The 56,966-nt window shown below is 63.6% G+C and carries 52 protein-coding genes, 1 tRNA gene and 2 pseudogenes (1 of these 55 running past the window's edge); 27 read left to right on the forward strand and 28 right to left on the reverse strand.

The window, feature by feature from the left end:
• Nucleotides 1-228: pseudogene (locus DL1_RS21805) on the forward strand (nitroreductase family protein); the annotation flags it as partial.
• Nucleotides 225-920, forward strand: a complete 696-nt coding sequence (locus tag DL1_RS07665; RefSeq protein WP_038064535.1) for an EI24 domain-containing protein — start codon at nt 225-227, stop codon at nt 918-920. The pseudogene DL1_RS21805 and the gene DL1_RS07665, both read left to right, overlap by 4 nt.
• Nucleotides 921-977: 57 nt before the next feature.
• Here DL1_RS07665 and DL1_RS07670 read toward each other — a convergent pair whose 3' ends face one another.
• The 3 genes from DL1_RS07670 to mce are packed head-to-tail and all read right to left on the reverse strand — an operon-like array spanning nt 978 to nt 2,379.
• Complete coding sequence (locus DL1_RS07670; protein WP_038064537.1) at nt 978-1,652, reverse strand: DUF4396 domain-containing protein; 675 nt, start codon at nt 1,650-1,652, stop codon at nt 978-980.
• Between the two features lie 53 nt (nt 1,653-1,705).
• A complete protein-coding gene (locus DL1_RS07675) occupies nt 1,706-1,975 on the reverse strand; it encodes a DUF1467 family protein (protein ID WP_038064539.1) in 270 nt (89 codons plus the stop codon).
• A complete protein-coding gene (mce, locus tag DL1_RS07680) occupies nt 1,975-2,379 on the reverse strand; it encodes a methylmalonyl-CoA epimerase (RefSeq protein ID WP_038064540.1) in 405 nt (134 codons plus the stop codon). The genes DL1_RS07675 and mce overlap by 1 nt, the downstream gene beginning before the upstream one ends.
• A 144-nt stretch (nt 2,380-2,523) precedes the next feature.
• Between mce and DL1_RS07685 the strand changes: the two genes are divergently transcribed.
• Nucleotides 2,524-3,234, forward strand: coding sequence for a response regulator (locus DL1_RS07685; RefSeq protein WP_038064542.1), 711 nt, complete (start codon nt 2,524-2,526; stop codon nt 3,232-3,234).
• Here DL1_RS07685 and DL1_RS07690 read toward each other — a convergent pair.
• A complete protein-coding gene (locus DL1_RS07690; protein WP_051693416.1) occupies nt 3,217-3,975 on the reverse strand; it encodes a GNAT family N-acetyltransferase in 759 nt (252 codons plus the stop codon). The two genes, DL1_RS07685 and DL1_RS07690, sit on opposite strands and share 18 nt — an antisense overlap.
• Nucleotides 3,976-4,097: 122 nt before the next feature.
• Here DL1_RS07690 and DL1_RS22230 point away from each other — a divergent pair, with 122 nt between their 5' ends.
• Both DL1_RS22230 and DL1_RS07695 read left to right on the forward strand, forming a co-directional pair.
• Nucleotides 4,098-4,232 (forward strand): hypothetical protein, encoded by a 135-nt coding sequence (locus DL1_RS22230; protein ID WP_281244615.1) that lies wholly within the window; start codon nt 4,098-4,100, stop codon nt 4,230-4,232.
• A gap of 95 nt (nt 4,233-4,327) precedes the next feature.
• Nucleotides 4,328-4,804, forward strand: coding sequence for a hemerythrin domain-containing protein (locus tag DL1_RS07695; protein ID WP_038064545.1), 477 nt, complete (start codon nt 4,328-4,330; stop codon nt 4,802-4,804).
• Between the two features lie 51 nt (nt 4,805-4,855).
• Here the strand turns inward: DL1_RS07695 and DL1_RS07700 are convergent, their stop codons facing one another.
• Nucleotides 4,856-5,620, reverse strand: coding sequence for an alpha/beta hydrolase (locus DL1_RS07700; protein ID WP_038064546.1), 765 nt, complete (start codon nt 5,618-5,620; stop codon nt 4,856-4,858).
• A gap of 204 nt (nt 5,621-5,824) precedes the next feature.
• A complete protein-coding gene (gene aspS / locus DL1_RS07705) occupies nt 5,825-7,603 on the reverse strand; it encodes an aspartate--tRNA ligase (RefSeq protein ID WP_038064548.1) in 1,779 nt (592 codons plus the stop codon).
• 241 nt (nt 7,604-7,844) lie between these two features.
• On the opposite strand from aspS, the gene DL1_RS07710 reads away from it, so the two are divergent.
• Nucleotides 7,845-9,098: an SAM-dependent methyltransferase gene (locus DL1_RS07710; RefSeq protein ID WP_038064551.1), complete on the forward strand. Its 1,254-nt coding sequence runs from the start codon at nt 7,845-7,847 to the stop codon at nt 9,096-9,098.
• A 214-nt stretch (nt 9,099-9,312) separates the two neighbouring features.
• Nucleotides 9,313-12,642 (forward strand): carbamoyl-phosphate synthase large subunit, encoded by a 3,330-nt coding sequence (gene carB, locus DL1_RS07715; RefSeq protein ID WP_038064553.1) that lies wholly within the window; start codon nt 9,313-9,315, stop codon nt 12,640-12,642.
• 391 nt (nt 12,643-13,033) lie between these two features.
• Here the strand turns inward: carB and DL1_RS07720 are convergent, their stop codons facing one another.
• Together DL1_RS07720 and DL1_RS07725 are read right to left on the reverse strand one after the other, a co-directional pair.
• Complete coding sequence (locus DL1_RS07720) at nt 13,034-13,852, reverse strand: glycoside hydrolase family 25 protein (RefSeq protein ID WP_038064555.1); 819 nt, start codon at nt 13,850-13,852, stop codon at nt 13,034-13,036.
• 145 nt (nt 13,853-13,997) lie between these two features.
• A complete protein-coding gene (locus DL1_RS07725) occupies nt 13,998-16,499 on the reverse strand; it encodes a GcvT family protein (RefSeq protein WP_038064558.1) in 2,502 nt (833 codons plus the stop codon).
• Nucleotides 16,500-16,808: 309 nt separating this feature from the next.
• Here DL1_RS07725 and DL1_RS07730 point away from each other — a divergent pair, with 309 nt between their 5' ends.
• A complete protein-coding gene (locus tag DL1_RS07730) occupies nt 16,809-17,981 on the forward strand; it encodes a PRC-barrel domain-containing protein (RefSeq protein WP_038064560.1) in 1,173 nt (390 codons plus the stop codon).
• A 90-nt stretch (nt 17,982-18,071) separates the two neighbouring features.
• On the opposite strand, the gene DL1_RS07735 is transcribed toward DL1_RS07730, so the two are convergent.
• Nucleotides 18,072-19,058, reverse strand: a complete 987-nt coding sequence (locus DL1_RS07735; RefSeq protein WP_038064563.1) for a 2-hydroxyacid dehydrogenase — start codon at nt 19,056-19,058, stop codon at nt 18,072-18,074.
• 182 nt (nt 19,059-19,240) lie between these two features.
• Here DL1_RS07735 and DL1_RS22295 point away from each other — a divergent pair, with 182 nt between their 5' ends.
• Nucleotides 19,241-19,945, forward strand: a complete 705-nt coding sequence (locus DL1_RS22295; protein ID WP_342725937.1) for an SH3 domain-containing protein — start codon at nt 19,241-19,243, stop codon at nt 19,943-19,945.
• 47 nt (nt 19,946-19,992) lie between these two features.
• A complete protein-coding gene (locus DL1_RS07745) occupies nt 19,993-20,877 on the forward strand; it encodes a cation diffusion facilitator family transporter (RefSeq protein WP_038064566.1) in 885 nt (294 codons plus the stop codon).
• Between the two features lie 54 nt (nt 20,878-20,931).
• Here DL1_RS07745 and DL1_RS07750 read toward each other — a convergent pair whose 3' ends face one another.
• The 8 genes from DL1_RS07750 to DL1_RS07785 all read right to left on the reverse strand — a co-directional run bounded on the left by DL1_RS07750 (nt 20,932) and on the right by DL1_RS07785 (nt 29,213).
• Nucleotides 20,932-22,956, reverse strand: a complete 2,025-nt coding sequence (locus tag DL1_RS07750) for a M3 family metallopeptidase (protein ID WP_038064569.1) — start codon at nt 22,954-22,956, stop codon at nt 20,932-20,934.
• Nucleotides 22,957-23,009: 53 nt separating this feature from the next.
• On the reverse strand, nt 23,010-23,801 hold the full coding sequence (locus DL1_RS07755; RefSeq protein WP_038064570.1) for an amino acid ABC transporter permease: 792 nt from the start codon (nt 23,799-23,801) through the stop codon (nt 23,010-23,012).
• A gap of 4 nt (nt 23,802-23,805) precedes the next feature.
• Nucleotides 23,806-24,588 carry a transporter substrate-binding domain-containing protein gene (locus tag DL1_RS07760; protein ID WP_038064572.1) on the reverse strand — a complete coding sequence of 261 codons (783 nt, stop codon included), beginning with the start codon at nt 24,586-24,588 and terminating at the stop codon, nt 23,806-23,808.
• Nucleotides 24,589-24,621: 33 nt separating this feature from the next.
• On the reverse strand, nt 24,622-25,683 hold the full coding sequence (locus tag DL1_RS07765) for a HesA/MoeB/ThiF family protein (protein ID WP_038064575.1): 1,062 nt from the start codon (nt 25,681-25,683) through the stop codon (nt 24,622-24,624).
• 3 nt (nt 25,684-25,686) lie between these two features.
• The gene (gene dut, locus DL1_RS07770; RefSeq protein ID WP_081856283.1) at nt 25,687-26,133 is read right to left on the reverse strand and encodes a dUTP diphosphatase; all 447 of its coding nucleotides are present in this window, start codon (nt 26,131-26,133) and stop codon (nt 25,687-25,689) included.
• Nucleotides 26,134-26,221: 88 nt separating this feature from the next.
• Nucleotides 26,222-27,430: a bifunctional phosphopantothenoylcysteine decarboxylase/phosphopantothenate--cysteine ligase CoaBC gene (gene coaBC, locus DL1_RS07775; protein ID WP_038064578.1), complete on the reverse strand. Its 1,209-nt coding sequence runs from the start codon at nt 27,428-27,430 to the stop codon at nt 26,222-26,224.
• Nucleotides 27,431-27,498: 68 nt separating this feature from the next.
• Nucleotides 27,499-28,338: a ChaN family lipoprotein gene (locus DL1_RS07780; RefSeq protein WP_038064581.1), complete on the reverse strand. Its 840-nt coding sequence runs from the start codon at nt 28,336-28,338 to the stop codon at nt 27,499-27,501.
• Nucleotides 28,335-29,213 carry an RNA polymerase factor sigma-32 gene (locus tag DL1_RS07785; protein WP_074854724.1) on the reverse strand — a complete coding sequence of 293 codons (879 nt, stop codon included), beginning with the start codon at nt 29,211-29,213 and terminating at the stop codon, nt 28,335-28,337. Before DL1_RS07785 ends, DL1_RS07780 begins: the two co-directional genes overlap by 4 nt.
• A gap of 472 nt (nt 29,214-29,685) precedes the next feature.
• Between DL1_RS07785 and DL1_RS07790 the strand changes: the two genes are divergently transcribed.
• Complete coding sequence (locus DL1_RS07790; RefSeq protein ID WP_038064584.1) at nt 29,686-31,197, forward strand: YifB family Mg chelatase-like AAA ATPase; 1,512 nt, start codon at nt 29,686-29,688, stop codon at nt 31,195-31,197.
• On the opposite strand, the gene DL1_RS07795 is transcribed toward DL1_RS07790, so the two are convergent.
• The 4 genes from DL1_RS07795 to rsmI form a co-directional block, all read right to left on the reverse strand.
• Nucleotides 31,187-32,086: an alpha/beta hydrolase gene (locus DL1_RS07795; protein ID WP_038064586.1), complete on the reverse strand. Its 900-nt coding sequence runs from the start codon at nt 32,084-32,086 to the stop codon at nt 31,187-31,189. The genes DL1_RS07790 and DL1_RS07795 overlap by 11 nt on opposite strands.
• A 1-nt stretch (nt 32,087) precedes the next feature.
• Nucleotides 32,088-33,029 carry a glutathione synthase gene (gene gshB / locus DL1_RS07800; protein ID WP_074854727.1) on the reverse strand — a complete coding sequence of 314 codons (942 nt, stop codon included), beginning with the start codon at nt 33,027-33,029 and terminating at the stop codon, nt 32,088-32,090.
• 61 nt (nt 33,030-33,090) lie between these two features.
• A complete protein-coding gene (locus DL1_RS07805; protein ID WP_038064588.1) occupies nt 33,091-33,456 on the reverse strand; it encodes a YraN family protein in 366 nt (121 codons plus the stop codon).
• Nucleotides 33,453-34,367 (reverse strand): 16S rRNA (cytidine(1402)-2'-O)-methyltransferase, encoded by a 915-nt coding sequence (gene rsmI / locus DL1_RS07810; protein WP_081856284.1) that lies wholly within the window; start codon nt 34,365-34,367, stop codon nt 33,453-33,455. Before rsmI ends, DL1_RS07805 begins: the two co-directional genes overlap by 4 nt.
• Before the next feature lie 98 nt (nt 34,368-34,465).
• Here rsmI and DL1_RS07815 point away from each other — a divergent pair, with 98 nt between their 5' ends.
• The 3 genes from DL1_RS07815 (at nt 34,466) to murJ (ending at nt 40,034) form a co-directional block, all read left to right on the forward strand.
• On the forward strand, nt 34,466-35,647 hold the full coding sequence (locus DL1_RS07815; protein WP_038064590.1) for a penicillin-binding protein activator: 1,182 nt from the start codon (nt 34,466-34,468) through the stop codon (nt 35,645-35,647).
• A gap of 135 nt (nt 35,648-35,782) precedes the next feature.
• Complete coding sequence (locus DL1_RS07820) at nt 35,783-38,479, forward strand: [protein-PII] uridylyltransferase (RefSeq protein ID WP_038064850.1); 2,697 nt, start codon at nt 35,783-35,785, stop codon at nt 38,477-38,479.
• 1 nt (nt 38,480) lies between these two features.
• A complete protein-coding gene (gene murJ / locus DL1_RS07825; RefSeq protein ID WP_038064592.1) occupies nt 38,481-40,034 on the forward strand; it encodes a murein biosynthesis integral membrane protein MurJ in 1,554 nt (517 codons plus the stop codon).
• A 262-nt stretch (nt 40,035-40,296) separates the two neighbouring features.
• Here murJ and DL1_RS22235 read toward each other — a convergent pair.
• Nucleotides 40,297-40,479, reverse strand: a pseudogene (locus DL1_RS22235) (response regulator); the annotation flags it as partial.
• 92 nt (nt 40,480-40,571) lie between these two features.
• On the opposite strand from DL1_RS22235, the gene DL1_RS07835 reads away from it, so the two are divergent.
• Entirely contained in the window at nt 40,572-41,006 is a 435-nt protein-coding gene (locus DL1_RS07835) for a DsbA family protein (protein WP_051693420.1), read from the forward strand.
• A gap of 306 nt (nt 41,007-41,312) precedes the next feature.
• Entirely contained in the window at nt 41,313-41,750 is a 438-nt protein-coding gene (locus tag DL1_RS07840; RefSeq protein WP_051693421.1) for an IclR family transcriptional regulator, read from the forward strand.
• Between the two features lie 65 nt (nt 41,751-41,815).
• Here the strand turns inward: DL1_RS07840 and DL1_RS07845 are convergent, their stop codons facing one another.
• A complete protein-coding gene (locus DL1_RS07845; RefSeq protein ID WP_038064594.1) occupies nt 41,816-42,502 on the reverse strand; it encodes a rhomboid family intramembrane serine protease in 687 nt (228 codons plus the stop codon).
• Nucleotides 42,503-42,624: 122 nt separating this feature from the next.
• On the opposite strand from DL1_RS07845, the gene trpS reads away from it, so the two are divergent.
• A complete protein-coding gene (gene trpS / locus DL1_RS07850) occupies nt 42,625-43,665 on the forward strand; it encodes a tryptophan--tRNA ligase (RefSeq protein WP_038064595.1) in 1,041 nt (346 codons plus the stop codon).
• A 115-nt stretch (nt 43,666-43,780) separates the two neighbouring features.
• Entirely contained in the window at nt 43,781-44,677 is an 897-nt protein-coding gene (locus tag DL1_RS07855) for a lytic transglycosylase domain-containing protein (RefSeq protein WP_038064597.1), read from the forward strand.
• Between the two features lie 5 nt (nt 44,678-44,682).
• Here DL1_RS07855 and DL1_RS07860 read toward each other — a convergent pair whose 3' ends face one another.
• From DL1_RS07860 to DL1_RS07880, 5 genes are all read right to left on the reverse strand, one after another.
• A complete protein-coding gene (locus DL1_RS07860) occupies nt 44,683-46,023 on the reverse strand; it encodes an MATE family efflux transporter (protein WP_038064600.1) in 1,341 nt (446 codons plus the stop codon).
• Complete coding sequence (locus tag DL1_RS07865; protein ID WP_038064602.1) at nt 46,016-46,531, reverse strand: PaaI family thioesterase; 516 nt, start codon at nt 46,529-46,531, stop codon at nt 46,016-46,018. The genes DL1_RS07860 and DL1_RS07865 overlap by 8 nt, the downstream gene beginning before the upstream one ends.
• On the reverse strand, nt 46,528-46,971 hold the full coding sequence (locus DL1_RS07870; RefSeq protein WP_038064605.1) for a PaaI family thioesterase: 444 nt from the start codon (nt 46,969-46,971) through the stop codon (nt 46,528-46,530). The genes DL1_RS07865 and DL1_RS07870 overlap by 4 nt, the downstream gene beginning before the upstream one ends.
• 65 nt (nt 46,972-47,036) lie before the next feature.
• A complete protein-coding gene (locus DL1_RS07875) occupies nt 47,037-47,312 on the reverse strand; it encodes a hypothetical protein (RefSeq protein WP_038064608.1) in 276 nt (91 codons plus the stop codon).
• A 130-nt stretch (nt 47,313-47,442) separates the two neighbouring features.
• Complete coding sequence (locus DL1_RS07880; protein WP_038064611.1) at nt 47,443-47,892, reverse strand: nucleoside deaminase; 450 nt, start codon at nt 47,890-47,892, stop codon at nt 47,443-47,445.
• 124 nt (nt 47,893-48,016) lie between these two features.
• Here DL1_RS07880 and DL1_RS20825 point away from each other — a divergent pair, with 124 nt between their 5' ends.
• The 9 genes from DL1_RS20825 to proC all read left to right on the forward strand — a co-directional run.
• Nucleotides 48,017-49,705 (forward strand): pseudouridine synthase, encoded by a 1,689-nt coding sequence (locus DL1_RS20825; RefSeq protein WP_156022722.1) that lies wholly within the window; start codon nt 48,017-48,019, stop codon nt 49,703-49,705.
• 202 nt (nt 49,706-49,907) lie between these two features.
• Nucleotides 49,908-50,801: a 5-bromo-4-chloroindolyl phosphate hydrolysis family protein gene (locus tag DL1_RS07890; protein WP_038064613.1), complete on the forward strand. Its 894-nt coding sequence runs from the start codon at nt 49,908-49,910 to the stop codon at nt 50,799-50,801.
• Nucleotides 50,802-50,854: 53 nt separating this feature from the next.
• Nucleotides 50,855-52,030, forward strand: coding sequence for a toxic anion resistance protein (locus tag DL1_RS07895; RefSeq protein ID WP_038064615.1), 1,176 nt, complete (start codon nt 50,855-50,857; stop codon nt 52,028-52,030).
• Nucleotides 52,030-52,995 (forward strand): DUF2927 domain-containing protein, encoded by a 966-nt coding sequence (locus DL1_RS07900; protein ID WP_038064616.1) that lies wholly within the window; start codon nt 52,030-52,032, stop codon nt 52,993-52,995. Before DL1_RS07895 ends, DL1_RS07900 begins: the two co-directional genes overlap by 1 nt.
• Before the next feature lie 14 nt (nt 52,996-53,009).
• Entirely contained in the window at nt 53,010-54,152 is a 1,143-nt protein-coding gene (locus tag DL1_RS07905) for an SPFH domain-containing protein (protein WP_038064619.1), read from the forward strand.
• Nucleotides 54,153-54,307: 155 nt separating this feature from the next.
• Nucleotides 54,308-55,435, forward strand: coding sequence for a TFIIB-type zinc ribbon-containing protein (locus DL1_RS07910; protein ID WP_245739555.1), 1,128 nt, complete (start codon nt 54,308-54,310; stop codon nt 55,433-55,435).
• Nucleotides 55,436-55,521: 86 nt separating this feature from the next.
• Nucleotides 55,522-55,597 (forward strand) — tRNA-Ala (locus tag DL1_RS07915).
• Between the two features lie 709 nt (nt 55,598-56,306).
• Nucleotides 56,307-56,810 (forward strand): type III secretion system chaperone family protein, encoded by a 504-nt coding sequence (locus DL1_RS07920; protein WP_038064621.1) that lies wholly within the window; start codon nt 56,307-56,309, stop codon nt 56,808-56,810.
• A gap of 29 nt (nt 56,811-56,839) precedes the next feature.
• Nucleotides 56,840-56,966, forward strand: the 5' end (the start) of a protein-coding gene (gene proC, locus DL1_RS07925; RefSeq protein WP_038064623.1) for a pyrroline-5-carboxylate reductase. 686 nt of this gene lie beyond the right edge of the window; 127 of the gene's 813 nt are visible here — the first part of the coding sequence; the start codon lies at nt 56,840-56,842; its stop codon lies beyond the right edge, outside the window.

Genomic DNA, 56,966 nt, shown 5'->3' on the forward strand with positions numbered 1-56,966 from the left:
GCAGGCGCGGCCTGCCTGTCCCTGCTCAACGCGGCGCTGGCCGCAGGCTGGGGCGCGAACTGGCTCAGCGGATGGGCCTCGCAGGATGACAGTTTCGGTCGGGACCTGCTTGGGATGACCCCCGGCGAGATCGTCGCGGGCTTCATCCATCTGGGCACCGAGGGCGTGACCCCGTCCGACCGACCGCGCCCCGATCTGGCCGCGATCACGCATTGGATCTCCGAATGATCATTTCGAGCTATATCAAGGCTTGGGGCGATTTGCTGCGCCCGGGCGCGCTCAAGGTCGTGGGCATCGGGGTTGCGCTCTCGCTGGGGCTGCTGATCGCGATCTATGTCGCGATGGTCTGGCTGATCGGATGGCTCGTGCCCGCAAGCGTAACCCTGCCCCTGATCGGTCAGGTCGGCCATATCGACACGGCGCTGTCGATCTTTTCCGCAGGGATCATGCTGGTCGCGAGCGCCTTTTTGATGGTGCCCGTGGCCTCGGCCTTCACCGGGTTCTTCCTCGAGGATGTCGCGGAAATGGTCGAGGATGTGCATTATCCGACCCTACCGCCGGTGCGCAAACTCACCTTGGCCGAGAGCTTCATGGACACCGTGCGCTTCTTTGGGGTCATCATCGTGGCCAACGTGATCGCGCTGATGATCTATCCTTTCGTGATCCCACTGGCGCCGCTGCTGTTCTTCGGGCTCAACGGCTATCTTTTGGGCCGCGAATATTTCCAGATGGCGGCGATGCGCCGAATGGAGCGTGAGGCGGCGATGGAGCTCTACCGCCGCAACAAGCTCACTGCTTGGATGGCAGGGGCGCTGATGGCGGTGCCGCTCTCGATCCCGCTTGTGAACCTGTTTGTGCCGGTGCTTGGCGCGGCGGGGTTCACCCATCTGTTCCATGCCGTCACCGGCAGACGTGGCTAGCGGTTTGCGGCACTTAGGCCCGTGGCTCTGAATCAGTCCCGGGGCCGGGCCAAAGCGCTACATCGCTTCCTTCACGCCCGCGCGGATCAGCGCCCAATTGACCGGGTAGGCGGTCACAAAGCCCGCCAGCATCGCGATTTGCATGGCAAACCAGAATTCCGGTTGGGCCGCGGTCACATCAGCCCCCCATATCGCTTTGAAAATCGCGAAATGGAAAATCGCCATCACCCCGTACATCCCCACCTGCCAGGCGGTGAGCGAGGCGACATCGGCTTTCGCGGCTGCCCGCAGCCCCTCGCCCAGCTTCAAGCCGCGCATCGGGGCGATCGAGAAATACTGAAAGACGATCCCGATCGCGAGGGCGAAGATATAGCTCACCGCCCAGAGCGCGAAGATCCGGTCCCAAAACCCCGGAAATCCGAACGGGATCAAAATGGCAGGAATCGCCAGCGCAAGGCTTTCCGCCGCGATATCCGCCAAGGTACAGCCAGCCCCGCAATGCAACGTACCCTTGGCCACCGAGACCGGGAACGGAGCGTCGCCATGGCCCGGCCAGCGCGCGCGGAACCAGATCACCAAGGGGCCTGCAAACAATCCGCAGATCGGCCAGACCCACGCCATGATCGCCATATGCGGCGGGTTGCGGCGCATCTCAACCACCAGATAGAGGCATGAGGCCACGCCGACCAAAAGCGCGATCCAACTCAAGGTGCTAAACCAAACCGGGATCATGGGACGTCCTTTCGTTTATGTCCCAACCCCAGCCCGATGCGTGCGGTTCCGATCTAGCGGCGCAGGCGTCCGAAGAAGTCGATATCTTCAAGCGTGAAGATCCCCGACAACAGCACGCCCGCGATGATCGCCCAAAGAGCGACGGTGACGCCTGTGGTGATCTTCACTTTCGCGCCCAGATGCGCCTCATGGGGCGCACCGGCCTGCGTGCCCGGCACGATCTGACCGACATCACCCTGCGTCTTGAGCCGGATCGGCAGCACGACGAAAAACACGAGAAACCAGATCACGGCAAACAGGATGACTCCCCCGGTGAGATTCATCAGACCTGCTCCAGCTCGATGAGGCATCCGTTAAAATCTTTGGGATGCAGAAAGAGAACCGGCTTGCCATGCGCGCCAATCTTGGGCTCGCCCGTACCAAGAACGCGCGCACCCTGCGCCTTGAGCGTGTCGCGCGCCGCGAGGATATCATCGACCTCATAGCACATATGGTGGATGCCACCCGACGGGTTCTTGTCCAGAAACCCCTGAATCGGAGAGCCTTCGCCCAGCGGATAGAGCAGCTCGATCTTGGTGTTGGGCAGTTCAATGAAAATCACCGTGACGCCGTGATCTGGCTCGTCTTGCGGTGCGCCAACCTGTGCGCCCAGCGTATCGCGATACTGCGCGGCTGCGGCCTCCAGATCCGGCACAGCGATTGCCACATGGTTCAAACGTCCGATCATCGGGGCCTCCTCGCCTTGGCTGATCCACGTCATGGGTAAGCGGTCACGCCCGATCACGCAAGCCTGAGCGCTGCGACATTAACAGGCTGTTAGCTAGTTTGCGGCCTTATGGAGGAGTTCCGCGAATCCCAAACGGAGGTAGACATGACCGACGACCTTCCTAAGCTGCAAGTCGTGCGCAAACCAACGGCTGAGCGACCTCTGCTGGGGTTGACGGTCCTGCTGGTGGAAGACAGCCGCCACGCATCCGAGGCGGTGCGTCTGCTCTGTCTGCGCTCTGGCGCGCGCATCCGGCGCGCTGACCGGCTCGCCTCCGCCTATCGGCATTTGCAGACCTATCGGCCCTCTGTCGTGATCGTCGATATCGGGCTGCCAGATGGCTCGGGCGACGGGCTGATCGCAGAGCTTGCAAAGATGAAGCCGCGCGTGCCCGTGATCTTGGGCACCTCCGGCGACACCGCCCTGCGCGAAAATGCGCTTGAGGCCGGCGCGGATGGGTTTTTGGAAAAGCCAGTAGAAAGCCTTGCCCATTTCCAACAGGCGATTCTGTCCAGCCTGCCCGCCTCGGAACGTCCACAGGGGCCGCGCACGCTCACAGATCCGGTGATCGAACCCGACCCGATTGCCCTGCGCGACGACCTGTTTCATATGGCCGAAGTGCTGCGCGAAGGCCCTAACAGCAAAGCCATGCCCTATGCGGCGCATTTTCTCGCCGGAATCGCGCTCACTGCGCATGATCAGGCGCTCCGCGATGCGGCCAAGCGGCTGGCGCGCGCCGGTGGCCCCTCGCGGGAGGATTACACGATGGTGCGCGGGCTCGTCGCGGCCCGGCTTGCCTCAAGTGCCGCGATCTGACCCCGCCTGCGCGTCAAACACCGGATCGCGTGCCACCAGAACCGGAGCGGTCAAAACGCTCAAACGCGCGATCTGCTGGCCGGTCAGGTCGAAATTGGAATGGGCCAGCCAGCGATCATAGGCGCTCGACAGGGCGGGCCACTCCGCATCAATCGCGGCAAACCATGCCGTGTCGCGATTGCGCCCCTTGTAAATCGTGGCCTGCCGAAAGACACCTTCATAGCTCAGCCCAAGGCGCAGCGCGGCCCGACGTGAGGCAAGGTTGAGCGCATCGCATTTCCACTCGAAACGGCGATAGCCCGCCTCGAAAGCCCAGCGGATTGTAGCAATAAATGCCTCTGTGGCCGCGGGCGTCCCTTGAAGCGCTGGTGCCAGTGAAATCCACCCAAGCTCGATCGAGCCTATCTCGGGGACGATCCGCAGATAGCTCAGAACGCCCTTGGCCGTATCGGTCTGCAGATCGATCACCGCAAAGAACAGCGGATCGCGCGAATCAGCGATTGAGGCGATCCAAGTGCGCAGCGCATCTGCCGTCTCAAACGGGCCGTTGGGCATGTAATCCCAGACCTCCGGCGCATCCTGATACTGCGCAAAAAGCGCCTCGGCATGGTCCGGGCGCAGCCGCTCAAGACGCATGAACCGCCCATCAATACGCGCGACCCTTTCGTCATCCGCCGGATGCACAGGGGCGCGCCAGTTGCGTAGAGGCGCGCCGAATTGTCGTTCCCATTCCAAGCCCATAGCGCCCTCCCTTGACGACGGATTTGTGTAATCTGCCCTGCAATTGCGCCACGAGGTTCCAATTTCCGCCTCATTTGGTCGCGACTTTGTGGATCACCGAAAGATTGCAAGGGAAAGCGCAGATGAGCAAGCAGATGATCCGTCTGATCGAAAACCGGCGTCTGGTCGACGCCGCCCATTGGGCAACCTTCTGTCTTGGGGCGATCGCACTGACGGCTTCTGTCACGGCAACGGCGCTCAAAGTCCTGTCATCGTGATCTGATGCCCGCCTGAGGCACCGATGCCTCAGGAACCATGCGCGCCCAGCCACGTTGCCCTCCCGAACCACAACCCGAGTGACGGAGGATACCCGATGACGTCGATCTATGACGCGATCAAGGCAGACCACGACCACCACCGCGCGCTTCTCAGCAAGATCGCTGATACGACCGGCGCAAGCGAGGCACGCAAAACCGCGTGGAAGGACTTTTATTACGATATCAAGTCCCATGCCGCCGCCGAGGAAGAGAGCTTCTATTCCAAGCTGATGGAGCAGACATGGGGGCAGGATGCCGCACGCCACTCGGTTGAGGAACATGCCGAATTGGACGATCTGCTGGAGGAGCTCAACGAGATGGACATGTCCAGCTCGGGCTGGCTGAATAAGTTTCACAAGCTCCAACACGACTACACGCATCACATGGACGAGGAAGAGGAAGACATCTTCGCCCGCGCCCGCAAGGTGATCGATGACAGCCGCGCCGCCGAGATCGGCGAGACCTTCCGCAGCCGGAAAGCCAAGGAAATCAAGCTGGTCGACAAGAAGCAGAAAGACAAGCTCGAGGATTGAGTGTGAGCGCCCGGGCCGGGGAGCTTCCCCGAGCCCAGGGCTCCGGACCGCTTAGGCGGCGTCGCCTGCGGCCAGTTCCTCGAAGAAGCCACCCACGCGCGCGACGATCAGATCCTTGTCATTGTCGAGCGTGGCCACGTGATAACTTTCGTCCAGCCGCTGCAAACGGATATCGTTCGAGCTGATCTTGGAGACGATCACCATTTCATTGGCTTGCGGCACGACATGATCGTCGCGGGCCTGAATGACCAGCGTCGGGCATGTAATGCGATGGAGCATGTTCGACGTCATCAAGACCAGCGCGGCCAGCTCGACGACGCAGTTCACCGGCGTCTCGTCATAGGCCAGCTCGACCACCCCCTCCTGCTTGATATCCGAGCCGATCCCCGGCACGCGCTCTGGCCGCGGGTTGAGCGCAAGCAGATCGACAAACCCATCGGGCAGCGGGCCTGCCGCCGCCGAGATCGGGGCGATCCCCTGGACGAGTTTGGGAAAGCGTGCGGCCAGATTGAGCGTCAGCGTGCCGCCCATCGACAGGCCCGTCACAAAGACGCGTTTCTTGCGCGCGGCCAGCGCCTCCAGCGCGCGCTCCACCGCGCCCAGCCAATCCAGATAGCCGGTCTTCGACATCTCATCCGGCGAGGTGCCATGGCCCGGCAGGCAGGGCCCCACGACGGTGAAGCCAAAGCGCTCATGCAGCGACTGGCCCAAGTAGCGCATACTCTGCGTTGATCCGGTGAAGCCGTGGATCACGAGAACACCGGTCTCGTTTCCCTCGAAGGCAAAGGGCTCTGCGCCCTTGAGATAATCCGACATGTGGTATCTGTCTCCTCTCTCTGAACGGCCCGCGCTCCCCGCACGGGGCCTGCCTTTGCGGCGTGGCAAGCCGGTCTGATCTTAGCGCGGGTCGTTACGCCGTCGAGTGCGGGCGCCACGATCTCGGGCGCGCAGCAAAAAGGGCCACCCCGAAGGGCAGCCCTGAATTTTCACGCAACAGGACGTTGAGACCGCGAACGGCGATCAGTCCTCCCGGGGCAGAACCCGCAGACGCAATTCGCGCAGCTGCTCATTCATCGGCTCCGAGGGCGCGCCCATCATCAGATCTTCCGCGCGCTGGTTCATCGGGAACATGATGACTTCGCGGATATTCGCGGTATCGGCGAGGATCATCACGATCCGGTCGATCCCTGCGGCACAGCCACCGTGGGGCGGAGCGCCGTATTTGAACGCTTTGACCATACCCCCAAAGCGCTTCTCGACCTCGTCGCGACCATAGCCTGCGATCTCGAAGGCCTTGTACATCGTGTCGAGCTTGTGGTTCCGGATCGCGCCCGACAGGATCTCATAGCCGTTGCAGGCAAGGTCATACTGGTAGCCCAGCACGTCGAGCGGGTCGCCCTCAAGCGCCTCGATCCCGCCTTGCGGCATCGAGAACGGGTTGTGGCTGAAGTCGATCTTGCCTTCGTCATCGGCCTCATACATCGGGAAATCGACGATCCATGCGAATTTATGCACGGTTTTGTCGGTCAGCCCCAGCTCTTCGCCAATCACATTGCGCGCACGCCCCGCGACTGCCTCAAAGCTCGACGGGGTGCCGCCCAGGAAGAAGGCCGCATCGCCCTCGCCCAAGCCAAGCTGCGCGCGCACGGCCTCGGTCCGTTCGGGGCCGATATTCTTGGCCAGCGGGCCTGCACCTTCGAGCGCGCCATCTTCGGCCTTGCGCCAGAAGATATAGCCCATGCCCGGCAGGCCCTGCTCTTGCGCGAATTTGTTCATCCTGTCGCAGAACTTGCGCGAGCCGCCCGTGGGCGCGGGGATCGCACGGATCTGGGTGCCGTCCTGTTCGAGCAGTTTGGCAAAGATCGCAAAACCCGAGTCGCGGAAATGATCCGAGACCACCTGCATCTCGATCGGGTTGCGCAGATCGGGCTTGTCCGAGCCGTATTTCAGCAAAGCCTCGGCATAGGGGATCTTCGGCCAGACGGGATCCACCTTGCGCTCGGTGTCGAACTCTTCGAACACGCCTTGGATCACGGGTTGGACCACGTTGAAGACGTCTTCCTGCTCTACAAAGCTCATTTCCACGTCGAGCTGGTAGAAATCGGTGGGCGAGCGGTCGGCGCGCGGGTCTTCGTCGCGGAAACAGGGCGCGATCTGGAAATACTTGTCGAAGCCGCCGACCATGATCAGCTGCTTGAACTGCTGGGGCGCCTGCGGCAGCGCGTAGAACTTGCCCGGATGCAGCCGCGAGGGCACGAGGAAGTCGCGAGCGCCTTCGGGGCTGGAGGCGGTGATGATCGGCGTCTGGAATTCGTTGAACTTCTGGTCCCACATCCGCTGGCGCAGCGAGCGCACCACGTTCGAGCGCAGGATCATGTTGTCATGCAGGCTCTCGCGGCGCAGATCGAGGAAGCGATAGGCCAGACGGGTTTCTTCCGGGTAGTCCAGCTCGCCAAAGACCGGCAGCGGCAGCTCGTCCGCCTCGCCCAGCACTTCGATATCCCGCACATAGACTTCGATCTCGCCGGTCGGGATCTTGGAGTTGATCAGGCTGGCATCGCGCATCTTGACGGTGCCGTCGATGCGGATCACCCATTCCGAGCGCACTTTCTCCATCGCCTTGAAGGCTGCGGAATCGCCGTCGCACAGGACCTGCGTCATCCCGTAATGGTCGCGCAAATCAACGAACAGCACCCCCCCGTGATCGCGCACGCGGTGAACCCAGCCGGCAAGGCGAACGGTGTCGCCGGCATTGGCGGCGGTCAGATCGGCGCAGGTATGGCTGCGAAAGGCATGCATTGGGGGCGCTCCCGGCTCGTGTGTCATTGTCGCGCCGATACACAGTGTGAGGGCGCAAAAGTCAAGCTGTGCAAGAAAACAGAGCGCCATGGCACGCGCAAAACTTGGCATGGCTCGAAAATGAATTAACTTTTTGGTAACCTGAGCAAGACTTGGGAGCGGAGTACTGTGTTCGTGCCCCGGGTTGTATGCGGTGAACAGCGGTTAGGCAAAAAGGACAACGAATTCGACGGAGAGCGTTATGAGAGCTTGGGATTCCCTTCTCGACAGAATGCTGCGCCACCTCATGCGCAGCGGCACATTAGAATTAACTTACGCCGACGGCACCACGCGCCGCTATGGCGATGGCACGGGCGAGGTGGTCCGCGTCACGGTGCGAGACCCCGAAGTGGTTCGCAAAATTGTCCTCAAGCCTGATCTTGGAGTCGGCGAAGGCTATGTCGATGGCGATTACGAGATTGCCGATGACAATCTGCGTGGATTTCTTGGCCTCGCGATCCGCAATCAGACCGGCTCGGGAATGCCGTGGTTTGAAAAGCCGCGGGAGGTCTCGCGCTTTTTCGGTCGCCGCTTTGCCCAGTTCAACCCTGTCGCCAAGGCGCGCAGCAATGTGGCGCATCACTACGATCTGTCGGGCGAGCTGTATGATCTCTTCCTCGATACCGACCGCCAGTATAGCTGCGCCTATTTCGAGCGCCCCGACATGACGCTCGAAGAGGCGCAGGAGGCCAAGAAGCGCCATATCGCGAAAAAACTGCTGATCGAGCCGGGCATGACCGTGCTTGATATCGGCTGTGGCTGGGGCGGGATGGCGATCACTCTGGCGCGCGATTTCGGCGCCAAGGTCGTGGGCGTCACGCTCTCGACCGAACAATACGCGCTGGCCACCAAGAGGGTGAAGGAAGCAGGGCTTGAGGGGCAGGTCGATATTCGTTTGACCGATTACCGCGATGTCCGCGAATCCTTTGACCGGATCGTCTCGGTCGGCATGTTCGAACATGTCGGCGTGCCGCATTACCGCGAATATTTCCGCCATGTGCGCGAAATGCTCAAGCCCAAAGGCGTGTCGCTGATCCATTTCATCGGCCGCGCGCAACCGGCGGGCACCACCTCGGACTGGATCACCAAATACATCTTCCCCGGCGGCTATTGCCCCGCCATGTCCGAGGCGTCGAACGCGGTCGAGCATGAGGGGCTTGTCGTCACCGATCTCGAGGTCTGGCGGCTGCATTATGCTGAGACGCTCAAACATTGGTGCGCGCGCTTCGAGGCGAATATCGACAAGGCGATTGCACTTTATGATGAGCGGTTTACCCGGATGTGGCGGTTCTACCTGATCGCTTCGGAAATGGCCTTCCGCCATGGCGGTCAGGTCGTGTTCCAATACCAGCTGGCCCATGAGGTGGGCGACGTGCCGCTGACCCGGGATTACCTCTATCGCGACGAAAGCAAGGCCGCGCTCACCAGCGACGAGCATCGCATGGCGGCGGAGTAGCCGCGCTCAGGCTCCAGTTCTCGTGCCATTGCGCCCCTTTGATTGAGGGGCGCAATGCGTTCCACACGGCCCGTGCCAAAACAGTTGGCCACGCTTGTCCCTCAGAGCGGCCTTTCCCCCTTGCACCGCGCGCCTGTCGGATTATAACCCGCAACAATTTGCGTGGGGGCAGCCACTCCCGCCTGTTTGCATCCGAAAACTCAAGGGGTCCGTCATGCCGAAGAGAACCGACATCAAGTCCATCCTCATCATCGGCGCGGGGCCTATTGTGATCGGCCAAGCCTGCGAGTTCGACTACTCGGGCGCTCAGGCCTGTAAAGCGCTGCGCGAAGAGGGCTACCGGGTCATTCTGGTGAACTCGAACCCGGCCACAATCATGACCGATCCGGGGCTCGCCGATGCGACCTATATCGAACCGATCACCCCCGAGATCGTTGCGCGCATCATCGAAGATGAACGTCCCGACGCGCTGCTGCCGACAATGGGCGGTCAGACCGGCCTCAACACCTCGCTCGCGCTTGCGGATATGGGCGTGCTGGAGAAATTCGGCGTCGAGCTGATCGGCGCGAACCGCGACGCCATCGAGATGGCCGAGGACCGTAAGCTGTTCCGCGAGGCAATGGACCGGATCGGGATCGAGAACCCAAAAGCGACGATCATCGCCGCCCCCAAGCTCGAAAGCGGCAAATACGACGTCAATGCCGGTGTGGCCGAGGCGATCCGCGCGCTTGAGCATATCGGCCTGCCCGCGATCATCCGCCCCGCCTTCACGCTTGGCGGCACCGGCGGCGGCGTGGCCTATAACCGCGAGGATTACGAGCGGATCTGCCGCTCGGGGCTCGACGCCTCGCCGATGGCGCAGATCCTTGTCGATGAATCGCTGCTGGGCTGGAAAGAATACGAGATGGAGGTCGTGCGCGACCGCGCCGACAACGCGATCATCGTCTGCGCCATCGAAAACGTCGACCCGATGGGCGTGCATACGGGCGACTCGATCACCGTGGCGCCCGCGCTGACGCTGACCGACAAGGAATATCAGATCATGCGCAACGGCTCGATTGCCGTTTTGCGCGAGATCGGCGTCGAGACCGGCGGATCGAACGTGCAATGGGCGATCAATCCCGAAGATGGCCGGATGGTCGTGATCGAGATGAACCCGCGCGTGTCGCGCTCCTCGGCACTGGCCTCCAAGGCGACCGGCTTCCCGATTGCCAAGATCGCCGCGAAACTGGCTGTGGGCTACACGCTTGACGAGCTGGACAATGACATCACCGGCGTCACCCCGGCGAGCTTTGAGCCGTCGATCGATTATGTCGTCACCAAGATCCCGCGCTTTGCCTTCGAGAAATTCGCAGGTTCCAAGCCCGAGCTGACCACGGCGATGAAATCGGTGGGCGAGGTGATGGCAATCGGTCGGACCTTCCACGAATCGATGCAAAAGGCGCTGGCCTCGATGGAGACGGGCCTGAGCGGCTTTGACGAGATCGAGATCCCCGGCGCGCCGGACACCGCCGCCATCATCAAGGCCATATCGGCGCAGACGCCCGACCGCATCCGCCTGATCGCGCAGGCCATGCGCCACGGGCTGAGCCTTGACGAGATCCAGCACGCGACCTCGTATGACCCGTGGTTCCTTGAGCGGATCCACGAGATCGTCGAGGCTGAGGCCGAGATCCGCAAGGGCGGCCTGCCGCTCGATGAAAAAGGGCTGCGCAAGCTCAAGATGATGGGCTTCACCGATGCCCGCCTTGCCACGCTCACAGGCCGCGAAGAGGCGCAGGTGCGTCGCGCGCGCCGCAATCTTGGTGTCTTTGCCGCCTTCAAGCGCATCGACACCTGTGCCGCCGAATTCGAGGCCCAGACGCCCTATATGTATTCTACCTATGAAGCCCCCGCGATGGGCGATGTGGAATGCGAGGCGCGCCCGTCTGATCGCAAGAAAGTCGTCATCCTGGGCGGCGGTCCGAACCGGATCGGCCAAGGGATCGAGTTCGACTATTGCTGCTGTCACGCCTGTTTCGCGCTGACCGATGCGGGCTATGAGACGATCATGATCAACTGCAACCCCGAGACCGTGTCGACCGATTACGACACCTCGGATCGTCTGTATTTCGAGCCGCTGACCCTTGAGCATGTGCTGGAAATCCTGCGCGTCGAGCAGGAAAACGGCACGCTGCATGGTGTGATCGTGCAGTTTGGTGGCCAGACGCCGCTGAAACTCGCCAATGCGCTTGAAGCCGAGGGCATCCCGATCCTTGGCACCACGCCTGACGCGATTGACCTCGCCGAAGACCGCGAGCGGTTCCAGGACTTGCTCAACCGTCTGGGCCTCAAACAGCCGGTCAACGGCATCGCGCATTCCGATGAGGAAGCCTTCGAGATCGCAGGCCGCGTGGGTTATCCACTGGTGATCCGTCCCTCCTACGTGCTGGGCGGGCGCGCGATGGAGATCGTGCGCGATCTCGATCACCTCAAGCGCTATATCCGCGATGCCGTCGTGGTCTCGGGCGACAGCCCTGTGCTGCTGGATAGCTATCTCTCGGGGGCGATCGAGGTCGATGTGGACGCGCTCTCTGACGGCACCACGGTGCATGTCGCAGGCATCATGCAGCACATTGAGGAGGCGGGCGTCCATTCGGGCGACAGTGCCTGCTCGCTGCCGCCCTATTCGCTCTCGCCCGAGATCGTGGCCGAGCTGAAGGTGCAGACCGAGAAAATGGCGCTTGGCCTGAATGTGGTCGGCCTGATGAACGTGCAATTCGCGATCAAGGATGGCGATATCTATGTGCTCGAAGTGAACCCGCGCGCCTCGCGCACGGTGCCCTTCGTGGCCAAAGCCACCGACAGCGCAATTGCCTCGATTGCCGCGCGGCTGATGGCGGGCGAAAAGATGGAGGCCTTCCCGGCCCGCGCCCCCTACCCTGCAGGCGTCGGCCCGGACACGCCGCTGCCCTTCGCCGATCCGCTGACGCTGGCCGATCCGATCACGCCGTGGTTCTCGGTCAAGGAAGCGGTGATGCCGTTTGCGCGCTTCCCCGGCGTCGACACGCTCTTGGGGCCGGAGATGCGCTCCACCGGCGAGGTGATGGGCTGGGATCGCGATTTCCCGCGCGCCTTCTGGAAGGCGCAGCTTGGCGCAGGCACCGTCCTGCCCGAGAGCGGTCGGGTGTTCTTCTCGATCAAGGACAGCGACAAATCCGACGAGCTGGCCTCGGCGGCGCGGGATCTGATCACGATGGGCTTCGAGCTGATCGCGACGCGCGGCACCGCGAAATGGCTGGCCGAGCATGGCGTGACCTCCGAGACCGTGCTCAAGGTCTATGAGGGACGTCCGAATATCGTGGATCGGCTGAAAAACGACGATATCGCGCTGGTCTTCAACACGACCGATGGCAGCCAAGCGATCTCGGACAGCCGCGACATCCGCGCGGTCGCGCTCTACGACAAGATCCCCTATTTCACGACCGCTGCGGCCTCTATCGCCTCGGTCGCGGCGATCAAGAGCCGCAAGGACGGGGATGTGGGTGTGCGCTCGCTGCAGTAGGAGACACGCGATTCCGCGGCGGTCGTGAGGAGCCAGCCATCAACGATCGTCCTGAGTTCTTTGAGACAGACGAACAGCGCGATGTTCTACACTCCCTAGAGCACGTGCTGTTCTGCCAAAAGCATCTCAAAGAAAACCCGGCATCCGTTAAATGGTTGCTGATTGCTCTGCAATCAGCGCTGCAGGGCACCTTGGTTTGCTTTCGATCAGGAACGATGAACACCGGCGCACTGCGCGCTGATGCCGGCAAGTCATGGAACCGTATCTCAACAGGCAGTCTGCCCGCCTGCAAAAGAGAACAAGCTAGCACCGCTCGGATCGAGCCCGCCTTGTCGCGTGCCTAAGAAAATTGCGCGATAGTATCGCCTAAACGTGCGATTTGCGCTTCCCTTCACTGCGAGCGCACCGCCAGCCAGTTGCGCCATGCGGTGGGCGAGCCGTGAAACGCGTTCATATCCACCGTTCCGGGCACGCCGGGCACCACGCCCGTGCCGCTATATTGCCAAAACGTCCAGCGTGCGCCCGGATAGCGACCGCTTGGATGCCCCGCGACCGAGCGCAGCCACATATCATAGCCCGTGAACTGATCGAGCGCGTTCTCGTGCCAGAAATCCACCGTCGTGTAGACCACAGGACGCGTGCCGTAATGATCGGTCAGCATGCGCAGGAAGACACGCATCTCGTCGCGCACGGTCTGCGCGGGTGGCCGCAATTGGCAACTGGGCGAGGTATGATTCCATTCGATATCGAGAACCGGGGGCAGGTCTCCACGGCGGCGCGGCACGTTTTTGATGAACCAGCGCGCCTGCTCCGAGGCGGGGCGGCAGAAATAGTAGAAATGATAGCCGCCCACCGGCACGCCTGCTGCGCGGGCTGCACGCGAATTCTGCTCGAACCCGGAATCGATGAAATCCCCGCCTTCGGTCGCCTTGAGCCAAGCGAAGTTCACCCCCGCCGAGCGGGCCGTGCGGAAATCGATCAGCCCCTGATAGCGCGCCGCGTCGATGCCATGCACCGACAGGTTTGCAGGCGCCAGCCCCGACCAGCCATGCGGGCTGGTATCGCCAAAGGGTGCGGGGATGCCCGGCGCGCGATAAGAGGCCGGGTCGAGCATGTTGGGATCCATCAGCCGTGCCGATTTCGGCGCGGCCCCGCAGCCTGCAAGTGTCGCCCCTAAACCGCTCAGAAATACCCGCCGTGATACCGACATTGCCCTGCCCCCTGCTGACTCGCCCAGACCTCACGCTTTCATGATGCAGCGTGAGTGTCACGTGGGCATGGCGCTGTTTTTTGCGCGCCTCGGCAAAGAGACGCGCAAGCCAGTTCCTCGGGACTGGGAATGGTATCGGGCGGGTCTAGCCGTCGACGCGGATACGGGCGTTGCTTGGATCGTGCGGGCTGTCCTCCGCCACCACGGCATCCCATTCCTCAAGCTGGATCTTCACCTTGAGTTTGGTGCCCGGCTCGGACAGCTCAGGCGGCACATAACCCATCCCGATCTGCTTGCCGAAGGCCACCGACCAGCCGCCCGAGGTCAGCCGCCCGACCTTGCGCCCCTGATCGAAGATCGCCTCCTTGCCCCAGGGATCGCTGTCCTCAGGCCCGTCGATCAACAATGTCACGCATTTCGCGCGGATGCCGGTGTCGAGCATCGCCTGCTTGCCGGTGAACTCCTTGCTCAGATCAATAAAGCGATCCAGCCCGGCCTCTTGCGGGGTCGCATCGCGGCCCAGCTCGGTCCCGAAAGCGCGATAGGATTTCTCCTGCCGCAACCAGTTCTGCGCCCGTGCGCCTACCAGCTTCATGCCGTGCTTTTCGCCCGCCGCGATCAGCAGATCCCACAGGTAGCGTGACATCTCGATCGGGTGGTGCAGCTCCCAGCCCAGCTCGCCCGTATAGGCCACGCGGATCGCGCGCACCGGGCACATGCCCAGCTCGATATTGCGCATCGAGAGCCACGGGAAGCGCTTGTTGGACAGCACGGTTGCGGGGTCCGCATCCTTGACGATCTCGGCCAGGATGGCGCGGGCATTCGGGCCTGCCAGCGCAAACACACCCCATTGCGTCGTGATATCGTGGCAATCGACGTAATCGCCGCCATCGGCGCGGAAATCCTCGATGGATTGCTTGAGGAAGTCGCTGTCGTAATCGGTCCAAGCGCCTGCGGAGATCAGGTAATACTCATCCTCGGACAGCCGCACGATGGTGTATTCGGTCCGCGTCGTGCCCGCCTTGGTCAGCGCGTAGGTCAGGTTGATCCGGCCCACTTTCGGCAGCTTGTTGCAGGTGAAGAGGTCGAGGAAGGCGGTCGCTCCGGGGCCACGCACCAGATGTTTGGTGAAGGCGGTGGCGTCGATCAGCCCTGCGGTCTCACGCACGGCCTCTGCCTCGGCCTTGGCGTAGTCCCACCATGCCCCGCGACGGAAGCTGCGGCTGTCATGGTCAAAGCTCGCAGGCGCGTCCTTGGGGCCGTAATAGTTCGGCCGCTCCCAGCCATTCACCTGCCCCATCTGCGCGCCTTCGGCGATCTGGCGGTCGTAGTTGGGGGCGGTGCGCAGCGGACGGCAGGCTTCGCGCTCTTCGTCGGGATGGTGCAGGATGAAGACGTGCTCATAGGCCTCTTCATTCTTGCGCGCGGCATATTCGGTGGTCATCCACGCGCCGTAGCGACGCGGATCGAGGCTTGCCATGTCGATCTCTGCCTCGCCTTGTGTCATCAGCTGCGCGAGGTAATGGCCGGTGCCGCCCGCTGCCGTGATCCCGAAGGAAAAGCCCTCGGCCAGCCACATATTGCGCAGCCCCGGCGCAGGGCCGACCAGCGGGTTGCCATCGGGCGTGTAGCAGATCGGACCGTTGAAATCGTCTTTCAGACCGACTTCCTCAGAGGTGGGAAGGCGGTGGATCATCGACATGTATTCTTCCTCGATCCGGTCCAGATCAAGCTGGAACAGATCGGCACGGAAGCTGTCGGGCACTTCATATTCGAACCGCGCAGGCGCGTTGCGCTCATAGGGGCCAAGGATCCAGCCGCCGCGCTCCTCGCGCACATACCATTTCGCATCGGCATCGCGCAGAACCGGGTGCTCGGGATTGCCCTCGGCGCGCCATTTCATCAAGGCGGGGTCCGGCTCGGTCACGATGAACTGGTGCTCCACCGGGATCGCGGGGATCTTGATACCCAAAAGCCGCGCAGTGCGCTGTGCGTGGTTGCCGGTGCAGGTCACGACATGCTCGGCGCGGATCTCGATCTCTTCGCCCGAGGGCACCAGACGGTTGCCGCGCTCGACCATCTTCTCAAGCGTCACGACCCATTCCGAGCCGGTCCAGCGATAGGCGTTGACCTGCAGTTTGCGCGCGATCTCGGCGCCGTGCTGACGCGCGCCCTTGGCCATCGCCTGCGTCACATCGGCGGGATTGATATAGCCATCCTGCGGATGGAACAGCGCGCCCTTGAGGTCATCGGTGCGCAGAAGCGGCCAGCGCTCTTTCATCTGGGCGGGCGTCAGGAACTCATGATGAACCTCTGCGGTTTCGGCCACCGAAGAATAAAGACGATATTCGTCCATCCGCGCCTCGGTCTGAGCCATGCGCAGGTTACCCACGACCGCAAAACCTGCATTCAGCCCGGTTTCCGCCTCAAGCGATTTATAGAAATCGACCGAGTATTTATGAATATGCGTGGTCGCGTAGGACATGTTGAACAGTGGCAGCAGGCCTGCCGCGTGCCAGGTCGAGCCGGAGGTCAGTTCGTCGCGCTCCACCAGAAGCGTGTCCCACCCGGCCTTCGCTAAGTGATAGGCCACCCCGCAGCCAACCGCGCCACCGCCGACGACCAGAACTTTGACATGGGTTTTCATGGGGCGCACTCCTTGGGCTGCATATCGCGAACCATGCCCTGTCTTGGCAGGTTTACAATCCCATCCAGCCGACATTCGCGCGACAAAAGCGACATGGCGCATAGCGCCTGTCTTTTTCACCCACGCGATTGTTCGCGCGCGCGAGGACGCCGTCGGCAAGAAACCGCAAACGCCCCTCGGTTCCATCGAAAAACGGGATTTATTCAAAAAATGCTCAGGAACTGTGCATCAGCTAACGGGTTGTCTAAACATCCAGCGGCGGCGACCAATCACCCCCATGCCTCCGCGTAGACGATTAGGGAGACAACGATGAAAAAGCTCGTGACCACCACCGCAATCGGCCTGATGCTCGCACTGCCGGTCTCGGCCGAAACCCAAACCAATGCCGACGCAACCGCGTCGACCGGTTCGATGTCCACCAGCGCCTCGGCGGGCATGTCTTCGGACATGTTCATGCAGTCGGGCCCCGCAGGCACGAATTCGATGACCGCCTCCGATCTGATCGGTAAGCGCGTCTACGCCTCGAAAGACGCCGTGAGCGCCGACACCCCGGTCAAAGCCGCTGCTGACAGCTGGGACGACATCGGTGAAGTGAGCGATCTTGTGCTCTCCGCCGACGGTCAGGTCGAAGCTGTTCTGATCGACGTCGGCGGCTTCCTCGGCATCGGGGAGAAAACCGTCGCGATCAAGAAATCGGCGCTCGTGATGGTGCCCGATAGCGATCAGCCCGACGATTACTTCGTCGTTGTCAAAGGCGACAAGTCGATGCTCGACAATGCCCCCAGCTATAATGGCAAGGCAGATGCCAAAGGCATGGACTCGTCGGATGCCTCGCAGAGCGGCATGAACGCGACCGACACCGCTTCGCAAAACGCCTCGGCTGCGATGGACAATGCTGGCGACAGCGCTGCGGCGACCGCAACGGCTGCGGGCAATGCGATGGACAATGCCGGTGACAAAACCAAGGAAATGGCGTCCGATGCAGGCGACAAGACCAAGGAAATGGCAACCGACGCGGCTCAGCAGACCAAACAGGCCGCCAGCGACACCGGCAATGCGGTGAAGAAAGCCGCCGATGATGCGGGTGAGGCCACCAAGAATGCCGCCCAAGCCACCGGTAGCGCGATCGACAATGCGGTCGACTCGACGGCTGCCGCTGTTGGCCAAGCCGGTCAGGCTGACCAAGAGAACGGCATGAAGGTCGAACTGTCCTCGGTTGATCCTGACGTTCTGAACGGCGAAGGCGTCTATGGCCCCAATAACGACAAAGTGGGCGATATCTCCAAGCTGGTTCAGTCCGCAGACGGCAAGGTCGAAGGCGTGGTGATCGATGTGGGTGGCTTCCTCGGCATCGGCGCAAAGCCGGTTGAGATCAAAGCCGACGCGCTCACCGTCTTCAAGAACGACACTTCGATCACGGTGCATACCAACCAGACCGAAGAGCAGCTCAAGAGCATGCCGGCCTATAAAGACGCTCAATAACAGCTCTGCCTCTTTAGGCTCTGTCCCGCGAAATATGATAAAGGCCCCGGAGTTCTCTCCGGGGCCTTTTCAATGCGTCCAACATGCCGCTCAGATCATCGCGGGCACGACAAGATCCGGCGGGCGATGGCCGTCGGCGAAGGTCTTGATGTTGATCAAAACCTTCTCGCCCATCTCGATGCGCCCCTCAACGGTGGCCGAGCCCATATGCGGCAGCAGCACGACATTGGGCTGGGCGCGCAGGCGCGGATTGATCTCCGTGCCATGCTCGAACACGTCGAGCCCTGCCCCCGCCAGCTCACCCGCGCGCAAGGCCCGCGTCAGCGCGTTCTCGTCGATCACCTCGCCGCGGGACGTGTTCACGATCACCGCCTCCGGCTTGAGGATCTTGAGCCGTCGCGCATTGAGCAGATGGAACGTCGAGGGCGTGTGCGGGCAGTTGACCGAGATCACGTCCATCCGCGCGACCATCTGATCGAGACTGTCCCAATAGCGCGCGCCCAGTTCCGCTTCGATATCGGGATGGACCCGCTTGCGGTTGTGGTAGTGGATCTCCATCCCGAAGGCGGCGGCGCGGCGGGCAACAGCCTGCCCGATCCGGCCCATCCCAAGGATACCAAGCCGTTTGCCGCCGATCCGGTGCCCCATGAACGCGGTGGGCGCCCAGCCGCCCCAGCTGCCCGATTGCATCGTCGAGAGGCCTTCGGGGATTCGCCGGGTGACCGCCAAGATCAGCGCCATCGTCATATCGGCCGTGTCCTCGGTCACGACGCCGGGCGTGTTCGACACCAGCACCCCGCGCTCGCGGGCGGAGGACACGTCGATGTGATCCACTCCCGCACCATAATTCGCGATCAGCTTGAGCTGCTTTCCGGCTTGCGCCAGCATGCTCGCCTCGATCCGGTCGGTCACGCACGGGACGAGAATATCGGCGCGTTTCATAGCCTCAACCAAGGCCTCGCGGCTCATCTTGGCGTCATCCTTGCTCAACTCGACATCGAACAGCTCCCTCAACCGGGTCTCGACGGGTTGGGGCAAGCGTCGCGTCACGACAACACTCAGGCGTGGTGCAGACATCGTGAGCCTCTCCTCTCTTCCATAGCGGGTCTCTTGGGTGCAAGGTGGCCTTCAACGAGGGCAGGCACAAGGCCCCGTGCGAGCGAAAATGGCCCGAATTTGTCGCATTGCGCAACTTTATTGCGCACAGCCGGAAATCTTTCCGGTGCGCCATCCCCGGGCCTCGGGACATGAGGCGAAGAATGACCAAAGGTTCACTTTTGGCAGCGATCGGCAGTGTGGCGATTCTGGGATTGATGGGCTGGAGCGTCAGCGGAACGAAGGCCAAGTCCGGCGATCCCGCACCGCATACCCAGACAAGCGACGCCTCCAACGAGACCGCTCAAAGCGCACCGAGTGCCGCCGACAAGCCGCAGGCCAAACCCGCCACGGCGCAAGCCCCCGACCAGCCTGAAGCGACCGACCAGCCCTCTGCGACCGCCGCTCCCGACCCGCATATCGCGTTGGATCAACCCGAGCGCCGTGGCCCGGTGACGCATCTGCCGCTGCCGCGCTATGTCTCGCTCAAGGGGCGCACCGGCAATGCGCGCCGCGGCCCCTCTCTGTCGCATCGAATCGATTGGGTCTTTACCCATCCCGGCATGCCGCTGAAGGTGACGGCGGAATATGGCCATTGGCGCCGCGTCGAGGACCGCGACGGACAGGGCGGCTGGATCCATTACACGCTTATCTCCGGCGTGCGCCATGTCGTGATCACGCAGAAAATGGTGGATCTGCACGCCCGCGCGGATGCCAAATCCGAAGTGGTGGCGCGTGCGCAGATGGGCGCAATCGCCCGGCTGGATCGCTGCACGCGCGACTGGTGCGAGGTCGATGGCGAGGGCGCAGAGGGCTGGCTGCCCAAAACCGAAATGTGGGGGGTGGACCCCACAGAGCTGCGTGACTAAACCCGCCTGATCCGCTAGAGCGAGCCCGAGAAACGGAGCGACGTCGCATGGCCTATAGCGCACCCGACAGCAAGATGAATCTCTCGGCGGGGCTGGCCTCTGTGGGCACGGCGGCGCTGCTTGTCGCGCTCAAGGCGTGGGCGCTGTGGCAGACAGAGGCGCTCTCGGTCGCAGCCTCACTGGCCGATAGCGCAGTCGATCTGATCATTTCGGCAGGCGGGTTGGCGGCGATCCTTTATGCGGCAAAACCCGCCGATGACGATCACGCCTTCGGGCATAGCTCTGCCGAAGACTTGGCCGCACTCGGACAATCGGTGGTCATCCTCGCCTCGGCGCTGATCATCGCGATCAGCGCGATCATGCGCCTGATCGAGCCCGGCGCCCATGTCCTGCGCGCACAAAGCGCGGGGATCGTGGTGATGGTGATCTCGGCCTGTGTGACCGGCGCTCTGATCTGGTGGCAGGGACGGGTCGCGCGGGCCACCGGCAATAAGGTCGTGGCCGCCGACCGGCTGCATTACGTGGGCGATCTGCTGCCCACGCTTGGGGCGATCGCGGCACTCTGGCTCTCGAGAACCTTCGGCTGGGGGCAGATTGACAGCATCGTGGCGCTGATCGCGGCAGCGCTCATGCTGATGGGTGCGGCGCGGATCGGCCTTGGGGCGTGGAACGCGCTGATGGACCGGGCAGCCCCAGACCCGGTGATTGAACAGATCGCGGAGATCACGCGCCATTGGCCGGGCGTGCGCGGCTTTCACGACCTCAAGACGCGCACCGCAGGCGCGCAGATCTTCGTCAATCTGCATATCGAGTTGGACGGCGATCAGACGCTTGAGGAGGCCCATGAGATCGGCGCGGCGCTCAAGCGTGCGATCCTTGAGGCCGTCCCGCAAGCCGATGTCATCATCCACAAGGATGTCTGGCGCGGTTAAATTGGCGAACGCGGGCGGGACATAGCGCCCCGCCCTGCGTCTCAGACCCGCCCGTCAGGCCGCCGGATCCAGCAAGCCGCGCCCCTTGAGAAGCGGCTCGACCCCCGGCATCCGACCGCGAAACTCGGTGTAAAGCTCCTCAGGCGGGCGCGAATTGCCCCGAGATAGGATCGCGCTTTCCAGTTTGGCCGCCATCACCGGATCGAACGCGTCCCCGGTCTCTTCAAAGGCCTCGAACGCATCGGCATCCATCACCTCGGACCACATGTAGCTGTAATAGCCCGACGAATATCCGTCGCCCGAGAAGACATGGCCGAAATGCGGGGTCGCGTGGCGCATGCGGATCGCGTGCGGCATACCGATCCCGGCCAGCACTTCGGCCTGTCGCGCCATCGGATCGGCGGGCGCCTTAGCCCCTGCGTGGAAATCGAGATCAACCAGTGCCGAGCCCAGATATTCCACCGTCGAGAAGCCCTGATCATAGGTTGCCGCCGCTTCAAGCTTGTCGCGCAGAGCCTGCGGCATCGCAGCGCCGGTCTGATAGTGGCGGGCGTGTTTCTCCAGCACCTCCGGCACATCGAGCCAGTGCTCGTAAAGCTGGCTCGGCAGTTCCACGAAGTCCCGCGCCACCGACGTGCCCGAGAGGAACTGATAAGTCACATCCGACAGCATCTGGTGCAGGGCGTGGCCAAATTCGTGGAACAGCGTGCGCGCATCGTCGTGGCTCAGCAGCGCCGGGTTGCCCTTGGCGAAGTTGCACACGTTGAGGACGATCGGGAGGGTCTTGCCGCCCAGCTTGGCCTGCGAGCGCATCGCCGAGCACCACGCGCCCGAGCGTTTCGAGCCACGCGCGAAGTAATCGCCTAGAAACACCGCCAGAACCTCGCCGCGGCGCGAGACTTCCCAGCCCCGCACATCTGCGTGGTAGAACGGTCCGTCGAGCGGTTTGAACTCCAGCCCGAACAGACGGTTCGCCGTGTCAAATGCCGCCCCGATCATCGCATCGAGCGAGAGGTAAGGCTTCACCTGCCCCTCGTCGAAATCGAACTCGGCCACGCGGCGTTTCTCGGAATAATAGCGCCAGTCCCACGGCTCCAGCGCCCCGTTCACACCATCCTCATGGAGCATCTCGGTGAGCTTTTCGGCATCGGCCTCGGCTGCGGCCTTGGCAGGCTCCCAGACCCGCATCAGCAGATCGCGCACAGCCTGCGGCGTCTTGGCCATCTCGGGTTCGAGCTTGTAGGCCGCGAAGCTGTCATAGCCCAGCAGGGCCGCGCGCTCTGCACGCAGCTGCAAGATCTCGGCGGCAATCTCGCGATTGTCATGCGCCCCGCCATTGGCGCCGCGCGCGGTCCAGGCCTCATAGGCGATCCGGCGCAGCTCGCGATTGGAGGAGAATTGCAGGAAGGGCACGATCAGCGAGCGCGAGAGCGTCAGGACCGGCCCGTCCTGCCCGCGCTCCTCGCCCGCAGACCGCGCGGTGTCGATCACGAAGTCGGGCAAACCTTCCAATTCGTCGGGCGCCAAGGGGCGGAACCACTCGCGCTCATCGGCCAGCAGGTTCTGGCTGAATTGAGTGGTGAGCGTGGCAAAACGCTCTTTGATGGCCTTCATTCGCTGGGCCTGCGCTCCCTCAAGTGCGGCGCCTGCGCGGGTGAACATCCGGTAATACATCTCGAGAAGCCGCGCTTGCTCTGCGCTCAGCTCCAACGTCTCGCGGCTCTGCCACAGGCTGTCGATCCGCTCAAACAGCGCCTTGTTCATCGTGATCTCCGACGAGAACGCGGCCAGTTGCGGCGCCAGATCGCGCATCAGCGCTTCGCGGTCGGGCGTCGCATCGGCACCTGCGAGGTTGTAAAACACCCCCGCGACCTGATCTAGCGCGTGCTCGGCCTGCTCCATCGCCTCGATCGTATTGGCGAAACTCGGTGCCTGACTGTCCTCCGCGATGGCCGCGATATTGGCGCGGGCCTCGGTGAGCGCCGCCTCGAAAGCGGGCGCAAAATCCGCATCGGTGATCTGCGCGAAGGGAGGAAGCTGGTAGGGTCCGGTCCAGTGGGCGAGCAGCGGGTTGGTCATGGCAAATCTCCTTTGTCCTCAAGCTAGGTCGCGCCGAGGCAAAGGACCAGTGCTCAACCGGTCTCGGAGTGACCTTTCATGCGCAACCGCGCCTCAAGACGGCGCAGCCCCAGAGAGAGCGTGATCGTCATCGCCAGATAGATTAGCGCGACCACGTTATAGGTCTCGAAATAGCGAAAATTCCCCGAGGCCGCGACCTTGCCAAGCTGGGTGATGTCGGCCACGCCCAGCACCGACACAAGCGAGCTGTCCTTGACCATCGCCACGAAGTCATTGCCCAGAGGTGGCAGGATCGTGCGGAAGGCCTGCGGAAAGACGATCAGCCGAAAGCGCTGCCATGGCGAGAGCCCCAAGGCCTCGGCCGCCTCGATCTGCCCCTTGTCGACCGAGGCCAGCCCTGCGCGAAACACCTCGGCGATGAAGGCGGAATAGGCCAGCACCAGGGCGAAGATCGCCCGCCACAAGAGCGAGACATCGCGCGTCGAGACCTCGGGCAGCCCCAGCGCATTCCAGCCCGCCACCAGCATCGGCACCAGCGCAAAGGCCACGTAGAGCAGCAGCACGATGATCGGCACGCCGCGCATCACCTCGATGTAAAGCCGCGCGGCCTGACGCAGCACCATGCGCCGAGACCGCGCGCCCAACGCAAGCAGCAGCCCCACCGCCATCGCCCCAGCAAAGGCCACGATGGTGACAAACAGCGTGATCGCAATGCCCCGGGACACCGTCGAAAAGATCGCGCGATAGATCGGATCACTGCCAAGTTGCCAGACGAGATAGAGGCCCGCCGCACTCAGAACGACGAGCCACCATGGGAAATCTTTGCGGGTCTTGGCGGGCGGCAGGGGCTCAGTTCCCCATTTTGTAGTCGAGGAACCACTTCCTGTTCAGCGCCTCAAGCGTGCCGTCTGCTTTCATCGAGGCAATCGCCGCATTCACGGGGGCGACCAGATCCGAGCCCTTGGGGAAGATGAAGCCGAAATCCTCCGAGCCCAGCGGCTCGCCCACCTGCTTGAGCTTGCCATCCGAGGCCGCAACCAGCCCCTTGGCCGCCGTCGAGTCGGTCAGCACCGTGTCGACATCGCCCGCCTCAAGCGCCTGAAGCCCGGCGCCGAAGGTCTCGAACATCTTGATCCGGGGATTGGCCTCATTGCCATCAAGCACGTCATAGACCCCGACATAGAAGGGCGTCGTGCCGGGTTGCGCGGCCATCAGCAGCTTGTCATTGGCCGCAAAGCTCTTGGCGTCGTCAAAGCGGTTTTCATCGGCGCGCACAAGCATACGCATCTCTGAGCGCATATAGGGCACGGAGAAATCCACCGCCTGTTTGCGGTCGTCGCGGATCGTGATCCCGTCCATGCCGATATCATATTGCCCGGTCGAGACCCCGGGGATCATCGCGTCCCAGCTTGAGCTTTGATATTTGACCTTCATGTCGAGGCGCTTGCCGATCTCGTTCATCGCGTCATATTCCCAGCCAACCGCCTTGCCGTCCTTGTCGATGAATTGCAGCGGCGGATAGGTGTTTTCGGATACGACGACCACTTCGCGGCCCTTCAGATCGGGCAGGTCCCCGGCCAAGGCGGGTAGGGCGGTCAATGTCAAAAGGGCGGCAAGCAGGATGCGGATCATAGGCAGGGCTCCGGGTTAAATCTGCGCTAAAAGCTAGGCCGGGTCCGCACGGGTGTCCAGCGCCGCGCAAACCGGGCAGTTTGGATCGCGCTTGATCTTGATCTGGCGGCTTTCGCCCCACAGCGCGTCATGGATCATCAGACGCCCACGTGCCGTTTGCCCCGCGCCGGTGATCTCCTTGATCGCCTCGGTGGCCATCATCGCGCCGATCACGCCGGGCAGCGCGCCAACCACGCCCGCCTCAGCACAGCTGGGTGCCAGACCGGGCGCCGGGGCTTGCGGAAACAGACACGCATAGCAAGGCGCCCCGCGCGCCGGATCATAGAGCGAGAGCTGCCCTTCCCATTGCGTGATCGCGCCCGAGATCAGCGGGGTCGCGCTTGCGACGCAGGCGGCATTCACCAGATAGCGGGTCTCGAAATTGTCGCTCCCGTCGATCACGAGATCGAATTGCGCGATCAGCTCGGGCGCGTCTTCTGCGCTCAGCCTGCGCTCATAGGTCAGGATCTCGATATGCGGGTTGAGCGCCTCTAGTGCGGCGCGCGCGGACGCCACCTTGGGCGCGCCGATATCGGCATCGCGGTGGATCACCTGCCGCTGGAGGTTCGAATTCGACACCGTGTCGTCGTCGATCACGCCGATCCGCCCCACCCCGGCTGCCGCCAGATAGAGCAGAACCGGCGCGCCAAGCCCCCCCGCGCCAATCACCAGAACCTTGGCCTGACGGAGCCGCTTTTGCCCCGGCCCGCCGATCTCGCGCAGCATGATATGGCGCGAATAGCGGTCGAGCTCTGCGCCCGAGAACTGATCGGAACGGGTGGGAGCTGCGGTTGTGTCCGGCTCTGGCACGCGGGCGCGGATCGCGCGCAGCATCCGGCGATAGCCCAACACGAGCGCGCTCACGGCCCCAAGCCACAGCCAGCCGGCAAGCGAGCCGCCCAGCACGCGGCCCAGCGGCGCAAAGCCCGGCAGCGGCAGATGGGCCAACACGAGTGCCAGCCAGATCACCGCCAGCATGACCCAGATCGCGCGCGCCGAGGCTTTCATCACCCAGCCCAGAACTGCGAGTGCTGCGAGGAGGGTCAGCCCGAGCATGGCTCAGTGCGTCCCGGTGGAGCCAAAGCCCGCCTGCCCGCGCACGGTCTCGCCCAGCGTCTCGGCCAGCGTGTAACGGGCCTGCACCACGGGCGCGATAACCGCCTGCGCGATCCGCGCGCCATGCTCGATCACGAAAGGCGCATCGCCAAGATTGATCAGCAAGACCCCCAGCGGACCGCGATAATCGGCATCGATCGTGCCGGGCGTATTGGGCAGGCTGATCCCGTGCTTGAGCGCGAGCCCCGAGCGCGGGCGGATCTGCATCTCAAAGCCTTCGGGGATCTCGATGCGCAGCCCGGTCGGAATGATCGCGCGCTGCATCGGCGCCAGCGTCAGACCCGCCGCGCGGTCCTCGGGGCGCAGATTGGCCCGCAGATCGGCCCCCGCCGCGCCAGAGGTCTCATAGCTTGGCAGCGCGATTTCAGGATCGGCCCAGTCCTCGCGCATGGCCCGTATGATCGGTGTGGTCACGTTCGTCTCCTGTGTCATGTGGCGCAGGGGCCGCCATCGCGGGGCCATGCGCGCCGCATCTCGGTCAGTTCGGTGTCGCGTTCAGATGGGCCGCGATCCGCGCGGCCAGACGCCGCGCGACGGCGTCCTTGCTCGCGCGCTCCCAGCTCTCAGCACCTGCAGCGTCGATCACCGTCACCGCATTTTCGGACCCGCCCATGATGCCGGTGCCCGGGCTCACATCATTGGCCACGATCCAGTCACAGCCCTTGCGCAGGCGCTTTTCACTGGCAAAGCGCGCGACATCATGGGTCTCCGCGGCAAAGCCCACGACCAGCCCGGGCCGTCCCGCACCCATCTGCGAGACCTCGGCCAGAATATCGGGGTTCTCGGCAAAGCGCAGCGCGGGCGGTGTGCCGGTTGCGTCCTTCTTCATCTTGCGATCCGCGGCATTCTCGACATGCCAGTCGGCCACGGCTGCTGCAAAGACAGCGGCATCGGCGGGCAGCGCCGCGCGCACCGCGTCGCGCATCTCGCGCGCGGTCTCGACCGGGATCACCCGCACCCCTTCGGGCGGCGGCACGCTGGCCGGACCGGAGACAAAGCTCACCTGCGCGCCCAGATCGCGCAAGGCCGCCGCCAGCGCCGTGCCCTGCGCCCCCGAGGAACGGTTGGCGATGTAGCGCACCGGATCAATCGGCTCATGGGTCGGGCCGGAGGTCACGATCACATGGCGGCCTTTCAGCGGCCCATCGGAGAGCGCAGTGTCAATGGCATGCAGAATATCCACGGGCTCGACCATGCGGCCCGCTCCGAACTCGCCGCAGGCCATGTCGCCATCGGTGGGACCGGCAAACAGGACCCCGTCGGCCTTGAGCGTGGCAATGTTTCGCTGGGTCGCCGCGTGCTCCCACATCCGCACATTCATCGCAGGCGCGATCAGAACGCGCTTGTCGGTCGCAAGGAGTAAGGTGGAGGCCAGATCATTGGCCAGCCCCTGCGCCATCTTGGCCATCAGATCCGCCGTTGCAGGCACGACAACCACCAGATCGGCGGCGCGGCTCAGCTGGATATGCCCGATCTCGGCCTCATGGGTCAGATCGAACAGATCGCCATGCACGACCTCGCCCGCCAGCGAAGAGATCGTCAAGGGCGTCACGAATTGCGCGCCCGCCTGTGTCAGCACGGGAGTGACAGCCGCCCCCGCCCCGCGCAGCGACCGGATCAGCTCGGGCGTCTTAAAGGCCGCAATACCGCCGCCGATGATCAGAAGGATGCGTTTGCCCGCGAGCATCTGGCTCTCCTCATTGGATTGGACTCAAGACCTAAGCGGCGGCGCTGGCGCGCGCAAGGATCAAAGGATTACTTGAACGCAGCACAGGGATCGGGGCGCGGCGTGGGGGGCGTCACGATCCAGATATCATAGGGCGGAGGGTTCGAGGGGGACGCGCCCGCCGCACGCTCGATCTGACCCAGCGCGACGATCCGGGCCGTCGGGTCAAGCTGGCGCAAAATGGCTGGCACGCCAAGATCGGTGCGCGCGTGCCCGCTCCCGGCGATCAGCGCGACCGGCCCGCCGGTTTCCTCATAGGCCTGCTGAACGCTGCGCGCGAAGGCGGCATCGCGAAACCGCTGGGCTGCAACCATGCCGGGCAGCATCTCAGGCGGCAACGCGTTGCAGTGATCCACCTGCGCCTGATCCTCAAGCTGGCGTTGCAGAGCGTCTGGATAGGCACGATCAAGACCGTAGCGCGCCGCCTGTGGACCGAACACGTCCGGCAAAGGCGTGGTCATGGCCGCACGAACCTGCGCGCGGGGCTGGGTCGCGCCAAAGATGCGCGCCTCCCCGATCGCGTCGAACACCGGCGCATAAAGCGCGATATCGGGCCATCCGGCCTCTTCCCAACCGACCGCACGGCCCAAAGCGGCGGGGTCTTGCAACAAATCTGGCGTGATGCGCGCGGCCTGTTCGGGGCTCAGCATCTCGAACACAACCGCCTTTGGCGCAATCGCCCGTAGCGCGCGGGCCTGATTGCGGTGGTGGGTCGGGTTGTCATGCACCTCCCCCAGCACGAAAATATCGCCCGACAGGCTGTCGAGCGATACAGGTTTGATCTCACCGGACAGATCACTGGCAAGCAGCGGCGTGCCAAGTGCCATTCCAAATGTCAGCGCATAGAGCGCGGCAATCGCTTGCTTCATGCGAAGAAGCTTTGCACCTCGCCCTGATGGGTTTCAAGCGACTTGCGCATCTTGTCGAAAGCCTGAGCCTCAAGCTGGCGGATCCGCTCTTTCGACAAGCCCAGCTCTTCGCCAAGGCTCTCCAAAGTGCGCGGATCTTCGATCAGTCGACGCTCCCGGACGATGTAGCGCTCCCGGTCGGTCAATCGATCCATCGCCTCGACGAGCCACGTCTTCATCGTCAGCCCATCATGGCTTTCAGCGACGCTTTCCTCGGGGTTGGCGCCGTCATCTTCCAGCGTGTCGACCCATTCACGCCCGTCCTCATCGCTCGATTGCGTTGCGTTGAGCGAGAAATCAGAGCCCGAGAGACGGCCTTCCATCATTTCGACATCGTGGATCGGCACCCCGATCACCTCGGCCACTTTCAGGCGCAGCTGCAGCGCATCAAGGTGGATGCCCTCTTGCTGAGCCTCCCGCGCCAACTGGGCCTGAACCCGGCGCATATTGAAAAACAGCGCCTTTTGCGAGGAGGTCGACCCGGTGCGCACCATCGACCAGTTGCGCATCACGAATTCCTGGATCGAAGCTTTGATCCACCAAACCGCGTAGGTCGAGAAGCGCACGCCGCGTTCCGGATCGAACTTATCGGCAGCTTTCATCAACCCGAGCGAGGCTTCTTGGATCAGATCGTTCATCGGCGCGCCGTAACGGCGGAACTTCGAGGCCATCGAGATTGCAAGGCGCATATAGGCCGTCACAAGGCGGTGCAGGGCTTGTTCGTCCCGGTGATCGCGCCACGCCCGAGCCAGTGCCGCCTCGGTATCAGCGTCCAGGAATTCCGCTTTCATCGCAGTGCGGGGAAGCGTCTCATCGGTCATACCATCGAGTGCCATTTACTCATCTCCCGGATCTTTTGCCGTTGCGGCGCCAAGTAGCTCCAGCCTCTCGCAACAGCGTCAACGAGACGTGGTTGCTTCGCTGTGCTAATGTTCGTGCCACGAAAAGGTTCCTCACGGAAACGTTGATTTCTGCCAGCCCGGTTGTGCATTGCGGCAACTTGACGCAAGAAAATTCGTCAAAATTTGATCCAAATCAAAGCATTAACGCCGTTCCATCACAAAATCTCGATCGCGAAAAATACTAAGCGTGCTCACGGGTTCTTGACTGGTTCCGCGTGGGTTGAAACATAGATTGCGCCCATTTATCACGCATCTGTGCATTTCGGCCCAAGGCTTCGTGCGCGCGTGCAGCATTGGGCCTCGCGGCAGCGCGGCATGGATAGCCGTGAGTCGTGAAATGCCGACTTTAACCTTTTGTAAACCAACCTTGCTCTAGCCTTGCCCGGGTTGAGCGAAGGACAGAAAAATGGTCGCCAAGACCTATACGGTCGCGTTTGAGGGCGTGGAGGCCCGTTCGGTCGAAGTCCAATGTGCGCTGTCTGAGGGACTGCCCGGATTTGCCATCGTGGGGCTTCCCGACAAGGCGGTCTCCGAGGCCCGCGAGCGTGTGCGCGCCGCACTTGGTGCGCTGGCAATCGCGATGCCGCTTCAGAAGATCACGGTCAATCTCTCGCCCGCGAACATGCCCAAGGAGGGCTCCCATTTCGATCTCGCGATTGCGCTCTCGCTGCTCGCAGCGCTGGGGATCATCCCCCCTGAGCGTGCACAGGCAATCGTGGCGATTGGCGAGTTGTCTCTCGACGGGCGGCTGGTCGCGGTCACAGGCGCGCTGCCCGCAGCCCTCGCCGCCGCCGAGGCGGAGCGCGATCTTCTCTGCCCCGCCGCCTGCGGTGCCGAGGCTGCTTGGGTCGGCGCGACAGATGTCTTTGCCCCCGCGACCCTGTCCGACGCCGTCGCCCATCTGAGTGCGCGCACCCCGCTCGAGCCCGCGCGCCCGGGTCTGCAAAAGCCACCGCAAAACCCGCGCGACATGCGCGATGTCAAAGGACAGGAGCGAGCCAAGCGCGCGCTTGAAATCGCCGCGGCCGGGCGCCACCACATGATGATGATCGGTGCGCCGGGCTCGGGCAAATCGATGCTGGCGGCGCGCCTGCCCTCGATCCTGCCGCCGCTGAACGCCAGCGAGGCGCTCGAAACCTCGATGATCCATTCGCTTTCGGGCTTGCTCGGAGAGGGCGGTATTTCGCGGAGCCGCCCGTTCCGAGAGCCTCATCACACTGCCTCGATGGCGGCGATGATCGGCGGGGGGCGCGGTGCGCAGCCCGGAGAGGTGAGCCTTGCCCATAACGGGGTGCTCTTCATGGATGAGTTCCCGGAGTTCCCCCGCACCGTTCTTGAAACCCTGCGCCAACCCATCGAGAGCGGTGAGGTCGTGGTTGCGCGCGCCAATGCCCATACGCGCTACCCTTGCCGGTTCCTGCTGATCGCTGCCGCCAACCCGTGTAAATGCGGCTATCTGGGCGATCCGGCGCGGGCCTGCGCCCGGGTTCCGGCCTGTGGTGAGGACTATCTGGGCAAGATTTCTGGCCCGCTGATGGACCGCTTCGATCTGCGCATCGAAGTGCCGCCGGTGAGCTATACCGATCTCGATCTGCCTGCGAATGGCGACAGCTCGGCGACGATTGCGCAACGTGTGGCACAGGCGCGCAGTGTTCAGTCCGCGCGCTTCAGCGCACATGGATCGGTGCGCGTGAATGCCGAGGCCGAAGGGGGCCTGCTTGAAGAGATCGCAACCCCCGACGCGCAGGGCCGCGCCTTGCTGTCACAGATGGCGGAACGGTTCGGGCTATCGGCACGCGCCTATCACCGGGTGCTGCGCGTCGCCCGCACGATCGCGGATCTCGACGGCGATGAGGCCGTGCGCCACCCGCATGTGGCCGAGGCGCTGAGCTATCGGATCACGGCGCTCACATCTTGAGCATGCGCCGCGCGGCCTGGGCCGCATCCTCCAACGCCTCGCGCGCCTCTGGCAAGCGCCCGTCGAAGAATTGCCAGACATGCGGCGTATCGGGCCAGCTTTGCACCAACACATCGCAGCCAAAGCTGCGCAGCCGCTCAGCCATGCTTAGGGAATCGTCGCTCAGCAGCTCTGCCATCGAATGCTGGATCAGCACGGGCGGCGGCGCCTCGAAATTGGCGAAAAGCGGCGAGACGCTTGGGTCATCCGAGGCCAGCTCGCCGCGCGCATCTTCACTGCATTTGCGTATGCGAGCGGGCGTCAGGATCACGTCTGTCGCGACATTCTCGCGATAGGACTCGCCCGATCCGCTCAGATCCGTCCAAGGCGAGAAGGCGATGACCCCGGCCGGCGGCGTGCCCGCCGCACAGAGCCGTGCCAGCAGCAAAAACGCCAGCCCACCGCCCGCACTGTCGCCCGCGAGTATGATCCGATCCGGCGCATATCCTTTTGCGACGAGATCATCCCACGCCGCTTGCGCATCATCGACGGCAGCCGGCAGCGGATGTTCCGGCGCAAGCCTGTAATCGGGTACAATCACCTCCAGCCCGGACAGGCGCGACAGCCGCCCAGCCAGACCACGATACATAAAGGGCGAGCCGCTCACATACCCGCCGCCGTGCAAATACAAGACCACCGCATCATGCGCCACCTGCCCCACCCGCAAGGACAATGCAGGCATTCCTCCGCAACGCCGATGTAGCAGACACAGCCCGCGCGGCGGCACAATCGCCCAGCTCGTGCCGCGCGCCATCTCGCGGCGGACGCGCAGCGGGTCAGTGGTCGCGGCAACCCTGCGCTTGGCACCGGCCCGCAGGATCAGGTTCAATATGCGTAACTGTAGGGACACATCAGCTCCGTTTCGCCTCGATCGCCTCCCAGATATGGGCTGCAACGTTAACCCCGTCAAAGCGTTCAAGTTCCTGAATGCCCGTGGGCGAGGTCACGTTGATCTCGGTGAGCCAGTCCCCGATCACGTCGATGCCGACGAAAATCTGCCCGTGCTCGCGCAAAACCGGACCGATCGCGGCGCAGATTTCAAGGTCACGTTCGGTCATGGCAACTTTCTCCGGACGCCCGCCCACATGCATGTTTGACCGGGTCTCCCCCTCGGCCGGAACCCGGTTGATCGCGCCAACCGGTTCGCCATCCACCAGAATGATCCGCTTGTCGCCCTTGGATACCGCGGGCAGGAATTTTTGGGCGATCAGGGGTTCGTTATTGATGCCGGTAAACAGCTCGTGAAGCGAAGAAAGGTTGCGGTCATTCGGGTCCAGCCGGAACACGCCAGCCCCCCCATTGCCGTAAAGCGGCTTGAGGATGATATCGCCATGCGCCGCCTTGAAGTCGCGAATGGTCCGCAGATCTCGTGCAATCAAGGTCGGCGGCGTCAATTCCGGGAAGGACAGAACGAGCAGCTTTTCCGGGAAGTTGCGGACCCAGAACGGATCATTGACCACCAGCGTGCCCGGCTGAAGACGCTCTAGCAGATGCGTAGAAGTGATATAGCCCATATCAAAGGGGGGATCCTGACGCAGCCACACCACGTCCCAATCGGCAAGATCAACCTCGACCTCATCGCCCAACGTGAAATGATTGCCGCGCTCACGGCGCAGCGTCAACGGCCAGCCGCGTGCCAAAATACGCCCTTCACGATATGACAACCTGTCTGGCGTGTAGTAAAATAGCTCATGGCCGCGGGCCTGCGCCTCCTCCGCGATCCGAAAGGTGCTATCGGCATCAATATCGACCGCGCCGATCGGATCCATCTGAATTGCGACTTTCAAAGACATTCACGCCCCCTATTGCATCACGCTATTGATGCTATGTGGCGCGCGCGGATGCAATCGCAACTCACATCCCGAAATAGGCGTTCTCAAGGATGCGGATCTGACCTTGCGCATCGACAAGCGCCAGATCGAAGCGAACCTTCCTGTTGCAGTTCGCAGGGGCAGGAAAGCGCGCCAGATATTCTTGTGCTGATACGCAAATACGCTGCATCTGACGCGGTGAGAGCCGGTCCGCTGCGCGCGCATGGGAGCGGGATTTCTTGACCTCGACAAAAATCACCGTATCGCCATCCCGCGCGATCAGGTCGATCTCTCCGCCAAAGCGGCCGCGCCAGCGATGGGCCGAAATCTGCCCTCCGGCATCTTCGTAACGCCGAGCCACCTGTTCCTCAGCGGCCAGACCGGAATAATAGGACAGTGCTCCACTCATCGGCTCTTCTCCAATGCCAGGGCCGCCTGATAGACGTCCCGCCGCGGCAAACCGAGGGCATTCGACACCTCTGATACCGCATCTTTCAGGCTTTGCTGCGCCAAAGCCTGCCGCAACATCGCCTCCAGTTCCTCCGGACCCGCAGCCGGTCCCTGAGCCCGATCGACGAGTAACACGATCTCACCTTTGACCGAGGCTCCTTCGAGCCCATCTGCAAGCGAGCCCAATGTCCCGCGCCGTGTCTCTTCGAATTTCTTTGTCAGCTCCCGGCACAGCGCCGCCTCTCGGCTCTCGCCTAATATTTTCACACAATCCCTTAACATTCCCTGAATGCGTTTGGGGCTTTCGTAGAAGATCAGCGTCGCGGGGATGTCGCGCAGGCCTGCAAGCCATTTCTGGCGTGCCATGCTGGCATTGGGAGCAAAGCCCGCAAACAAAAAGCGATCGCTGGGCAATCCCGAGACCGTGAGCGCAGCCAGCACAGCCGACGGCCCCGGCGCGGAGAAGACAGGCAGATCTTCGGCGAGTGCCGCGCGGCCAAGCTGGAAGCCCGGATCGGCTACAAGTGGTGTTCCGGCCTCGGAGGCATAGGCCACCGATTTTCCCTCTTGGAGCGCCGCCATGACGCGCGGGCGCATCTGGGCGCCGTTGTGATCGTGATAGGCCAGCACGCGGCGCCCCTCGAGCGGCACGCCGTGAATCTCCATCAGGTGACGCAAGCTGCGCGTGTCCTCGGCCACCAAAAGATCAGCCGAGCGCAGAATATCGAGCGCTCGCAAGGTGATATCCCGGGCCGCGCCGATCGGGGTTGCGATGAAATGCAGTCCCGGCGCGAGGGGAACAAGCCGTCCGGGCGCATCTGCCGTCGGTCCTTTCGGGGGCCGGTCACCTGTTTCGAACTCTTGTGCCATTCGGTGCTCCTTGAAGCGTGAGGATCGTTTACTTCGCGCGACGATCCGCTTAGGCTCCGGCCCGAACAAATCTTGCGTATAGAGCCTAAGGACCCATCATGAGTGACCTGATCCGTATCATCCGCAGGCGCGCGGCACAATTTGTCGCTCTGTTCAGCGTGCTCTGGCTTGCAGCCTGTGTCGCAACCGGGCCGATGGGGCCCAATAGTGGCCAAAGAATCGATTCCTCCAAGCCCGTTCAGGTCGCGCTTCTGGTCCCGGCGGGATCGGGAAAATCGGGAGATGAAACCTTGGCGCGCGCGTTGCGCAACGCAGCCCAGATGGCCGTGAGCGATCTGCAGGGCGCAAAAATCGATCTGCGCGTCTACAATACCGGCGGCCAGCCAGCGCAGGCGGCCGCGATGGCCAAGAAAGCGGTCGACGAAGGCGCCAAGATCATTCTGGGTCCGGTCTATGCCCAATCCGCCAATGCCGCAGCCGTCGCCGTGGCGCCGCGCAACATCAACGTGCTGGCCTTTTCGAACAACACCGATATCGCGGGGGGCAACCTCTTCGTGCTCGGGCCGACCTTCCCCAACACGGCCAATCGCCTTGTGAAATTTGCCGCAAGCCGGGGCAAGCAGCGCATGCTGGTCGTACATGAGGATACCGCCGCAGGTCAGGTCGGATCCGCCGCGATCCAAAGCGCAATCGCACGCAGCGGCGCCACTCTGGCCGGGGTGAGCTCCTATCCGTTCTCGCAGCAAGGCGTCACCTCTGCCGCCCCGCAGATCGCAAGCCGCATCAAAGCGGGCGATGTCGATGCGGTCTTCCTGACCGCGGATACCGCAGGCGCGTTGCCGCTGCTGACGCAATTGCTGTCCGAAAACGGCGTCGGTCCGCAAAGCGCGCAATATATCGGATTGACCCGCTGGGACATCCCGCCCGCCACACTGTCCCTGCCCGGCGTTCAGGGCGGCTGGTTTGCCGAGCCGGATCCTAATCTTCAAGCCCAGTTCGTGCAGCGCTATCAGGCCGCCTATGGCGAGGCTCCGCATCCGATCGCAGGGCTTGCCTATGACGGGATTGCAGCTATTGGGGCGCTCATCAAATCGGGCAATCCGAACGCTCTGACCCGTCAGGGGATCACCCAGCCCTCGGGGTTTGTCGGTGTGAACGGCGTGTTCCGCCTGTTGCCCGATGGCACCAACGAGCGCGGGCTTGCCATCGCGCAGGTCCAGAACGGTCAGGCGATGGTCATCGATCCCGCTCCGCGCAGCTTCGGTGGCGCCGGGTTCTGATCCCGGCCCACGGGCCCGCCTTATGCGCCTTTCCTTCCTCCCAGCGGACGCAATTTCATCGTGAGCCATGCGACCCCTTCCAAATCCGAGATCGGACCCGGCCCGTTGCTTCTGGCCGAGACCGGGCTGCATGAGATGCTCGACGCGGCCCTCGAGGGGCTCGACGATCCGCGCCGGGTGCGAGCGGCTACGGTCGCCTTTCTCTCGGCCGAACGTGCAGCGGCCAATGCCGCGATCGAGGCCGATCTTGCGACCCATCCGCGCGGCGCGCGCTCAACGGTAGAGGCCTATGCGCGGGCCACAGATGGCATCGTGCAAGCGGTGCTGCATGTGGCGACAGGCCTTTTGCACAAAGCGGGCACACGCACCGAATCCGAGCGCTTCGCAGTGCTTGCGGTGGGCGGCTATGGCCGGGCGGAGATGGCGCCCCATTCCGATGTCGATCTGCTGTTTCTGACGCCCTACAAGATCACGCCCTGGGCCGAGAGCGTGATCGAATCCATGCTCTACATGCTGTGGGATCTGAAGCTGAAGGTCGGGCATGCCTCGCGCACGCTTGATGACTGCATTCGGCTTGGCCGCGAGGACATCACGATCCGCACGGCACTTCTGGAGCATCGTTGCGTGGGCGGCGAGGTCGAACTGGCCGAGGCTCTCGCGCTGCGGCTGCGCCATGATCTGTTCGAGGGCACCGAGGGCGAATTCATCGAAGCCAAGCTCGAGGAACGCGCGCAGCGCCACCGCCGCCAAGGCGGCCAGCGCTACGTGCTTGAGCCGAATGTAAAAGAGGGCAAGGGCGGGCTGCGCGACCTGCAGACGCTCTATTGGATCGGCAAATATATCCACCATGTCGGGCGCGCCCGTGAACTGATGGAAATCGGCGCCTTCTCGAAGGAAGAATACGCGACCTTCTACGAGGCCGAGAATTATCTCTGGGCGGTGCGCTGCCATCTGCACCTGATCTCGGGACGGGCCTCGGATCAGCTGACCTTCGACATGCAGGTCGAGGTCGCCAGCCGCATGGGCTATCGCGATCTGGCCGGGCGCCGCGCGGTCGAGGTCTTCATGCAGGACTACTTCCGCCACGCCACGGCTGTGGGCGATGTGACACGGATCTTCTTGACCAAGCTTGAGGCGCAGCACGTCAAGACCGCGCCGATGCTGCTGCGGATCTTCCGGCGGCGGCGCAAGCTCAAAGCCCCCTATCGCGAGCAGAATGGCCGGCTAGACGTGAGCGATCCGGCAGGCTTTCTCGCCGATCCGGTCAATCTGCTGCGGATCTTCGAAGAGGCGTTGCGCATCGGCATGCTGCTGCACCCCGACGCGATGCGGCTGGTCTCGGCCAATCTTGGGCTGATCGACGACAAGGTGCGCACCGACCGTGAGGCGCAGCGGATCTTCCTCGACCTGCTGCTCAAGCATGGCAACCCCGAGCGCGTGCTGCGCCGGATGAACGAGCTGGGGGTGCTGGCCGCCTTCATCCCGGAATTTGAATCCATCGTCGCGATGATGCAGTTCAACATGTATCACAGCTACACCGTGGACGAGCACACGATCCAGACGATCTCCACGCTGGCGCAGATCGAACGCGGCGAGCTGATCGAAGACCTCCCACTCAGCTCGCATATCCTCGAAGAGGGCGTGAACCGCAAAGTGCTTTATGTGGCGCTTCTGGTGCATGATATCGGCAAGGGCCGCCCCGAGGATCACTCCATTCTGGGCGCGCGGCTGTCGCGCAAGATCGCGCCGCGCCTTGGGCTCAATGCCGAAGAGGCCGAGACCGTCGAATGGCTGGTGCGCCATCACCTGCTGATGTCGGATGTGGCGCAGAAACGCGACCTGTCCGACCCACGCACGATCCGCGATTTCGCACGCCGGGTGAAGTCGCGCAAGCGGCTGGATCTGCTGACGGTGCTGACGGTCTGCGACATTCGCGGGGTTGGCCCCAATGTGTGGAACAACTGGAAAGCGACGCTGCTGCGCAAGCTGCATTCCGAGACCGGGCGGGCGCTCGAACATGGGCTGGAGGCGATCAACCGCGATCAGCGCAGCTCGGAGGCCAAAAAGGCGCTGCGTGTTGCGCTCGATGCGGCAGAGGGCTGGGACAGCAAAGAGATCCGCGCCGAGACCGCGCGCCATTACGATCCCTACTGGCAATCACTCACCACTGCCAACCATCAGATCTTCGCCAAAATGCTGCGCGGTCTTGGTGACGATGAGATCCGCATCGATCTGCATCCCGATGACGATCACGACGCCACCCGCGCGAGCTTCGCGCTCGCCGATCATCCGGGCATCTTTTCGCGGCTCGCGGGCGCGCTGGCACTGGTGGGTGCCAATGTGGTCGACGCGCGCACCTATACCTCCAAGGATGGCTATGCCACGGCGGTGTTCTGGATTCAGGATGCCGAGGGGCACCCTTACGAGGCCAGCAAACTTTCGCGCCTGCGCGGGATGATCGAAAAAACGCTCAAAGGCGAGGTGGTCGCCCGCGACGCGCTCAAGGATCGCGACAAGATCAAGAAGCGCGAACGCGAGTTCAAATTCCCGACCCATATCATCTTCGACAATGATGGCTCGGATATCTACACCATCATCGAAGTCGATACCCGCGACCGCCCCGGCCTGCTCTATGATCTGACGCGGGCCTTGACGGCGAACAGTATTTCCATCTCAAGTGCGGTGATCGCGACTTACGGCGCGCAGGTGGTCGACAGTTTCTACGTCAAGGACATGTTCGGCCTGAAGCTGCATTCCGAAAGCCGCCAAAAAGCGTTGGAAAAACGGCTGCGCGAGGCGATTGCCTCGGGGGCGAAACGAGCGGGCAACTGACATGAAACCGATCCGATTGGTGCGCGGCTTCCTCACGGTGGGCGGCTGGACGATGGCGAGCCGTATCCTCGGATTCGCACGCGACATGATGATCGCGGCCTATCTGGGCGCAGGCCCGGTGGCCGAGGCCTTCCTGATCGCCTTCTCGCTGCCCAACCTGTTTCGCCGGTTTTTCGCCGAGGGCGCGTTCAATACCGCCTTCATCCCGATCTTCTCGAAAAAGCTCGAGGGCGGCGAGAATGCCCAAGGCTTTGCGCGCGAGGCGATGGGCGGGCTTGCCTCGATCCTGATCGTGCTGACCGTGATTGCCAATCTCGCGATGCCCTGGCTGGTGCTGGCGATGGCCTCGGGCTTTGCCGCCGATGAGCGCCTCGCCCTTGCCACGCAATATGGCCGCATCGCCTTTCCCTATATCCTGTTCATCTCGCTGGGCGCACTGCTCTCGGGCGTGCTCAACGCGGCGGGCCATTTCGCCGCCGCCGCCGCAGCCCCCGTGCTGCTCAACGTGACCTTCGTGCTCTCGCTGGTGCTGGCCGATCACTACGGCTGGCCGATCGGCATCGCCCTTGCCTGGGCCGTCCCGATTGCGGGCGTGGCACAGCTTGCGCTGGTCTGGGTTGCCGCATGGCGCGCAGGCTTCAAGATTGTGCCAGCCCGCCCGCGCCTGAGCCCTGACATGAAGCGTCTGATCCGCATCGCGATCCCCGCGATGCTTGCAGGCGGTGTGGTGCAGATCAACCTGCTGGTGGGCCGTCAGGTCGCCTCGCAATTCGACGGCGCCATTGCGTGGCTCAACTATGCCGACCGGCTGTATCAGCTCCCGCTGGGCGTCGTCGGCATCGCCATCGGCGTGGTGCTGCTGCCCGACCTGTCGCGCCGCTTGCGGGCGGGCGATTCCGAGGGCGGTCGCTATTCCTTCTCACGTGCGGGCGAGTTTGCACTGCTGCTTACCATTGGCCCCGCGATCGCGCTTCTGGTGGCCGCCCTGCCGATCACTTCGGTGCTTTTCGAGCGCGGACGCTTCACCCATGCGGATGCGGTGGCCACAGCCTGGGCGGTGGCGATCTACGGGATGGGACTTCCGGCCTTCGTGCTGCAAAAAGTCCTGCAACCGCTCTATTTCTCGCGCGAAAACACCCGCACACCGTTCAACTACGCCGTCGTGGCGCTGGTCGTGAATGCGGTGATCGCAGTCGGCCTCGCCCCGTTCGTGGGCTTCCTATCAGCCGCCATCGGCACCACGCTGGCCGGTTGGGCGATGGTCGCGCAGCTCTGGTTCGGCGCGCGCACCATGGGCGAGTCCGCCCGGTTCGACGCCCGCTTCATGCGCCGCGTTCCCCGCATCGTCATCTCGGGTCTGGTGATGGGGGCTGCGGTTTGGGCGGTCTGCTATGGCGTGCCACAAGCCTTCACCACACCGGGCCTGCGCGGGCTGTCCATGCTCGGGTTGGTGATCGGCGGCATGGCCGTCTATTTTGGCACAGCAATTGCCATAGGCGCGGTGCATCTCAGCGATTTCCGCGCCGCGATGCGCCGGGGCAAAGGCGGGATGTAAGCCCCCTTCATCTTGGCCAAAATACCTCGGGGGTGAATTCGGCGCAGCCGAAAAGGGGGCAGCGCCCCCTGCCCGACCGCTGATTACCGACCTCGGACGAGGGCGACGCAGCGTCGCCTAACTTGTTCCCGGTCTGTCGATACTCTCTTGCGCGGGAGGAAGCGTGATATGGGCTTGATCTTCAGCCCTGCAAGCGGCATCTTCATCTCATGTGCGGCAAAGGCGATGAAGTCGCGACCGAGCTTGGCGCGCAGGTGGTTCTGGCCCCGGCATCGAGCCCCACCACCCGGTCTTCGACCTGATCGCGCGCGGTCAGCAAAAGGACCGGCACTGCCGCCCGCCCCGACCGCCTTTCGCGCAGCAGATCGAGCCCGGAACCATCGGGAAGCATCAGATCCAGCACGAGGGCGGCGTAGTCGTTCGCGGCCAGCGCCGCGCCCGCATCCTAAAGACAGGCCACCACATCGGCTGTGAAGCCGGCCCAAGGGCCATCAGCCAGCATGATCGCACGACCCTCCCGCCAAGCTGTGCGTCGTCATGAAAGACTGGCCGATCTTCGGCGCCCCTTCGGTCTATGCCGCGCAACTGGTGCCGGGTGCGCAGAAGCTGGGCGGATACAAGACCGCTCTCGCGGCGCTGATGGCGACGGCGGACCGGCTTAGCTATGCGCAGATCGACAACGCACTCGCCGCAGTGGGCATCGATCTGAAAGAAGCCGAGACGCGCTACAAATCCGACCGCAAGAAGATCGACGCCTTGCTCATTCGCAACGCCCAGCAAGCCACCGCGAACGGGCTGCAAGGCACGCCCGCCTATATCATCGGGCGCGGCATCCATCCGGGCGCGGTCGATGCCAAGACCCGGCGGAGTGCGATCCGGGCGGCCCACGCGAGTTGCCGAGATCCGGATCTGCATGCCCGCGCTGATCGTGACGAAACGACATTTCATATACACGGGGTGATCGCGCCCTGAGCCGAGAAGCACACAAAACGCAGCGCCAGACAGCGTCTCATCCAGTCAGCCGCCCGAGCTTTTCCGGTCCGGCGATATTGTAGCTCAAGAGGCTGTCATCGGCGCACCGAAATCAACCGTCTATGATCTGGTCGGTGTGCTTCTATCAGATGGGATGCTTGAGGAAGCAGATGAGACCGGAACGGTAATTCTGGGCCGCCGTCTCTATTTCCTTGGGCGCGCCTATCGCGACCATTTCGATCTGACGCGCAAGGCAGAAGGCACGCTGCGTGAGAGCACCGAAAAGACCAAGGAGACCTCGCAATCTTGCATGCTCGACGGCAACAAATATACCGCTCGCTGCAACGCGAGGGCAGTCGCCCATTCCGCATCAGCGCCGATATCGGGGCGCGCACGCCAATTCCTTGGACTGCCTCGGGCAGGCTCCTGCTGGGCAGCCTCAGCGATCAGGAAATCTTCGATCTGGTTCCCCCCGAAAACTTTGCGATGCCCGATGGACATCGGCTCGATACGGAAACATATCTCACCCAGATACGCCGTGCCCATTTGGAGCGTGTGTTCTCTTTTGACAGTATCGTGGACACCTTCACCCATTGCTTCGCTGCCCCCGTTTACGACCGCAAAGGAACCTGCATCGCACCCGTCTGTATCGTCGCGCTTAAAGCCGATGCGGTTGAGAATTATGACAATTACAGAACGACACTGATCGAGGCGGGATTGAAATTGTCACAATTTTTGCCCTGAGATCGCAGGCCCGAACCAACGACCTCACCTTAGAGGCCCAGCGGAGCGTAGCCGAGCCCGCCGGCTCAGCGTCGCCGCAGCCGCTCGAGCGCGCGTCTCATGCCGCCCGGCGCCACAAAGAAGCTCAGACCGAAGCCTGCAACGAAGCCCACGACATCGGCGAGCCAGTCGGGCCGCGCGCCAAACAGCGCCGCGAAGATCAGCTGGATGCCCATCAACGCCCCGATCAACGAAAACGCCCGCAAGCGGTTCGCATTCTCCATCGCAAGCCGCGTCCACAAGATCCACGTGAACGCACCGATCAGCCCGTAATCGCCGGGATAGCCTCCGTAGAGACCGGCCTGCGTGAAGGGCAGCGCGGCATAGACAAACGCCCCGATCACGCTTGAGCCGAGAAAGACGACCGCAACGGCGAGGTTCGAAAACAGCTCGCCCACCATCTTGCCGAGCGCCAGCAGGAACACGAGCACGAAGATCGCCTGCGTCACAGAGCCATGGACGAAGGGGTAGGTCACGAGACGCATGAGCTGCTGGGGCGGATATTGGCCCGTCTCCACCATCGCGCGCATCACCTGCGGCGAGAAGGCAAATGTCTGCAAGGCATCCAGCCGCCATCCGGCAGCCGCCCCACCTCCGATCAGCCCGGTCGAGCCCAAGGCGAAGAACAGCTCGGTTGCGATGATCGGCAGGGCGAGAAGCCAGACCACGGGGGGGAGCGGATTGATCGGATGTTCGTCGTAACCGGGATGCATGAAAGGCTCCTTGATGCGCGGGTTTGGTTGACGCCCCGCGCGCAATAGCGATAAGCGAGCACAAGGCGGAATTCCACCCCCGTGCGGGCCTCCAACCCCCGCACCGTCTCAGGAGCAGACAGATGAGCGATACAGACACCCCGATCAACGCCAATTTCAAACCGCGCGTCTTTTCGGGCATTCAGCCCTCCGGTGGGCTGACCCTTGGCAATTACCTGGGCGCACTCAAGCGCTTTGCGATGAAGCAGGATGAGGGGATCGAGACGATCTATTGCCTCGTCGATCTGCATGCCGTCACCGTGTGGCAAGATCCCGAAGCCTTGCGCCGCCAGACCCGCGAGGCGGCGGCGGCCTTCATCGCCTCGGGCGTCGACCCGCAGCGCTCGATCCTGTTCAACCAGTCTCAGGTTGGCGCGCATGCCGAGCTGGCCTGGCTTTTGAACTGCGTCGCGCGTCTGGGCTGGATGAACCGGATGACCCAGTTCAAGGACAAGGCGGGCAAAAACGCCGAGAAAGCGAGCCTCGGGCTTTACGCCTACCCGGCTCTGATGGCCGCCGATATTTTGCTGTATCACGCCACGATGGTGCCGGTGGGCGAGGATCAAAAACAGCATGTCGAACTCACCCGCGACATTGCGGCGAAGTTCAATCATGACTTCGGGGTCGAGTTCTTCCCCGCGCCCGAGCCGCTGATCGAAGGCACCGCCACCCGCGTCATGTCCTTGCGCGATGGCACCAAGAAGATGTCAAAATCCGACCCCTCCGATGCCAGCCGGATCAACCTGACCGACGATGCCGACACGATCGCCAAGAAGATCCGCAAGGCCACCACCGACCCGGCGGAACTGCCCTCCGAGATCGACGGGCTCAAGGATCGCCCCGAGGCGCGCAACCTTGTGAACATCTATGCCGCCTTGGCCGATATGACGCCCGCGCAGGTGCTGGGGGAGTATGGCGGCAAGGGCTTTGGCACGTTCAAACCCGCGCTGGCGGAATTGGCCGTGGAAAAGCTGGCCCCGATCAGCACCGAGATGGGGCGGCTGATGGCGGACCCCGCCGAGATCGACGCTGTGTTGGGCCAAGGTGCCAACAAGGCCGATGCGATTGCCCGGCCCATCGTCGAGCGGACCTACGAAATCATGGGCATGGTGCGCTCGCGCTGATCCACGCAGACCGCGTCAAACCCGGCGAGGCCCTCCCTCGCCGGGCGTTTTGCAGGCGGCCCCCTCGCGTGATCGGTGAATTGTCGCCCTGCCCGTTCGCGGCTAGGATTCGATCATGCTGCGCTGGGTTCTCACCATTTCCTGTCTGCTCTGTGCCGCGCCGGTTTGGGCGCAAGGCACCGCGCGCGGCTTTGTCGGCCCGCCCGCACCTGCGCTGCGCTGCACGGTGGATGGCAGGCGCTGCATCGGTGTGGCGCATTATATCCCCGACACCTGCGCGCTGATTGCGCATGCCGCAGACGAGGCCGGTCTCGATCCGGGCTATTTCGCGCGGCTGCTCTGGCGCGAGAGCCGCTATGACCCGGCGGCTCTGAGCCCGGCAGGCGCGCAGGGCATCGCGCAGTTCATGCCCGGCACGGCCAAGCTGCGCGGGCTGGCCGATCCCTATAACCCGGCGCAGGCCATCGAGGCCTCGGCCCGCTATCTGGCCGAGATGCGCGCGCGTTTCGGCAATCTCGGGCTGGCGGCGGTCGGCTATAATGGCGGCGAGGATCGGGCGCGCAATTTCATCGCAGGGAGAGGTGGGCTTGCGGGCGAGACAATCGCCTATGTCCGCGCGATCACCGGCCATTCGGCGGAAGACTGGCGCGATAATGCCCCCGAGGCTGTCGATTATCGGCTCGATGGTGACACGCCGTTTCTGCGCGCCTGCACCCAGCAGGCCGAGAGCCAAAAGCTGCGCGAGTTCCGCGACCCGGTACCGCCTTGGGGCGTGATCGTGGCCGCCGGGCGCAGCGCGCGGATCGCGCAAAACTTCGGACGCGCGGCGGCGCGGCGCAACAGCGCGCTGATCGATGCGAGCAAGCTGCGCTTTGTGCGCGCCACGATCCCCGGTTTCGGGCGGCGCGCGCAATATACGGCACAGCTCCCCGCCGAGAGCCGCGAGGCGGCGCTCAAACTATGTAACGCGCTGCGTTCGCAGGGCGGGTTTTGCAAGATGATCGGGAACTGAGGCGCTTAGCCGGGCTGCAACCGCGCGCCAAAGACCGCCGCCGCACGCAGCGCTTTCGCCTCGGCCCGGTGGTAGAGCCGCCCCATCATCGCGCCGCGCGTGGCGTTGAGCACCATCAGCGCCCCCCACAGCCCGTGATTGCCGAAGATCGGCACAAAGATCATCAGGCTGAGCACATAGACCAGCACCGAGCCGATCATCGCATTGCGCATCTCGCGCGACAGCGTCGCCCCGATGAAGATCCCGTCCAGCATCCAGGCCGGCCCGCCGATGACCGGGGCGAGCACGATCCAGAACAGGAACGCGCGCGCCTCGATACGCACATTGGGCGCGGTCGTCATGATATCGACAATGGCAGGACCTGCGATCCAGAAGACCAGCCCGATCGCCACCGCCATCGCGATGCCAAGCTGCGAGGAGACAATCGCGGCGCGGCGCAACCGCAGCACGGAACGCGCGCCCAGCGCCTGACCGACAAGGCTTTCGGCGGAGAACGCAAAGCCGTCGAGCGCAAAGGCCGTGATCTGCAGGAACTGAAGCAGCACCTGATTGGCCGCGAGCGTGACATCGCCCTGCCGTGCCCCGAGAAACAGGAAGGTCGTGAAGCTCGCCTGCAACAGGACCGAGCGGATCATGATATCGGTGTTCACCCGGGCCATCTCGGTCAGTTTGAGCCGGTCAAAGATCGCGCGCGCCCGCCAAAGTCCGTTGGCAAAGGCGGAGCGCGTCAGCCAAAGCGCGATAGCCACGCCGCCAATTTCCGAGATCAGCGTTGCGGCCGCCACCCCTTGCACGCCATAGCCCAGCCCAAGCACGAACCACAGATCGAGGCCCACATTGAGCGCATTCATCGCGACTTGCAGCACCAGCACGCCGCGCGTGCGCTCCAGCGCAATCAGCCAGCCGGTGAAGGCATAAAGCGAGATCGTGAGCGGTGCGCCCCAGATCCGGATTTGCAGGTAATCGCGCGCAAGGCTCTCGACCTGATCGGAGGCAGGCGCGAGCTTGAAGGCCGCCCAGAACAGCGGCACTTGCAGCGCAATCAGCGCAAGCCCCGCCGTCACCGCGATCAACAGCGCACGCATCAGCCCGGCCGAGACCTCGCCCCTGTCGCCCGTGCCATGCGCCTGACTGACCAGACCGGTCGTGCCCATCCGCAGAAAGCCAAAGATCCAGTAGATCGAGGTGAGCACGACCGCGCCGATCCCCACCGCACCAATCGGCGCGGGCAGGCCCAACTGTCCCACAACGCCGGTATCGACCGCGCCGAGGATCGGGATCGTCGCATTGGAGAGAACGATGGGCAGCGCGATCTTGAACACGCGCGCATGCGTGATGTCACTCATCGGAATCCCGCGGCGGCATCAGAAAATGGCCCGTCGCCTGTGCAAAGAGCCTTGTGCGATTGTCCTGCCACGCCTCGACGTGAACGCTGGCATAGCGCCGCCCGGAGCGATTGACGCGGGCGCGCGCATAGGCATCGCGCGGCAGCCCCGAGCGCAGGTAATCCACGCTGAAATCAATGGTCTTGGGCAGGCGCGGCAGCCGCATCGGATCGAGCGCCTGCGCGTCGATCCGCCCGGCCTCGATATCTTCCCACAGATAGGCCCAGCTCAGCTCGATGATCGCTGTGACCTCCATGAACGCCGCTGTCACGCCGCCATGTAGCGCGGGCAGCACCGGATTGCCGATCAGCTGATCGGCAAAGGGCAGGATGCCGGTCAGCTCGTCACCGCGCCGATCAAAGGTGATCCCCAGAAAGCGGGCATAGGGCAGCCCCTCTACCAGCGCGCTGAGCGCACTGTCGCGGCGTTGCTTGACCTGCTGGACGGGCTCGGGCTTGGGGCGGCTCATGTGCGGCCCCCCCGGCGCTCAACCGTGAAGGCTCCGGTGGCGGTGGCGACCGGCAGCCCCTCTTGCTCGTCATGGGCCGTGGCGCGCACGAAGGCCACTGAGCGGGTGACGTGATAGCATTCGGCGCGCGCGGTTATCCGCTGCCCCGGCGTCGCGGGCCGCATGTAATCAATGCGCAGGTCGAGCGTCGCGGTAGAGGCTGCGGCGTCGGGGTGGCTCATCACGGCGGCGCCCGAGCAGGTATCCATCAACGCCGAGACCGCGCCGCCATGGATCACCCCCGTGCGCGGATCGCCCACCAGTTTCGTGTCATAAGGCATCGAGAGCACCGCCTGCCCCGGCGAGATCTCGTCCAGCACCATCCCGAGCGCGTGGGCATGTGGGATTGCCTCAATGAACTGCCTGGCCTGTTTGAGAATGCTCTGGTCTGGGCTGGTCATGAAATCGGTCCCTCAGGTGAGAATGGCCCGACTATTCCCGCTCTGCGCAGGCGGTGCAAGTGGGCTCAGCCCAGCCCGGACCCGGTCACGAAATAACGCGCGATGCCGTAGATATAAAAGCCAGTGAAAAGGATATTCACATATTTGAGCTGCCGCTCGGTATGCAGCCAGGCGAAATAGATCCAGATCACGCAAAATGGCAGGCTGAGAAACAGGTTGAGCGGATACCAGTTCTGCACAATCGCGATCGTCGAGGCCACGCCAAGCGCAAGCGCGATCCATTTCAACTCTTGCTCATAGGCCGCAATACCACCGGCACGACGCATCTGCGCGAAACGCATCTGGGCTCCTTTTCCGTCTGGGGTCATGTGGGAGATTGACCAAGAAGGTCAACAACTTCGATGTCGCACGGTTGAGAAGATTTGTCCAGACGCGCGCCGATTGAGCCGCGTTGAGGGGAGTACGAAAGCTCTAGCGGCGCGCGGCGAAAAACGTCTTGAGAAGCCCCTCCGCCTCGCGCGCGCCGATCCCGTCATAGACCTCGGGCACGTGGTGGCATTGCGGATGCGCAAACACCCGAGGCCCCTGCGCCACACCGCCCGATTTCGGATCCGCCGCCCCGTAATAGAGCCGCGCGATCCGGGTCTGGCTGATGGCTGCGGCACACATCGGGCATGGCTCGAGCGTGACATAGAGATCATACCCCGGCAGCCGCTCGGAGCCCGCAGCCCGGCAGGCCGCGCGCAGGGCCAGGATCTCGGCATGGGCGGTGGGATCACTTTGCGCACGGGTGCGATTGCCCTCGACGGCCACGACCCGCCCCTCGGGCGAGACGACCACCGCGCCCACCGGCACTTCGCCGCGCGTGCCCGCCGCGCGGGCCGCCTCCAGCGCCTGTTGCATGAAAGACCGAAACTCCATGCGCCTTCATCGCCTGCCCGCGCGGCGCGATCAAGCCACTTCCCAAACCGGCGCGATGGGTGTAGATGCGGCGCCTTGGCACCCGAGTGAGTCCGGCGCCCCCTCCCATAGAAGGATTTTCGTCATGAATGACACCCCCGCCCCCAAACCGTCCAGTTCCGAGCGTATCGCCAAGGTGATCGCGCGCTCCGGCGTGGCCTCGCGCCGCGACGCCGAGAAGATGATCATCGCGGGCCGCGTTGCGGTCAACGGCAAGGATATCGACAGCCCCGCGCTCGATGTCGCCCCCAAAGACAAGATCACCATCGACGGCAAGCCGATTGACGCACCGCAGGAAACCCGGCTGTGGCTCTATTACAAGCCGCTGGGACTGGTGACGACCGAGAAGGACGATCAGGGCCGCCGCACGATCTTTGACGAGATGCCCGAGGGCATGCCGCGCGTTCTCAATGTCGGCCGTCTCGATCTCAATTCCGAAGGCCTGTTGCTGCTGACCAATGATGGCGGGTTGAAACGCCGCCTTGAGCTGCCCGAGACCGGCTGGCTGCGCAAATACCGCGTGCGCGTGAACGGGCGCCCGACCGAGGCAACTTTCGACCCGCTGCGCCGAGGCATGACCATTGATGGCGAGGACTTCCAGCCGATGGAAATCTCGCTCGACCGTCAGCAAGGCGCGAATGCGTGGCTCACCGTGGGCATCCGCGAAGGCAAGAACCGCGAGATCCGCCGCGCGATGGCCGAGGTCGGGCTGGTTGTGAACCGCCTGATCCGCCTGAGCTACGGGCCGTTCCGCCTGATGGATATGAAGACCGGCGATGTCGTCGAGGTGCGCCGCCGGATGCTGCGCGATCAGTTGGGCGAGCGTCTGCTGACCGGCATCGCTCCTGAGAATGAGGAAGACGAGCGCCCGCATCGGGACCGCCCGCGCGGCGACCGCCCGCGTGGTCCGCGCCCCACTGGCGAGCGCCCCGGCTTCAACCGGGATCGGGCCGATCGGGGCCGCGATGACAAACCGCGCTCGGGTGGGGTCAAGCCGCGGGGCGATGCGCCGCGTGGGGACAAACCGCGCTTCAACAAAGACCGCGACGACCGCCCCTATGGCGATAAGCCCCGCTTCAACCGGGATCGTGATGACCGGGGCCGCGATGACAAACCGCGCTCGGGTGGGTTCAAACCGCGGGGCGATGCGCCGCGTGGGGACAAACCGCGCTTCAACAAGGACCGCGACGACCGCCCCTATGGCGATAAGCCCCGCTTCAACCGGGATCGGGACGATCGGGGCCGCGATGACAAGCCGCGCTCGGGCGGGTTCAAACCGCGTGGCGATGCTCCGCGTAGCGACAAACCCCGCTTCAACAAGGATCGCGACGACCGCCCCTATGGCGACAAGCCCCGCTTCAACCGGGATCGTGATGACCGGGGCCGCGATGACAAACCGCGCTCGGGTGGGTTCAAACCGCGGGGCGATGCGCCGCGTGGGGACAAACCGCGCTTCAACAAGGACCGCGACGTTCGGGCGGGTTCAAGCCGCGTGGCGATGCACCGCGCGGCGACAAACCGCGCTTCAACAAGGATCGTGACGACCGTCCGCGCAGCGACAAGCCGCGCTCGGCCGGGTTCAAATCGCAAGGCGGCAAGCCGGGCGGTCCGGGGCGCTCCGAGGGGTTCAAGTCGCATCAAAACGGCGGTGCGCGCGGTCCCAAACCCGCAGGTCGCCCTGCAGGCAAACCCGGCCCGCGCATGGGCGGAAAGCCTCCGCGCGGCGGCTCGCGCGGCTAAGGCCCGCGCGCCTCTCTTCCGGGGGCAGGCCTGAGGCTTGCCCCTTCGGCGGGTTTACGCGAATTTCATATCCCGCCTCTGGCACAAACCCGCCGGGATACTTATAAATATCGGGAGGCGCGGGAGATCATCGCGCACCCCAAAAGGCTGTGCATGTCACGAAACGCTCAAAAACGGATCGCCTTCTGGCTGATGATCGCGCTGACACTTTCGGTCGCGCTGACAGGGGGCGTGTGATGGCGCAACGATTTGGTGGCAAATATTCCCCCAATGGCACGCCCGAGCACGGGCCGATCCCGGCCCATCGGCGCCCCGAGGCCCGTCACCCCGAAGAAAGCCGCCCGCTCTGGATCACGCTGGCCGCTGTGCCCTTCCTGCTGGGCGCTTTCGGGCATGGGCCTTTCGCCTTGGTGCGCGCGCTGGCGGCCTTTGCGCTGATCGCGGGCGCCTGCTGGACCCTGCGCGAAGGCCTGCGCGCCGAGTTCGCCTATGTGGCACGCAGCGCCGCGCGCAAACCCGCCTTTCCGCGCAAGATCCTTGGCTCTGTGGTGTTTGGTCTGGGCCTTGCGGTAGGCGCTCAGGCCCCGCAGTTGGGCCTTGTCGGGGCAGGTGTGATCGGTGTCGTGGGCGCGGTGATCTCGCTGGTGGCCTTCGGGCTTGATCCGCTCAAGGATAAGGGCATGGAGGGGGTCGATACGTTCCAGCGCGACCGCGTCGAGCGCGTGGTCAAAGAGGGCGAGGCCTATCTCGCCGCGATGCGCGCGGCCATCACGCCGACCGGAGAACGCCAGTTGATCGAGCGGGTCGCCCGGTTTGAGACCACCGCGCGCGATCTCTTCCGCGTGGTCGAGGAAGATCCCGGTGATCTGGCCACCGCGCGGCGCTATATGACCGTCTATTTAGAGGGCGCGCGCGATGCGACGGTGAAATTCGCCGATCTGTGGCGCAACACCCGCGATGCAGAGGCGCGCCGCGATTACGAGGCGCTGCTGAGCGATCTGGAAGCCAATTTCACTGCCCGGACCAAGCAAATGCTCGAAGACGGGCGCGAGGGGCTCGATATCGAAATCGAGGTTCTGCGCGACCGGCTCTCGCGAGAAGGGCTTGCGCCCGCGCCCCGGCAGGGGTGAAACTCACGCATTGACGTCGGGCCAACGCCCCGATTGCCGCAAGGAGGCCTGCGATGACCGAAACGACCCGAACAGAGGCAAGCAAGTTGATGACCGAAGTTGAGGGGATCAGCGGTGCGGTGTTGCCCGAACCGGCCCCGGCCGAAGCCGTGACCCCGCTGGAACAGGCCTCCCCGCAAGAGGCCGAAGGCATCCGCCAACGGATGGCCGAGCTGGACATGACCGACACGACCTCGATCGTGCAATTCGGGGCGCGCGCACAAAGCGATCTGCAATCGATCAGCCAGGAAATGCTCTCGGGTGTCAAAAACAAGGATGTCGGCCCCGCCGGAGACAGCCTGCGCCAGATCGTGACCACGATCCGCGGCTTTTCGGTGAGCGAGCTGGATGTGCGCCGCAACCGCTCGTGGTGGGAAAAACTGTTGGGCCGCGCGGCCCCCTTTGCCAATTTCGTCGCCCGGTTCGAAGAGGTCCAAGGCCAGATCGACAAGGTCACCGACACGCTGCTGAGCCATGAGCACAAGCTGCTCAAGGACATCAAGTCGCTTGATCTGCTCTATGACAAGACGCTGAATTTCTACAATGAGCTGGGGCTTTACATCGCGGCGGGCGAAGAAAAGCTGCGCGAGATCGACGCCACCCAGATCCCCGCGATGGAACAGGCTGTGGCCGATGCGCCCGAGGCCGACAAGGTGCTGCACGCGCAGGCCCTGCGCGATCTGCGCGCCGCGCGCGACGATCTGGAACGCCGGGTGCATGACCTCAAGCTGACGCGGCAGGTGACCATGCAATCGCTGCCCTCGATCCGGCTGGTGCAGGAAAACGACAAATCGCTGGTCACCAAGATCAATTCGACGCTGGTGAACACGGTGCCGCTCTGGGAGACCCAGCTTGCGCAGGCCGTCACGATCCAGCGCTCGCGCGAGGCCGCAGGTGCGGTGCGCGAGGCCAATGACCTCACCAATGAGCTGCTCAAGGCCAATGCCAAGAACCTGCGCGAGGCCAATGCCGAGATCCGCACCGAGATGGAGCGCGGCGTGTTCGACATCGAGGCAGTGAAATCAGCCAATGCCGACCTGATTGCGACCATCGAGGACAGCTTGCGCATCGCCGATGAGGGCAAGCGCAAACGGGCGGATGCCGAAAAGGATCTGGTCGAGTTGGAAGGCAAGCTGCGCCATACGCTTGCGGCGGCGAATTCGTCCAAACAGGCAGGCGGTGCCGTCTGATGAGAGCTGGGCGTGCCCTGCGCATCGTGCTCGGGATCGCGGGATGTCTCGCGGTCGCGGGCTGCGATGCGATGATGGGCTCGCCCAATGCCCCCAAAAGCGCACCGCGCCCGACCCCTGCGCCCAGCGGATTGGCCAGCTCTCAGGTGGCCCCGCGCAGCCAGCTGTCGCGCGAGATGCAAAGCTACTACACCAAGGTCACCGCCGAGATGGAGGGGCGCGGCCTGCTGCGCACCGATGTGGCGCCGCGCGATGCGCCCTTCAATCAGCGGCTTTTGGTACGCGATTTCATCCACACAGCGCTGTATGACGAATATGCACCCTCGCGCGGCGGTTTCGTGGCGCGTCAGACCGTCTCGAAACTGCGCCGCTGGGAGGCTCCGGTGCGCATGGAGCTGGAATTCGGCGCCTCGATCCCGCTGAAGGATCGCGCCTCTGACCGCGCCGAGGTCGGCGCCTATGCGGGCCAGCTTGCACGGGCCTCGGGCCATCCGGTCCGCACCGTCGCGCGCGGCGGCAATTTCCACGTCTTTTTCGTCAACGAGGATGAGCGGCGCAACCTTGCCCCGCGCCTGCGCCAATTGGTCCCCGGAATCGACGCGGCCTCGGTCGATGCGATCACCGACCTGCCGCTCTCGACCTATTGCGTGGTCTTTGCCTTCTCCCAAGGCGACAGCGCGGTCTACAGTCAGGCGGTCGCAGTGATCCGGGGCGAGCATCCGCCCGCTCTGCGCACCAGCTGCATCCACGAGGAACTGGCGCAGGGTCTTGGGCTTGCCAATGACTACCCGCGCGCGCGCCCCTCGATCTTTAACGATGACGAAGAATTCTCGCTGCTCACGCATCATGACGAGATGTTGCTGAAAATGCTCTACGATCCGCGCCTGCGCCCGGGTATGACCGAGGCGACGGCCCGTCCGATCGTTGAAACCATAGCCGCCGAAATGATGGCGGGTGAAAGCTGAAAGGACCGTAAGACATGGGCATTCTGGATTTCCTCTCGGGTGAGTTCATCGATGTCATCGGCTGGACCGACGATACCCGTGACACGATGGTCTGGCGCTTCGAGCGTGAGGGCCATGCGATCAAATACGGCGCCAAGCTGACGGTGCGCGAAGGTCAGGCAGCGGTGTTCGTCCATGAGGGCCAGCTGGCGGATGTCTTTGGCCCGGGCCTCTACATGCTCGAGACCAACAACCTGCCGATCCTGACCACGCTGCAGCACTGGGATCATGGCTTCAAATCGCCTTTCCAATCCGAGGTTTATTTCGTCTCCACCACGCGGTTCAACGATCTCAAATGGGGCACCAAAAACCCGGTGATGACGCGCGATCCGGAATTCGGGCCGGTGCGGCTGCGCGCCTTTGGCACCTATTCGATGCGGGTGAGCGATCCGGGTAAATTCCTGACCGAGATCGTGGGCACGGATGGCGAATTTACCGCAGATGAGATCAGCTACCAGCTGCGCAACGTGATCGTGCAGGAATTCTCGCGCGCGATTGCAGGCTCGGGCGTGCCGGTCTTGGATATGGCGGCCAATACGGGCGATATGGGCAAGCTGGTGGCAGAGGCCATCGCGCCCACGATCGCCGATTACGGGCTGAGCCTGCCGGAGTTCTATATCGAGAATATCTCGCTGCCCGAGGCGGTGGAGGCCGTGCTCGACAAGCGCACCTCGATGGGGATCGTGGGCGATCTGAACAAATACATGCAGTTCAACGCCGCCGAGGCGATGGGCCAGCCCGGATCGGGCGCAAGTGCGGGCATGGGTGCCGCGATGGGCGCGGGCATCGGGGCTGGCATGGGCATGGCGATGGGCGGCCAGATGGCGGGCCCTTGGGGGGCCGCTCCGTCGGCGCAACCCGCCCCGCAGCCTGCAGCCGCCGCCCCGCCGCCCCCGCCTCCTCCGCCGGTTGAGAAGGTCTGGCATCTGGCGGTCAACGGCCAGACACAAGGCCCCTTTGGGCGCGGTCATCTGGGCCGGATGGTCTCGGAGGGCGGTCTGACACGTGACAGCCTCGTGTGGACGCCCGGTCAGGATGGCTGGATGCGCGCCGAGGATGTGACCGAGCTTGCACAGCTTTTCACCATCGCCCCGCCGCCCCCGCCCCCCGCAGGCTGAGACGTTCAAGGACCGGATATGCTTGAGCTCTCCCACGCCCGACTCGCGCTCGCGTCGGCCCTCGGGCTTTGCTGTGACGCGGATGACCGGATCGCGACCCGCTCGAACGGTGCACCGTCGGTCTGCCTCTCCTCAATTCCGAAGGGGGCCAACCGATGACGCCGATCCCGAAAGTCGGACATCCATCCACGCCGGACGACCCCACGGGGCACAACACCTATCAATGCGAAAGCTGCGGGGCTGACCTGCGCTTTGCGCCGGGCGACACGCGATTGGTCTGCGATCATTGTGGCCATGTGCAAGACATCCCGACCGCCACGGGCCGCGGGCAAGCCCAACTCCGAGAGATCCCGCTGCAAGATGCGCTGGCCCGCGAATTGCCCGCCCCCGACATGGAGGAACACCGCTCGGTCTCCTGCCCCAGCTGCGGCGCCTCGATCGAGATGCAAAACGGGCAACACGCGACCGAATGCCCGTTCTGTGCCAGCCCCGTGGTTACCGATACCGGCACGCGGCGGTTGATCAAACCACAGGGGGTGCTGCCGTTCCAACTGACCGAGCAAGATGCGCGCGCGGCGCTCTCGAAATGGCTGGGCTCGCTATGGTTTGCCCCCAATGGTCTGTCACAATATGCCCGCCGGGGCCGCGCGATGAACGGGATCTACGCGCCGTTCTGGACCTTCGATGCCGTGACCCGCACGCGCTATACCGGCCAGCGCGGGGATGCCTATTACGAGACCCGCACGATCCAGACCGACAAGGGGCCGCGCACCGAGCAGGTCCGGCGCATCATCTGGACCCCGGTCTCGGGACAGGTCGCGCGGGATTTCGATGATGTGGTGATCTATGCCGCCCGCTCGCTCCCGCCGCCCTATATCGACGCGCTGCGCCCGTGGGATCTGACCGCGCTGACCCCCTATCAGCGCGATTATCTGGCCGGGTTTTCCGCCGAGGGCTACACGGTCGAGCTGCATGAGGGCCACCACACCGCTCAGGCCGAGATGGTGCGAGTGATCCAGACCGACATCCGGCGCGATATCGGGGGCGACGAGCAGCGCATTGGCGCGATGGAGCCGCATTTCTCGGACGAGACCTTCAAGCATATCCTGCTGCCCGTCTGGACCGCCGCCTATAAGTTTCGCGGGCGCTCCTACCGCTTTGTGGTCAATGCTCAGACCGGACGGGTGAAGGGCGACCGCCCGTGGTCCGCCTGGAAAATCGCCGCAGCCGTCGTCGCGGCCGTGATCGTGATCGGCGCCATCGCCTATTTCCAATCGCGCTGAGCGGAGCGGTCACAGGAAATTCCACAGCCCCGCCGTGGCCCCGCTTGACAAGGCGCCTGCCTTGCGCAAGAAAAACGCCACGGTGAGGGGCTGTAGCTCAGATGGGAGAGCGCGTCGTTCGCAATGACGAGGTCAGGGGTTCGATCCCCCTCAGCTCCACCAAGCCGTCTTTCCTGAAAGCGCCAGATAGTTTTGCCCGTTGGGTCAGAGGCCATGCTGCGCGCAGTTGATCGGTTTGGGAATCAGCCCTTTGACTCGCCGGCAGCGCTACGACTCGAAGCGGATTTCTGCGTGGGTGACATTGATCGACCCGAGCGGTTTTCTACATTCCGGCTCAATGACTTGGACGATCCACATAGCCAATGCCTCGGGCTGCCTCGACGGTCTCATCGCCCCGATCCGCGATCGAACATGCACAGGCCCGGACTAAAGCCGTCATCGAAGCAATCGGTCTCGATCTCCTCGTACAGGCTTGGCTCATAGCCGAGGCCGCAAGATTTCGCGACGGGCTCAAATCGGCATTTTAATGAGACCTATGGAATTTTGACGGCGCTCAGGATCCGATTTGCGAGTGGTGCGGTCCCTCTGGCTTGCAGTATCCAGCCCCAACGGAGATATGGGAAAATTTCATCTAATAAATCAATAACTTAAAAGATTTCCGACACAAAGCCGCGGCGCGACTGTGGATAGTCTATCCCCAGATTTCGTGTCTGCCCCCCGGGTTATCCACTAGAAATTGCTTTACAGGGCGCGCCCTTGGCCACACGATATGTGGTAGGGGACGGCGCCTCATACGCCTTTCCTTGTATAGCCGACGAGCCTTAGGGGAGCTGCACCTCGGGGCGCCAAAAAAAGGCAGGGGGATACGAGCATGGCACTGAGCGAAGACTATCTGAACGTCGAGGAGCTGCATCCGATCGACATCGTCGAGACGCTGGCCGAAGCCCATGCGTGGGAATTCGACCGGGTGACCGACGATCAGATCGCGATGGCCGTCGAGGGTCAGTGGCGGAGCTACTCGATCACGCTCGCATGGTCGGATTCCGACGAGACCCTGCGCCTGATCAGCACCTTCGAGATGGATCCGCCCGTCGCACGGGAGCCCGCGCTTTATGACCTGCTCAACCGCGTCAATGACCGGGTCTGGACCGGGGCCTTCACCTTCTGGGCCGATCAGCGCCTGATGGTCTGGCGGCACGGGCTGGTGCTCTCGGGCGGGCAATTGCCCGGGCCCGAGCAGATCGACCGGCTGATCGGGGCCGCCGTGGTCTCCTCGGAGCGGTTCTACCCGGCCTTCCAGCTTGCGACATGGGGTGAGCGCGCGCCCGAAGATGCGATGCAAGTGGCCATTGCGGAGGCCTATGGCCGCGCCTAGTCTGCCCCCCGAACCAAATAGGGGGTAACATGAGTTTCGAGACAATCTCCAAACGTGGTCTGGTGATTCTGGGCTGTGGCCGCATGGGCGGCGCAATCCTGCAGGGGCTGCTGTCGGGCGGGTTGCCCGCGCATTCCGTCCACGTGATCGATCCGC

The organism is Thioclava dalianensis, assembly GCF_000715505.1.
Classification (GTDB): Bacteria; Pseudomonadota; Alphaproteobacteria; order Rhodobacterales; family Rhodobacteraceae; genus Thioclava; species Thioclava dalianensis.

Excerpts from the sequence above, each read along its gene's own strand:
- DL1_RS07820 (WP_038064850.1), top strand. The coding sequence starts at position 35,783 with ATGCTCGACGCGGCCCTCGAGGGGCTCGACGATCCGCGCCGGGTGCGA.
- trpS (WP_038064595.1), top strand. The coding sequence starts at position 42,625 with ATGAGCGATACAGACACCCCGATCAACGCCAATTTCAAACCGCGCGTC.
- DL1_RS07695 (WP_038064545.1), top strand. The coding sequence starts at position 4,328 with ATGACGTCGATCTATGACGCGATCAAGGCAGACCACGACCACCACCGC.
- DL1_RS07815 (WP_038064590.1), top strand. The coding sequence starts at position 34,466 with ATGAGTGACCTGATCCGTATCATCCGCAGGCGCGCGGCACAATTTGTC.
- DL1_RS07805 (WP_038064588.1), bottom strand. The coding sequence starts at position 33,456 with ATGAGTGGAGCACTGTCCTATTATTCCGGTCTGGCCGCTGAGGAACAG.
- DL1_RS07765 (WP_038064575.1), bottom strand. The coding sequence starts at position 25,683 with ATGCTCGGGCTGACCCTCCTCGCAGCACTCGCAGTTCTGGGCTGGGTG.
- DL1_RS22295 (WP_342725937.1), top strand. The coding sequence starts at position 19,241 with ATGACCAAAGGTTCACTTTTGGCAGCGATCGGCAGTGTGGCGATTCTG.
- DL1_RS07665 (WP_038064535.1), top strand. The coding sequence starts at position 225 with ATGATCATTTCGAGCTATATCAAGGCTTGGGGCGATTTGCTGCGCCCG.
- DL1_RS07675 (WP_038064539.1), bottom strand. The coding sequence starts at position 1,975 with ATGAATCTCACCGGGGGAGTCATCCTGTTTGCCGTGATCTGGTTTCTC.
- DL1_RS22230 (WP_281244615.1), top strand. The coding sequence starts at position 4,098 with ATGAGCAAGCAGATGATCCGTCTGATCGAAAACCGGCGTCTGGTCGAC.
- DL1_RS07860 (WP_038064600.1), bottom strand. The coding sequence starts at position 46,023 with ATGAGTGACATCACGCATGCGCGCGTGTTCAAGATCGCGCTGCCCATC.
- DL1_RS07745 (WP_038064566.1), top strand. The coding sequence starts at position 19,993 with ATGGCCTATAGCGCACCCGACAGCAAGATGAATCTCTCGGCGGGGCTG.
- mce (WP_038064540.1), bottom strand. The coding sequence starts at position 2,379 with ATGATCGGACGTTTGAACCATGTGGCAATCGCTGTGCCGGATCTGGAG.
- carB (WP_038064553.1), top strand. The coding sequence starts at position 9,313 with ATGCCGAAGAGAACCGACATCAAGTCCATCCTCATCATCGGCGCGGGG.
- DL1_RS07785 (WP_074854724.1), bottom strand. The coding sequence starts at position 29,213 with ATGGCACTCGATGGTATGACCGATGAGACGCTTCCCCGCACTGCGATG.
- DL1_RS07835 (WP_051693420.1), top strand. The coding sequence starts at position 40,572 with ATGAAAGACTGGCCGATCTTCGGCGCCCCTTCGGTCTATGCCGCGCAA.
- DL1_RS07905 (WP_038064619.1), top strand. The coding sequence starts at position 53,010 with ATGGGCATTCTGGATTTCCTCTCGGGTGAGTTCATCGATGTCATCGGC.
- DL1_RS07910 (WP_245739555.1), top strand. The coding sequence starts at position 54,308 with ATGACGCCGATCCCGAAAGTCGGACATCCATCCACGCCGGACGACCCC.
- DL1_RS07890 (WP_038064613.1), top strand. The coding sequence starts at position 49,908 with ATGGCGCAACGATTTGGTGGCAAATATTCCCCCAATGGCACGCCCGAG.
- murJ (WP_038064592.1), top strand. The coding sequence starts at position 38,481 with ATGAAACCGATCCGATTGGTGCGCGGCTTCCTCACGGTGGGCGGCTGG.
- DL1_RS07730 (WP_038064560.1), top strand. The coding sequence starts at position 16,809 with ATGAAAAAGCTCGTGACCACCACCGCAATCGGCCTGATGCTCGCACTG.
- coaBC (WP_038064578.1), bottom strand. The coding sequence starts at position 27,430 with ATGCTCGCGGGCAAACGCATCCTTCTGATCATCGGCGGCGGTATTGCG.
- DL1_RS07750 (WP_038064569.1), bottom strand. The coding sequence starts at position 22,956 with ATGACCAACCCGCTGCTCGCCCACTGGACCGGACCCTACCAGCTTCCT.
- gshB (WP_074854727.1), bottom strand. The coding sequence starts at position 33,029 with ATGTCTTTGAAAGTCGCAATTCAGATGGATCCGATCGGCGCGGTCGAT.
- DL1_RS07920 (WP_038064621.1), top strand. The coding sequence starts at position 56,307 with ATGGCACTGAGCGAAGACTATCTGAACGTCGAGGAGCTGCATCCGATC.
- DL1_RS07900 (WP_038064616.1), top strand. The coding sequence starts at position 52,030 with ATGAGAGCTGGGCGTGCCCTGCGCATCGTGCTCGGGATCGCGGGATGT.
- DL1_RS07845 (WP_038064594.1), bottom strand. The coding sequence starts at position 42,502 with ATGCATCCCGGTTACGACGAACATCCGATCAATCCGCTCCCCCCCGTG.
- aspS (WP_038064548.1), bottom strand. The coding sequence starts at position 7,603 with ATGCATGCCTTTCGCAGCCATACCTGCGCCGATCTGACCGCCGCCAAT.
- DL1_RS07780 (WP_038064581.1), bottom strand. The coding sequence starts at position 28,338 with ATGAAGCAAGCGATTGCCGCGCTCTATGCGCTGACATTTGGAATGGCA.
- DL1_RS07790 (WP_038064584.1), top strand. The coding sequence starts at position 29,686 with ATGGTCGCCAAGACCTATACGGTCGCGTTTGAGGGCGTGGAGGCCCGT.
- DL1_RS07865 (WP_038064602.1), bottom strand. The coding sequence starts at position 46,531 with ATGAGCCGCCCCAAGCCCGAGCCCGTCCAGCAGGTCAAGCAACGCCGC.
- DL1_RS07870 (WP_038064605.1), bottom strand. The coding sequence starts at position 46,971 with ATGACCAGCCCAGACCAGAGCATTCTCAAACAGGCCAGGCAGTTCATT.
- DL1_RS07690 (WP_051693416.1), bottom strand. The coding sequence starts at position 3,975 with ATGGGCTTGGAATGGGAACGACAATTCGGCGCGCCTCTACGCAACTGG.
- rsmI (WP_081856284.1), bottom strand. The coding sequence starts at position 34,367 with ATGGCACAAGAGTTCGAAACAGGTGACCGGCCCCCGAAAGGACCGACG.
- dut (WP_081856283.1), bottom strand. The coding sequence starts at position 26,133 with ATGCGCGAGGACTGGGCCGATCCTGAAATCGCGCTGCCAAGCTATGAG.
- DL1_RS07685 (WP_038064542.1), top strand. The coding sequence starts at position 2,524 with ATGACCGACGACCTTCCTAAGCTGCAAGTCGTGCGCAAACCAACGGCT.
- DL1_RS07880 (WP_038064611.1), bottom strand. The coding sequence starts at position 47,892 with ATGGAGTTTCGGTCTTTCATGCAACAGGCGCTGGAGGCGGCCCGCGCG.
- DL1_RS07725 (WP_038064558.1), bottom strand. The coding sequence starts at position 16,499 with ATGAAAACCCATGTCAAAGTTCTGGTCGTCGGCGGTGGCGCGGTTGGC.
- DL1_RS07760 (WP_038064572.1), bottom strand. The coding sequence starts at position 24,588 with ATGATCCGCATCCTGCTTGCCGCCCTTTTGACATTGACCGCCCTACCC.
- DL1_RS07895 (WP_038064615.1), top strand. The coding sequence starts at position 50,855 with ATGACCGAAACGACCCGAACAGAGGCAAGCAAGTTGATGACCGAAGTT.
- DL1_RS20825 (WP_156022722.1), top strand. The coding sequence starts at position 48,017 with ATGAATGACACCCCCGCCCCCAAACCGTCCAGTTCCGAGCGTATCGCC.
- DL1_RS07720 (WP_038064555.1), bottom strand. The coding sequence starts at position 13,852 with ATGTCGGTATCACGGCGGGTATTTCTGAGCGGTTTAGGGGCGACACTT.
- DL1_RS07875 (WP_038064608.1), bottom strand. The coding sequence starts at position 47,312 with ATGCGTTTCGCGCAGATGCGTCGTGCCGGTGGTATTGCGGCCTATGAG.
- DL1_RS07700 (WP_038064546.1), bottom strand. The coding sequence starts at position 5,620 with ATGTCGGATTATCTCAAGGGCGCAGAGCCCTTTGCCTTCGAGGGAAAC.
- DL1_RS07670 (WP_038064537.1), bottom strand. The coding sequence starts at position 1,652 with ATGATCCCGGTTTGGTTTAGCACCTTGAGTTGGATCGCGCTTTTGGTC.
- DL1_RS07735 (WP_038064563.1), bottom strand. The coding sequence starts at position 19,058 with ATGTCTGCACCACGCCTGAGTGTTGTCGTGACGCGACGCTTGCCCCAA.
- DL1_RS07710 (WP_038064551.1), top strand. The coding sequence starts at position 7,845 with ATGAGAGCTTGGGATTCCCTTCTCGACAGAATGCTGCGCCACCTCATG.
- DL1_RS07855 (WP_038064597.1), top strand. The coding sequence starts at position 43,781 with ATGCTGCGCTGGGTTCTCACCATTTCCTGTCTGCTCTGTGCCGCGCCG.